The sequence below is a fragment of the Zhongshania marina genome (genome assembly GCF_002915595.1).
Lineage (GTDB): Bacteria > Pseudomonadota > Gammaproteobacteria > Pseudomonadales > Spongiibacteraceae > Spongiibacter > Spongiibacter marinus_B.
The window spans coordinates 113,147-170,817 of the sequence record NZ_PQGG01000031.1 but is presented as its reverse complement, the minus strand read 5'-3'; the positions used below and the strand labels follow the sequence as shown (position 1 = coordinate 170,817).

General features: G+C 46.5%; 51 protein-coding genes (2 of these 51 running past the window's edge). 15 read left to right on the top strand and 36 right to left on the bottom strand.

Going from position 1 to position 57,671, the window contains the following annotated elements; translation table 11 throughout:
• Window positions 1–952, top strand: the 3' portion of a protein-coding gene (locus C0068_RS13865) for a TonB-dependent receptor (RefSeq protein ID WP_103685073.1). 1,493 nt of this gene lie to the left of the window's left edge; the window shows 952 of its 2,445 coding nt (coding positions 1,494–2,445); its start codon lies off the left edge, out of view; it ends in the stop codon at window positions 950–952.
• A gap of 139 nt (window positions 953–1,091) precedes the next feature.
• Entirely contained in the window at window positions 1,092–1,571 is a 480-nt protein-coding gene (locus tag C0068_RS13860; RefSeq protein WP_103685072.1) for a hypothetical protein, read from the top strand.
• A 39-nt stretch (window positions 1,572–1,610) separates the two neighbouring features.
• On the opposite strand, the gene C0068_RS13855 is transcribed toward C0068_RS13860, so the two are convergent.
• The 3 genes from C0068_RS13855 to C0068_RS13845 form a co-directional block, all read right to left on the bottom strand.
• The gene (locus tag C0068_RS13855) at window positions 1,611–3,503 is read right to left on the bottom strand and encodes a hypothetical protein (protein WP_103685071.1); all 1,893 of its coding nucleotides are present in this window, start codon (window positions 3,501–3,503) and stop codon (window positions 1,611–1,613) included.
• A 353-nt stretch (window positions 3,504–3,856) separates the two neighbouring features.
• The gene (locus C0068_RS13850) at window positions 3,857–4,246 is read right to left on the bottom strand and encodes an MAPEG family protein (protein WP_103685070.1); all 390 of its coding nucleotides are present in this window, start codon (window positions 4,244–4,246) and stop codon (window positions 3,857–3,859) included.
• 51 nt (window positions 4,247–4,297) lie between these two features.
• Window positions 4,298–5,743, bottom strand: a complete 1,446-nt coding sequence (locus C0068_RS13845; protein ID WP_103685069.1) for an SLC13 family permease — start codon at window positions 5,741–5,743, stop codon at window positions 4,298–4,300.
• A 261-nt stretch (window positions 5,744–6,004) separates the two neighbouring features.
• On the opposite strand from C0068_RS13845, the gene mtgA reads away from it, so the two are divergent.
• The 7 genes from mtgA (at window position 6,005) to C0068_RS13810 (ending at window position 11,316) form a co-directional block, all read left to right on the top strand.
• Entirely contained in the window at window positions 6,005–6,700 is a 696-nt protein-coding gene (gene mtgA, locus C0068_RS13840; RefSeq protein ID WP_103685068.1) for a monofunctional biosynthetic peptidoglycan transglycosylase, read from the top strand.
• A 2-nt stretch (window positions 6,701–6,702) separates the two neighbouring features.
• Window positions 6,703–7,551: a DMT family transporter gene (locus C0068_RS13835; protein WP_103685067.1), complete on the top strand. Its 849-nt coding sequence runs from the start codon at window positions 6,703–6,705 to the stop codon at window positions 7,549–7,551.
• An 84-nt stretch (window positions 7,552–7,635) separates the two neighbouring features.
• Window positions 7,636–8,277 (top strand): DUF2959 domain-containing protein, encoded by a 642-nt coding sequence (locus C0068_RS13830; RefSeq protein ID WP_103685066.1) that lies wholly within the window; start codon window positions 7,636–7,638, stop codon window positions 8,275–8,277.
• Between the two features lie 96 nt (window positions 8,278–8,373).
• Window positions 8,374–9,204 (top strand): ATP-grasp domain-containing protein, encoded by an 831-nt coding sequence (locus C0068_RS13825; protein ID WP_103685065.1) that lies wholly within the window; start codon window positions 8,374–8,376, stop codon window positions 9,202–9,204.
• 93 nt (window positions 9,205–9,297) lie between these two features.
• Window positions 9,298–9,912 (top strand): LemA family protein, encoded by a 615-nt coding sequence (locus tag C0068_RS13820; RefSeq protein WP_199176178.1) that lies wholly within the window; start codon window positions 9,298–9,300, stop codon window positions 9,910–9,912.
• Entirely contained in the window at window positions 9,912–10,646 is a 735-nt protein-coding gene (locus C0068_RS13815) for a TPM domain-containing protein (protein ID WP_103685064.1), read from the top strand. The genes C0068_RS13820 and C0068_RS13815 overlap by 1 nt, the downstream gene beginning before the upstream one ends.
• A gap of 52 nt (window positions 10,647–10,698) precedes the next feature.
• Window positions 10,699–11,316, top strand: coding sequence for a TPM domain-containing protein (locus tag C0068_RS13810; RefSeq protein ID WP_103685063.1), 618 nt, complete (start codon window positions 10,699–10,701; stop codon window positions 11,314–11,316).
• On the opposite strand, the gene C0068_RS13805 is transcribed toward C0068_RS13810, so the two are convergent.
• From C0068_RS13805 to rpmH, 26 genes are all read right to left on the bottom strand, one after another.
• Window positions 11,313–11,600, bottom strand: coding sequence for a YkgJ family cysteine cluster protein (locus tag C0068_RS13805; RefSeq protein ID WP_103685062.1), 288 nt, complete (start codon window positions 11,598–11,600; stop codon window positions 11,313–11,315). The genes C0068_RS13810 and C0068_RS13805 overlap by 4 nt on opposite strands.
• Window positions 11,601–12,536: a DMT family transporter gene (locus C0068_RS13800; protein WP_233208823.1), complete on the bottom strand. Its 936-nt coding sequence runs from the start codon at window positions 12,534–12,536 to the stop codon at window positions 11,601–11,603. It abuts the gene before it with no gap.
• 36 nt (window positions 12,537–12,572) lie between these two features.
• Complete coding sequence (locus C0068_RS13795; protein ID WP_103685061.1) at window positions 12,573–14,237, bottom strand: MFS transporter; 1,665 nt, start codon at window positions 14,235–14,237, stop codon at window positions 12,573–12,575.
• 54 nt (window positions 14,238–14,291) lie between these two features.
• Window positions 14,292–16,121, bottom strand: a complete 1,830-nt coding sequence (glmS, locus tag C0068_RS13790; RefSeq protein ID WP_103685060.1) for a glutamine--fructose-6-phosphate transaminase (isomerizing) — start codon at window positions 16,119–16,121, stop codon at window positions 14,292–14,294.
• Window positions 16,122–16,153: 32 nt separating this feature from the next.
• Window positions 16,154–17,524, bottom strand: coding sequence for a bifunctional UDP-N-acetylglucosamine diphosphorylase/glucosamine-1-phosphate N-acetyltransferase GlmU (gene glmU, locus C0068_RS13785; protein WP_199176177.1), 1,371 nt, complete (start codon window positions 17,522–17,524; stop codon window positions 16,154–16,156).
• Between the two features lie 116 nt (window positions 17,525–17,640).
• Window positions 17,641–18,066 (bottom strand): F0F1 ATP synthase subunit epsilon, encoded by a 426-nt coding sequence (locus C0068_RS13780; RefSeq protein WP_103685058.1) that lies wholly within the window; start codon window positions 18,064–18,066, stop codon window positions 17,641–17,643.
• Between the two features lie 38 nt (window positions 18,067–18,104).
• Window positions 18,105–19,502 carry a F0F1 ATP synthase subunit beta gene (gene atpD, locus C0068_RS13775; protein WP_103685057.1) on the bottom strand — a complete coding sequence of 466 codons (1,398 nt, stop codon included), beginning with the start codon at window positions 19,500–19,502 and terminating at the stop codon, window positions 18,105–18,107.
• A gap of 57 nt (window positions 19,503–19,559) precedes the next feature.
• Window positions 19,560–20,426, bottom strand: coding sequence for a F0F1 ATP synthase subunit gamma (gene atpG / locus C0068_RS13770; RefSeq protein WP_103685056.1), 867 nt, complete (start codon window positions 20,424–20,426; stop codon window positions 19,560–19,562).
• A gap of 51 nt (window positions 20,427–20,477) precedes the next feature.
• Window positions 20,478–22,022 carry a F0F1 ATP synthase subunit alpha gene (gene atpA / locus C0068_RS13765; RefSeq protein ID WP_103685055.1) on the bottom strand — a complete coding sequence of 515 codons (1,545 nt, stop codon included), beginning with the start codon at window positions 22,020–22,022 and terminating at the stop codon, window positions 20,478–20,480.
• A 31-nt stretch (window positions 22,023–22,053) separates the two neighbouring features.
• Window positions 22,054–22,590, bottom strand: coding sequence for a F0F1 ATP synthase subunit delta (locus C0068_RS13760; RefSeq protein WP_103685054.1), 537 nt, complete (start codon window positions 22,588–22,590; stop codon window positions 22,054–22,056).
• Between the two features lie 12 nt (window positions 22,591–22,602).
• Complete coding sequence (locus C0068_RS13755; RefSeq protein WP_103685053.1) at window positions 22,603–23,073, bottom strand: F0F1 ATP synthase subunit B; 471 nt, start codon at window positions 23,071–23,073, stop codon at window positions 22,603–22,605.
• Between the two features lie 53 nt (window positions 23,074–23,126).
• Window positions 23,127–23,366, bottom strand: coding sequence for a F0F1 ATP synthase subunit C (atpE, locus tag C0068_RS13750; RefSeq protein ID WP_008253083.1), 240 nt, complete (start codon window positions 23,364–23,366; stop codon window positions 23,127–23,129).
• A 43-nt stretch (window positions 23,367–23,409) separates the two neighbouring features.
• A complete protein-coding gene (atpB, locus tag C0068_RS13745) occupies window positions 23,410–24,348 on the bottom strand; it encodes a F0F1 ATP synthase subunit A (protein ID WP_103685052.1) in 939 nt (312 codons plus the stop codon).
• 38 nt (window positions 24,349–24,386) lie between these two features.
• Window positions 24,387–24,806 carry an ATP synthase subunit I gene (locus C0068_RS13740; protein ID WP_103685051.1) on the bottom strand — a complete coding sequence of 140 codons (420 nt, stop codon included), beginning with the start codon at window positions 24,804–24,806 and terminating at the stop codon, window positions 24,387–24,389.
• A 243-nt stretch (window positions 24,807–25,049) separates the two neighbouring features.
• Window positions 25,050–25,982, bottom strand: a complete 933-nt coding sequence (locus C0068_RS13735; protein WP_103685050.1) for a ParB/RepB/Spo0J family partition protein — start codon at window positions 25,980–25,982, stop codon at window positions 25,050–25,052.
• Complete coding sequence (locus C0068_RS13730; RefSeq protein WP_103685049.1) at window positions 25,975–26,781, bottom strand: ParA family protein; 807 nt, start codon at window positions 26,779–26,781, stop codon at window positions 25,975–25,977. The genes C0068_RS13735 and C0068_RS13730 overlap by 8 nt, the downstream gene beginning before the upstream one ends.
• Window positions 26,782–26,994: 213 nt before the next feature.
• Window positions 26,995–27,621, bottom strand: a complete 627-nt coding sequence (gene rsmG, locus C0068_RS13725) for a 16S rRNA (guanine(527)-N(7))-methyltransferase RsmG (RefSeq protein WP_103685048.1) — start codon at window positions 27,619–27,621, stop codon at window positions 26,995–26,997.
• Window positions 27,622–29,514, bottom strand: a complete 1,893-nt coding sequence (mnmG, locus tag C0068_RS13720) for a tRNA uridine-5-carboxymethylaminomethyl(34) synthesis enzyme MnmG (protein WP_103685047.1) — start codon at window positions 29,512–29,514, stop codon at window positions 27,622–27,624.
• 352 nt (window positions 29,515–29,866) lie between these two features.
• Window positions 29,867–31,774 carry a response regulator gene (locus C0068_RS13715; protein ID WP_103685046.1) on the bottom strand — a complete coding sequence of 636 codons (1,908 nt, stop codon included), beginning with the start codon at window positions 31,772–31,774 and terminating at the stop codon, window positions 29,867–29,869.
• Between the two features lie 2 nt (window positions 31,775–31,776).
• Window positions 31,777–32,658 carry a hypothetical protein gene (locus C0068_RS13710; RefSeq protein WP_146047902.1) on the bottom strand — a complete coding sequence of 294 codons (882 nt, stop codon included), beginning with the start codon at window positions 32,656–32,658 and terminating at the stop codon, window positions 31,777–31,779.
• 27 nt (window positions 32,659–32,685) lie between these two features.
• Window positions 32,686–34,671, bottom strand: a complete 1,986-nt coding sequence (locus tag C0068_RS13705) for a TonB-dependent receptor plug domain-containing protein (protein ID WP_103685044.1) — start codon at window positions 34,669–34,671, stop codon at window positions 32,686–32,688.
• Between the two features lie 76 nt (window positions 34,672–34,747).
• Entirely contained in the window at window positions 34,748–36,112 is a 1,365-nt protein-coding gene (gene mnmE / locus C0068_RS13700) for a tRNA uridine-5-carboxymethylaminomethyl(34) synthesis GTPase MnmE (protein ID WP_103685043.1), read from the bottom strand.
• A 6-nt stretch (window positions 36,113–36,118) separates the two neighbouring features.
• Window positions 36,119–37,792 (bottom strand): membrane protein insertase YidC, encoded by a 1,674-nt coding sequence (gene yidC / locus C0068_RS13695; protein ID WP_103685042.1) that lies wholly within the window; start codon window positions 37,790–37,792, stop codon window positions 36,119–36,121.
• Window positions 37,785–38,048: a membrane protein insertion efficiency factor YidD gene (yidD, locus tag C0068_RS13690; protein ID WP_103685041.1), complete on the bottom strand. Its 264-nt coding sequence runs from the start codon at window positions 38,046–38,048 to the stop codon at window positions 37,785–37,787. Before yidD ends, yidC begins: the two co-directional genes overlap by 8 nt.
• Window positions 38,049–38,053: 5 nt before the next feature.
• On the bottom strand, window positions 38,054–38,431 hold the full coding sequence (rnpA, locus tag C0068_RS13685) for a ribonuclease P protein component (RefSeq protein ID WP_103685040.1): 378 nt from the start codon (window positions 38,429–38,431) through the stop codon (window positions 38,054–38,056).
• Window positions 38,432–38,465: 34 nt separating this feature from the next.
• Window positions 38,466–38,603: a 50S ribosomal protein L34 gene (gene rpmH, locus C0068_RS13680; protein WP_103685039.1), complete on the bottom strand. Its 138-nt coding sequence runs from the start codon at window positions 38,601–38,603 to the stop codon at window positions 38,466–38,468.
• A 453-nt stretch (window positions 38,604–39,056) separates the two neighbouring features.
• Here rpmH and dnaA point away from each other — a divergent pair, with 453 nt between their 5' ends.
• From dnaA to gyrB, 4 genes are all read left to right on the top strand, one after another.
• Window positions 39,057–40,562 carry a chromosomal replication initiator protein DnaA gene (dnaA, locus tag C0068_RS13675; RefSeq protein WP_103685203.1) on the top strand — a complete coding sequence of 502 codons (1,506 nt, stop codon included), beginning with the start codon at window positions 39,057–39,059 and terminating at the stop codon, window positions 40,560–40,562.
• Between the two features lie 85 nt (window positions 40,563–40,647).
• Window positions 40,648–41,760: a DNA polymerase III subunit beta gene (dnaN, locus tag C0068_RS13670; RefSeq protein WP_103685038.1), complete on the top strand. Its 1,113-nt coding sequence runs from the start codon at window positions 40,648–40,650 to the stop codon at window positions 41,758–41,760.
• A gap of 152 nt (window positions 41,761–41,912) precedes the next feature.
• Complete coding sequence (gene recF, locus C0068_RS13665; protein ID WP_158249998.1) at window positions 41,913–43,049, top strand: DNA replication/repair protein RecF; 1,137 nt, start codon at window positions 41,913–41,915, stop codon at window positions 43,047–43,049.
• A 95-nt stretch (window positions 43,050–43,144) separates the two neighbouring features.
• Window positions 43,145–45,562 carry a DNA topoisomerase (ATP-hydrolyzing) subunit B gene (gene gyrB / locus C0068_RS13660; protein WP_103685036.1) on the top strand — a complete coding sequence of 806 codons (2,418 nt, stop codon included), beginning with the start codon at window positions 43,145–43,147 and terminating at the stop codon, window positions 45,560–45,562.
• Between the two features lie 110 nt (window positions 45,563–45,672).
• On the opposite strand, the gene C0068_RS13655 is transcribed toward gyrB, so the two are convergent.
• The 3 genes from C0068_RS13655 to glyQ form a co-directional block, all read right to left on the bottom strand.
• Window positions 45,673–46,398, bottom strand: a complete 726-nt coding sequence (locus tag C0068_RS13655) for a lysophospholipid acyltransferase family protein (RefSeq protein ID WP_103685035.1) — start codon at window positions 46,396–46,398, stop codon at window positions 45,673–45,675.
• Window positions 46,399–46,487: 89 nt separating this feature from the next.
• On the bottom strand, window positions 46,488–48,575 hold the full coding sequence (gene glyS / locus C0068_RS13650; protein WP_103685034.1) for a glycine--tRNA ligase subunit beta: 2,088 nt from the start codon (window positions 48,573–48,575) through the stop codon (window positions 46,488–46,490).
• Entirely contained in the window at window positions 48,575–49,513 is a 939-nt protein-coding gene (glyQ, locus tag C0068_RS13645) for a glycine--tRNA ligase subunit alpha (protein WP_103685033.1), read from the bottom strand. The genes glyS and glyQ overlap by 1 nt, the downstream gene beginning before the upstream one ends.
• Before the next feature lie 137 nt (window positions 49,514–49,650).
• Between glyQ and djlA the strand changes: the two genes are divergently transcribed.
• Window positions 49,651–50,436, top strand: a complete 786-nt coding sequence (gene djlA / locus C0068_RS13640) for a co-chaperone DjlA (RefSeq protein ID WP_103685032.1) — start codon at window positions 49,651–49,653, stop codon at window positions 50,434–50,436.
• A 33-nt stretch (window positions 50,437–50,469) separates the two neighbouring features.
• Here the strand turns inward: djlA and C0068_RS13635 are convergent, their stop codons facing one another.
• Entirely contained in the window at window positions 50,470–50,757 is a 288-nt protein-coding gene (locus tag C0068_RS13635; protein ID WP_103685031.1) for a YebG family protein, read from the bottom strand.
• A gap of 246 nt (window positions 50,758–51,003) precedes the next feature.
• Between C0068_RS13635 and C0068_RS13630 the strand changes: the two genes are divergently transcribed.
• Entirely contained in the window at window positions 51,004–53,706 is a 2,703-nt protein-coding gene (locus C0068_RS13630) for a PKD domain-containing protein (protein WP_146047901.1), read from the top strand.
• Window positions 53,707–53,708: 2 nt separating this feature from the next.
• Here the strand turns inward: C0068_RS13630 and C0068_RS13625 are convergent, their stop codons facing one another.
• From C0068_RS13625 to C0068_RS13615, 3 genes are all read right to left on the bottom strand, one after another.
• On the bottom strand, window positions 53,709–55,586 hold the full coding sequence (locus tag C0068_RS13625; protein WP_103685029.1) for a putative bifunctional diguanylate cyclase/phosphodiesterase: 1,878 nt from the start codon (window positions 55,584–55,586) through the stop codon (window positions 53,709–53,711).
• 129 nt (window positions 55,587–55,715) lie between these two features.
• Complete coding sequence (locus C0068_RS13620; protein WP_103685028.1) at window positions 55,716–56,297, bottom strand: class I SAM-dependent methyltransferase; 582 nt, start codon at window positions 56,295–56,297, stop codon at window positions 55,716–55,718.
• Window positions 56,298–56,300: 3 nt separating this feature from the next.
• Window positions 56,301–57,671 carry the 3' portion of a TrkH family potassium uptake protein gene (locus C0068_RS13615; protein ID WP_103685027.1) on the bottom strand. The gene runs 78 nt beyond the window's last position, so only the last 1,371 of its 1,449 coding nucleotides appear in the window; its start codon lies beyond the right edge, outside the window; the stop codon is at window positions 56,301–56,303.

The window sequence follows — 57,671 nt, the reverse complement described above, 5'->3', positions numbered from 1 at the left end:
CTTACCGCTAACGGTATTCGATCTACAGAATTTGCTCAGCAACCCAACGGCGCTGCTTAATTACGTCAACACAGGCTACACCCACGGCGCCTATACTCTCGATTCCGCACCAGCGCTCAGCGCGCCGGAACAAGAATTCACTGGAAAAATCGGCCTCGATTACCGCTTCAATGACGACTTTATGGTCTACGGCAGCGTTAGCCGCGGCTACCGCGCGGGCAGCTATAACGGTGGTGTCTATTACCAACCAAGGCCGCTAGAGACCGCCTACGCCTCGCCTGAATTTATCGACGCTTATGAAGTGGGTTTTAAAGCTGATATGGCCGACGGCAGCGTGCGTCTAAACGCCGCCGCTTTCCTGTACGACTACACCAATCAGCAGTTCATAAACGTAGTGGGTATTTCAAACTTTCTAGAAAACGCCGGCGGATCGCAAATTATAGGCGCAGAGGCAGAATTGTGGGCGCGCATCACTGAGCGTCTAACCCTACAAGCGGCTGTCGGTGTGCTCGAAACTGAATATACCGAGCTGACTCTGGCCAATACCGAAACCATTGCCAATCAAGACGACCGCGTAGACTTGTCTGGCAATGAATTAATCTCCGCCCCCAAACTCAATGTGAGCTTCTCAGCAGACTACGACTTGCTGATTACCGACTACGGCTATTTAAGCGTCAACGCCAATGCCAACTTCCAAGACGATCAGTGGTTTAGCGCCTACAACGACCAATACGGCTACGAAAATATTCGCCAAGACGCCTACTGGCTCTACAACGGTCGGCTAAGCTGGTACGCCAATGACGGCAGCTACAGCATTTCGGTTTGGGGTAAAAACCTCTTAGACGAAGAGTACGATAGCTACGCCATAAACCTACAAGCGGGCTTTGGCTTCGACCAATACTTGGCCGGCCAACCTCGCACCTACGGGGCAGAAATTCAGTTTAAATTTTAAGTTATAGCCCGCTTATAAATTTTCTAGCCAAACGCTAAGCGGGCGCTTTTCAACAGATACTAAACAATTTCTCATCAAGCTGGCGTGATTCTGCGTAATAGCTCTATCTGGAACCATTTTTCCAATATAGAGGTTATACGTGTTACTCACGCTATCTAAGTTCGGCCTGCCAATTTGGTTTTTAACTAGCTTCTCATTGTGGATCTGGCTGCCAACAGAGGCCTTACTCGCACTTACGCCTATGGTTTGCGCGCTATTGCTTAGTGCCGTCGGCGCAGTACTGATTTATACCCTGCATCAACTGTATTTAAACCAATACCATTACCACAAAGGATTTTATAGCGTACTGTGCTCGGCCCTATTGGCACCGCCGGTAGCCGTGATTTTTGCTTACAAATTAGAGGCCTTATTGGCGATATACCCGCTTAGGGAGTGCGCGGCATTGGCGTGGTTTTTGAGTTCGATGGGGGCGGTACTCACCATTATTGTCTGCCGGCTATTATGCGAAGTGGCGGCGCACAAACCCCAGACTGCGCTCGGCAATCATCATGACGAGCGCGGCATAGCTAAAACTCACGTAGAAACCGAATTTACTACTGCGGCGAAGGTAAAAACATAAGCTCCAAACGCCGCGTTAAAATACACCAGTATCTACTGGCTACTTATTTTGGTCTGGCTCCGCATCTCGTTCCGCTTGCTGACGAAGATAACCACCTGCATCATCTTCCATTTTCGACAAGGCTTCAGGAGACTGATGAGTAGCAATCGCCCGCGACTGCTTATTAATCTCATGAATCTGCGAAGCATTGCGTAAATCTCGCTGACTGGTAATAGCGGCAATCGATTCTCTATCCTTCAAGAAGTTAATCACGTCGCCGCGAATACTATTTAGCTCATCGTCATTTTTATGCATTTCTAAAATAAAACGCGGGTGTTCTAAGTTTTGAATCCCAGTGGCAGCAAAGGTGCTAGACACTGTGCGGCAAACAATAATCCATGGTGTTATGCTCGACCGAACAAGGGTGTTTTCCGAACGGGTAGAGTCATGAATACTGGCGCCGGTAGATATTTTAGACTCAGTAAAAGTGCCCTCTACCTTTAAATAAATTAAATTACTTTCAAACAACATTTCTGCAAAAAATAAATGTGCAGAATTCTCAAGTATTTTTGCAAACGCGCGAATCAGCACACCGACTAGAAACAAATGAATAATCGCGCTGATATGACTAGAGACCTCAGCCCCCTGAGCTGCATTTAATTGGGCAAAATCACCCAAGGTTTTTGTATAGATATAAGCATCAGCAACACTAAAGGCCAGCGCCAAGGTAAGAATTGAAGCAATCACAAACAAGACATTGGCCGACACCAAGCTAATCAGCCGCGCGCGTTCAAATATAAAACCTAAATCCATTGCCTTAAATTTTGGTTGAATTTCCTGAATCATTTCACCAAAGAAATTACCTTTACCCTCTACCTGCTCGTTTAAATTAGGCTCTAATTCTTGATAAACCCGATTTGGCACTTCCTTGTAACGCCGATTAGCCATCACCAAATTATCTAAATTAATAAAAATTTCATTTGGATGTACCGACTCCTGCCAGTTCTCGCGCAATTCAGACACCTCTACTTTTGGGTCTGCATAGTTAAGGCGCTTGTTCAGCATTATGGCTACCACAAACGTCGATGCCGCGGCACCAAGCAATACACCTAACAGGTATAAAATTGTGTATGGCCGCGGAAGATAAGCCAGATACGTATCTATTTCTGCTAGCGTCAAATCACTAACACTTAGTACAAATTTCACGCCCAAACCGATAACAACTGGCATAAGAATCGCGACGGCAACCACCTTCACCAAGGTCATACTGCCCATCGTCGGAATCGTCGTATCGGCCATGCGGCCAATCGCACGTCCCGCTGACCGCCACACCAGCAGGAGATATACGGTAAATGCCACCGAATACGCGGGAAAAATAAACTCGCCCACCTCACCAGCAAACCCCGCCAGTGAAACAAAGGCGACAAATGCATAGGCAATCAACGCAATCAAGGTCTGCGCCCACGCGCCACATAAGCGCTGTGCCATATTTCGCACCGGATACGGCATATAGGTTAAACGTCTAAAAACACTGTGTACAAAACGCGCGAGAAAACCCTGTGGCTCAATAAATGTGGAGTTTTTGCGTCCCACCAGCATTTCCGTCAGACGCTGCTTGGTATAGGCAACGTAAGACGCCTCCTCCTGAGCGGTGCTGGTTTCGGAGCGGCTATAATTATGCGCCAAGGAGGTTGGGTGATTACGCCCAACAAAAAAGCGCATCATGGCGACAATGCCCTTAGAAGCATTAGTAATACCGCTAGCTAAAAGACCTAGGCCAAACACCACGAGAATCCAACCCGCTACCGGCTGATCCTTTACCGTCGCAGCGGCATCAATTAAAAGGTAAATACCCAGCAGGCTAACAATCACACCGCGAACAGCGGTAACTGCGCCCTCCATTTTGAATGGGTTTCTAAGTCCTAAGTCAATGGAGCCATAATCAAATGCCATTGTTAGCTTCCTTCTATGTATCAGATGGCGTAAGTCGCTTTGCCCTATCCACACAGGCAAACTATGCACATTACTTTAATCAATCTATTGTCAGTAAAGGACGGGGAAAACCAGATGGCATTTCAAAATAGCTACACATAAAAATAGCGTATTAGAAACGTCTTTTATCACCACATCCCTATGTAGTCGAAAACTCCGCACACTCTAAGATGCAGAGGTAAAAATCAGTATTCGCGCTGTACAAAGCCCGCTTTAAAACTATCGTGGCAGTTCAATATTTCCTGCGTCGAATACCCGAGCATAATGGCTAAGCCCTCAAAAATACACTGATTTTAGCCTTGTCGCTAATTGAGCTAGACCAGCTTTAACACCGCAATACAGAGTGCCAAGCCAAATATATAAGTGCCGCCCGCGCCAATTTGACGCAGTGGATTGGGCCGCGCCATTGTTCGCGGAAAGATCAAACCCGCCACCAGAACAAAGCGACTCAGCGTCACCAGAATAATTGACCACAGCACCCAACTCGCCATTTGCGACTGGCTGAGAATATACATGAGCACCATCAACACGGGCGCAAACTCAATCGTATTCGCATGGGCACGAATGTATTTATGGAGGGTATCCTTGGGGTCGCTGGGGCAGCCCGAGCCCTGCTTTTGCTTCATTCTATTCAGACTGACCGCAATCCCCAAAACAATACATAAGGCACCCAACAAACCGATACATAGCAGTGCAATATTCATATTATTCTCCACAGTAATTTACTTAGCCAAAGCCGCCACTTACAGAATTTATCAAGCCGCTACAAACAGGGCCAATACCAAGTAATAGCCCACACCACTTATCAACACAATACCAAACACATTTAACAACAATCCGGCCTGCATCATGTCCTTAATCCGCAACTCACCACTGCCAAACACCACTGCATTCGGCGGCGTTGCCACCGGCATCATAAAAGCACACGAAGCGGCAATAGCGGCGGGAATCACAAACAGCATGGGCAACACTGACTGAGCTACCGCTAGGGCGCCAAGCAAGGGCAAAAAGGTCGCGGTTGTTGCGGTATTGCTGGTGATCTCAGTTAAGAAAATAATCACCGCTACAATCACCAACACCATAGCAAATATTGGCCACGCACTTAGCAGCGAAAAATTCTGCGCCAACCATTCCGCCAAACCTGAGCTTTTGATCATGGTCGCCAAGGCCAAGCCACCACCGAACAATAACAACACGCCCCAGGGCAATTTTTCTGCGGTTTGCCAATCTAGTAAAACTTTGGAATCTGGCCCACCGGAGCGTACCGTAAACAACAATAAGCCAGCCGTCATCGCAATCACCGTATCAGTAACGCCCGGTAAATAATTGTTTATTAACGGCCTAAGAATCCACGCCGCCGCGGTAGCAATAAAGATCAACAACACCCGCGCCTCACCGGCGCTGATCGGCCCCAATTTTTGTAATTCAGCGCGAAGTAAATCTCGGCTGCCAGATGTTTCTAAGCCCGCAAAACCCTTGCGGCACAGCCACCACCACGTAAACAACAACATGCCCAACGCCACCGGCAGACCAATCATCATCCATTGAGCAAAGCCAATACTAATGTCGTGACTCTCCTTTAAATAGGCTGCCAACATCGCATTGGGCGGTGTGCCAATCAAGGTCGCAATACCACCAATACTCGCGCTATAGGCTACGGCCAATAACAAGGCCACCGCAAAACGACGGCCTTCGTCGCCCTTAGCCTCGGGCAAAAAGCTTATCACCGACACAGCAATCGGCAGCATCATGATGCTAGTCGCGGTATTGCTCACCCACATACTTAAAAACGACGTGGCAATCATAAAGCCCGCAATCTGCCGATTAGGCCGCTGCCCCACCGCCAGCAAAATATTCAAGGCAATACGGCGGTGCAAAGCCCAGCGCTGCATGGCCAAACCTAATAAAAAGCCGCCCAAAAACAAAAAAATAATACCGTTGGCGTAAGCACCCGCCAAATCCCCCACCTCGGCAATACCCAAGACCGGCACCAGAATTAAAGGCAATAATGCCGTCGCCGGAATAGGCACCGCCTCCGTCGCCCACCAAATTGCCATCCACAGCGCGGCGCCTAGCGCCAACCATGCTTCAGGGTTCATGTCGGCGGGCGCGGGGAACAATAAAACCAGCACCAACATGGCAGGGCCGGTAATTAAGGCAAACGGTGAGGGCTTAATAACGTGTTCTGGCGCAGTATTCATGTCAGCTCACAAATATTTGGGGTCAGTGTAAAAATTAAGAATTATAGATCTCTCAAGATAGTAAGCCATGCAGTATGGCATGTGTTTTCTCTGACATTATGACTAAGAGTTTTTACACTGACCCCAAATTGAGTCTAAAGAAAGGTTTCGCGTTAATTTTGACTATAATTCGCTGCAACGAATACGCAAAAATTCCGTCAGAACAGGCTGTTGAATACCCCTTTTAACAAGGGGCGATCAGAATTCACGGAGAGACTGAAAGTGGCTAGAAGAAGAGGAATTGCAGGCTTTATTTGGCGCACAGTACTGATATTGCTGCTGCTCAGCGTCGCGCTGGTTTTGCCATTCCGCTGGATAAACCCACCTAGCACTATGGTTATGCTTGAGCGGAATTGGCAGCAGCGCGGTACGGACTACCGCATAAAGAAGCAATGGTTAAGCTGGCAGCAAATACCCCGTCATGCAGCTCTGGCCGCCGTGGTGTCTGAGGATCAAAACTTTCCCCATCATTACGGTATCGATATCAAGGCAATTCAAAAGGCGCTTGCCGAGCGAGAGCGGCGCGGTGGCTTGCGCGGCGCCAGCACCATCAGCCAACAGGTCGCTCGCAATATGTATTTGTGGACAGGGCGCAGCTGGTTGCGAAAAGGTTTAGAGGTGTGGTTTACCGGGCTTGTTGAGCTGTGCTGGCCCAAGCAAAGAATCTTGGAAATTTATTTAAATATCGCCGAATGGGGCGACGGCGTATTTGGCTTGGGTGCCGCCAGTCGTTATCATTTTGGGATACCCGCGTCACAATTATCCGGCTGGCAGTCTGCGCTGTTAGCATCCAGCTTGCCCAGCCCGCTTAAATACAATCCAGCTTCTCCCGCACCACATTTAATTGCGCGTGCAAAGTGGAACCTCGGTCAGCAGCGTATGCTGGGCGGCACTAATTGGCTCGCACCGCTGGAATAAATATGTCCCACCTACGACTAGCACTGCTCACCACAACAGCAATACTGGCATTTGCCGCAAATTCCTTGCTTTGCCGCGAGGCTTTAGCAGGCGGCCACATTGACGCAGCCACGTTTACGCTTGTACGGCTTATTGCTGGTGCTGTAATGCTGGCCCTGCTACTTCTCGGCAAATTTCGCCGTTTTACAATGGGTGGTAGTTGGATAGCAGCAAGCTCCCTATTTGGCTATGCCGCCGCTTTTTCATTTGCCTATATCAGTTTAAGCGCAGGAACAGGCGCGCTTATCTTATTTGGCGCAGTGCAATCGACAATGATTAGCTACGGCTTATGGACGGGAGAACGCTTAAGTTCGCAAAAAGTTTTTGGGGCCAGCCTCGCATTTGCCGGACTTGTATGGCTGATGCTGCCAGGAATTGAAGCTCCACCCTTGTTTGCCGCCCTTACGATGTTCGCAGCCGGAGTTTTCTGGGGGCTGTATTCTTTACTTGGAAAGCAAGCCATCGAACCAACAATAGCCACCGCCGGTAATTTTATTCGCGCTATTCCTTTCGCCATTATTCTTTTCTGGCTTATGGCCGACGCTGAACACACGAGCCTTCTCGGCCTAGTTTATGCGGTGGCGTCAGGTGCGTTGGCCTCCGGTTTGGGATACGCTCTTTGGTATGCCGTGCTACCGGCATTGCCCGCTACTAACGCCGCCACTATTCAATTAAGCGTACCAGTACTCGCCGCACTTGGCGGCGTATTATTTTTGGATGAACAACTAACATTACGATTTATCTTAGCGTCGATTTTGGTGCTAGGCGGCATTACCCTTTTTATAAAGAGCAGGCACCAAAGCACAAAATAGATTAGCGTAATCCCTTAGCATTTGCCGCACCACGCCATGCACGCTACCATTAAGCACAATACTAATAATGCCTAAGGACATCCCATGCGCTTTTTGATACTGCTACTTGCTAGCGCCGCAATGTTTTCAATTGCCGGCTGTGAATCGACGTATTACAACGCGATGGAAAAAGTAGGTGTGCATAAGCGAGATATTTTGGTCGATCGCGTGAGCGAAGCCAAAGATGCTCAGGAAGACGCTCAAGAACAATTTAAAGATGCCCTTACAGAATTTCGCTCAGTGGTGAGCTTTAACGGCGGTAATTTAGAGTCTCATTACAATCGATTAAACAGCGAGTTTGAAGACAGCGAAGCCGCCGCAAAGGAAGTTACGGACAGAATTAACAAGGTTGAGTCCGTCGCAGAGGCATTGTTTGACGAATGGCAAGACGAACTCAAACTGTATAGCAATGATCGCCTGCGTGCCGACAGTGCCAATAAGCTGCAAGCTACAAAACGCCAATATACAACGCTGATTAAATCTATGCGCCGCGCGGAGAAAAGTATTGATCCGGTATTAAATGCACTGAGAGATAACGTCCTTTATCTAAAGCACAATCTAAACGCGTCTGCGATTGGCGCACTGAAGGGCGAGCTTGCCGGCATAGATCGCGACGTACAGCAGTTGATTGGCGCCATGGAAAAAGCCATTAACGAATCTGACGCTTTTATTAAGCAGCTAAAATAGTACCGAGACACAAAGCCAATAAATGCCAATCGCCGGCTATTGACGAAATGCAATTTTGGCCTTAAAAAGGCGCACCTCAATTTTGTGTAAGCAATCATGGCGTGGATATCTTTCGACGTTTTTCGCACCCTCGGTTTTAAGGACACTCTGCAACTAAAGCCTGAGCAAATCTTTAAGTACAAGGACGACATCAGCAGCGCCGACTGGGTGTTGTATCCCGAGTACTGGCAGCTCAACGCCTTGATTTATGGTCTAAAAGCCAAGGTTTTTCCAAGCCAAGCCAGCTATCTATTGGGCCACAACAAAATTGAAATGACCCGCGCCTTCGAAATGGTCGCGCCGGCTAATATTCCCCACACTGAAATCCGCGCCAATACCCCCAGCAACGCCGACGAATTGTGGGAGTTAATGCTCCACCCCTTCGTCGCCAAGCTTCCCAAAGCCTCTCAGGGTAGCGGTGTTTGGTTAATTAAGAGCCGTGCTGATTGGCGAGCATATTTAGAGCGCACAGACATTTTGTATGTGCAGGAATATCTGCCCATCAACAAAGATATTCGAGTTGTGGTTATTGGCGATCAAGCCGTGTGCGCGTACTGGCGATTGCAGGCAGATCAGGGTTTTTACAATAATGTCGCCAAGGGCGGTGTTATTGACCAAAGCCCAATCCCAGCACAGGCCATAAATCTTGCGCTGCATTTAGCCCAAAGTCTGGAGATTGATCACGCCGGCTTCGATATTGCGATGGTTGGCGATCATCCCTATGTCTTTGAGTTTAATCGCTTATTTGGCAATCAAGGAATTGAAGGCGGCGATCAAAAAATTCGCGACACTATTATTGATTACCTGCATCGCAAACAGGAGCCCACCGGCCCAAACTTCCCAAAAGCCCCAGCCAGTGGTCGCAAGCGGGCACGCCGCGCCGCGTAAATTATTCCCTGCACAGCAGACAATTAGGTCTTCTCTGCAGGGTGTCTGCTAGGGTGTTACCATAAAGGTCTGTTTGTTCATGAGACCTAAATTATGACCGCTGCCATACCGTCCCTTGCTCACCGCAGTTACACCCTCTTTATTTTGCTATTTGCCAGCCTAATACTCCCGGGCTGCGGCATTAATAATATTCCCCGTTTAGACGAAGAAGCCAAAGCCGCTTGGGCACAGGTAGAAAACCAATATCAGCGCCGTGCCGATCTTATTCCCAATCTGGTTTCTACCGTGAAGGGCTTTGCCGCCCAAGAGAAAGAAACCCTGACCGCTGTCGTAGAAGCCCGCGCCAAGGCGACTTCGATGCAGGTGGATTCTAGTATTCTGGACAACCCCGAAAAGCTGCAGCAATTTGAAGCTGCGCAATCTCAATTGAGTGGCGCCTTAAGCCGCCTGATGGTGGTGTCTGAGCGTTACCCAGAGCTGAAATCCAACCAAAACTTTTTGGCTTTACAGTCCCAGCTAGAGGGCACCGAGAATCGGATCAGCGTTGCCCGCCGCGACTTCATCCTTGCTGTTGGTCGTTACAACACGGAAATTCGCACCTTCCCCGGCAAGATTTGGCATAGCGTGATGTATAGCGAATTAAAAGAAAGGGAAACCTTTAAGGCCACTGCGGAGAAGGCTGATCAAGCGCCTCAGGTTAATTTCTGATGCGCTTTAAACGCACATCCTTATTGCTCTGCGCCCTACTCTGCTGCCTTAACGTATTTGCCGCCGACCCCACCTTTCCCAAACTCAGCGGGCGGGTAGTCGATAACGCCAAATTACTTTCGGCCGGCACGGAGCAAACACTGAACCGCCAGCTTGCCGCTCAGGAGCAGCGCACCGGGAATCAACTTGTCGTGGTAACCCTGCCAGATTTGCAGGGTTTCGATATCGCCGATTACGGCTATCAGCTTGGCCGTCATTGGGGCATAGGCCAAAAAGATAAAAACAACGGCGCCTTGCTGATCATCGCCAAGCAAGAGAAAAAGATGCGGATTGAAGTTGGTTACGGTTTAGAAGGCCAGTTGACCGATGCCCGCAGCGCGCAAATTATTCAGCAAATTCTGACTCCCGCATTTAAAGCCGGGGATTTTGATGGCGGCGTTAGTCGCGCAGTCGACGCCATGATTTTAATCATTGATGGCAAGGCAGCAGCGATACCAAAACAGCAAACCTCAAACAAAAAATCGCCACCGGCGCTGGGCGGCCTGCTGTTTATATTAATTATGTTTATGATGATGGGCGGTGGTCGCGGACGCGGCGGCTTACTTGGAGGCATGTTACTAGGCTCAGCCTTAGGCCGCAGTAGCGGTGGCTTCGGAGGAGGAGGCTTTGGAGGCGGCGGTTTTGGTGGAGGTGGTGGCGGCTTCGGCGGCGGCGGTGCCTCCGGCGGTTGGTAATGCCTTGCAGCACTGTATAGCACCTTTCCACTTTATACATTCAGAGTAATTTATGGCTTTATTAAATCAACAGGAACAGTCGCAGGTCGCAGAGACCATTACAAATATTGAACGCCAGACCGATGCCGAGCTGGTCACCGTTTTGGCCCGCCAAGCCGACGATTACACCTATATCCCTCTGCTATGGGCCAGCGTATTAGCGTTGTTACTGCCCAGTGCCGTGAACTACTTTCCCCAGTGGCTTAATGTGCATCAATTAATTTTATGTCAGTGGGGCGTCTTTATTTTATTGGCCATTTTATTTCGACTACCAAAAATTCAGACCCGCTTAATTCCCCGCGCTGTGCGCCATTGGCGCGCAAGTAATTTAGCAAGACGGCAATTTTTAGAACAAAATTTGCATCACACCCACGGCGAAACCGGCATGCTAATTTTTGTTTCTGAAGCCGAGCGCTATGTCGAAATTTTGGTTGATCGCGGTATCTCGGCCAAAATTCCAGATAGCCACTGGCAGGCCATTGTAAGTCTATTTACGGCAAGAGTAGCCAAGGGGGAAACTGCCCAGGGCTTTATTGAATGCATAGAAGCCTGCGGAAAGGAATTGCAGCGCGAACTACCAGCGAGCCGAGAAAAAAACGAATTGCCAAACCATTTAATAATTTTGGATTAGCGGGGTTCGTGCTCATCCAAACATTCGAAGGAACCGGTAGCGAAATCTCCGCAAATAAACGGTCTATTCTCATAGATTGTGCACAACATGGTGTCGCGGTCTAAGGCTGCGCACCAACCATCCTCCAAGCGTGCCATGACTTCGCCGCCCCACTTGTCCCGTTTGATAAATTGTTCTGGAACACCCGTTTCGCTGATCAACATAACTTCTAATCGACAACATGCTGCTTTGCAGCTGTTACATTTAATTTCGGTGCTTTCAATATTGGCGGCGGCAATTCTCATCTAAACTGCCTCTGAGCGCGTGGTCGCACTACGCTCAGCTAGCAGAATACCTCCAACAACTAATACCAAGGCGACAATATGGTAGATATGCAATACCTCTCCTAATATGAATACTGCCAATATGGAACCGAATACCGGCACCAAATTAATAAATAAATTTGCGCGATTTCCCCCTACCATCTCTACCCCGCGAATATATAGCGACTGCGCAAGCAAGGATGGGAAAATGGCAATATATAAAATCACGCCCAGTCCCTGTAAGTCGGGTAGTAACATCTTTCCAGACTGATATTCGTAATACGCCAAGGGCAGTGAAGATAAGAGCGCGGATACCGCTAGAACAAAAATCATCGCCTGCCAATGTAATGCGGGCTTATATCTTAAAGCTACGGTGTAACCGCCATACAGTAACGCTGCTAATAACATTAGCGCGTCACCGCGATTTAAATCCAGCAGTAATAAACTCGTCAAATCACCGTGCGATACCGTGATCGCCACGCCAAGCAAGGTCAACGAAAATCCAATTAGCTGCAATGCACTTGGCTTTAGTTTAAATAATAAAAAATTGCCGAAAAATACAATCAAGGGCATTATCGATTGTTCTATGGTCACGTTAATCGCAGTAGTGTAATTTAAAGCGTAATAAAACAATGCATTAAATCCAGCGAAACCAAATGCGCCAAATAAAAATAACATCACAAGATTTTTACGAATAATTGGCCACTGTTCACGCACTCTTGCAATAGCAAAAGGGGAAATAAAAATTACCGCAAACAACCAGCGCAATGCCGTTAATATCATGGGCGAAACGTGGCCCACCGCTAATTTTCCGGCAATTGCATTACCACCCCAAAACAATGCAACACAGCTAAGCAAGACAATGGGGTGACGAAAAATGTGGCTAGTACTAAAAATAAATACTCCATACTTCGCCAACAAACGAAGTGCTTCTAAAAATGAGATTAGCTACAGCTAGGAGTGAATTTCTAGCTTGAATGCATCATCACCACGGTCTGGCGCCTCATCACTCCAACGCACCGAACCGGATGGGCGACCAAGCCAGCGCAACACCTTAATAGGCTCTATACCAATGTGCATTTTGGCCGCCTGACGCTGCAGATCACTGTCTTCTAAAGTGCGGCGATTTCTCAAACGCAAATAATCATTCCATGTTGGGCAGCTAAACCTTTCAGACCAACACTCTGGGTCTGCAATATTACGCGACAAAGACCAAGCATAGGCGCCATTACGGGAGCGTACTTTTTGTTGGTCGCGCATTAGCTTATAAAAGTCCCGCGCTTTGTCTTCAGGGATTCGATACTGGAGTTCAATACTTATTGGCCCACTGCGGCCGCTAATACCTAGTTTAACATCAGGGTCATCTAAAACCTGTTCATCTAACTCGGTAGATGTAGTGCGGTCGGCAACCGGCAATAAATACCCCAATAACAGCGACGCAATCAGCGCGATGGCAGAAATTTGAAACGCCATTGCAACGCCATGCTCTTTCGCTATCAGCCCCCACACCCAAGAGCCAATCGCCACCCCCAATGTAATAGAAGCACTTGAGGTTGCAATGGCACGCCCCATTACCCAGCGTGGCACAAACAGTTGAACTAGCACGCTTATGGATGTGGTAATCATCATCCACGCCATGCCAGCTACCATTAAAATAGCGATATCAAGAATCACACTTCGACTCGCCGCCAGCGCCACCAAGCATAGTGCGATAACAACCGTACACACCCGCAACGTGTTTTCGTTGCCGATTTTTTTCCGCATTGGGTGAAGTACAAAAATACCGCACACCGCACCTACGCCAAATGCCCCCAGCAACAAACCAAATGTACTGGCTGTGCCGCGTAGCAAGTCGTGGGCGATCAAGGGCATAAGCGACGGCAGCGAAGCACCGATAAAACACAAAACAAATGCCCGCCCAATGGCGCGGCGCACGGGTTGCATATTCATCACATAGCGCAGGCCTGAATTTATCGAGCGCAACAAACCTTCTGCCGGAAGCCGAGATACCTCTGTCTGTCGCCGCCATCTGCGCAAAGACTCCAACATCGGCACAAATGAAATCGCATTTATAGCAAACGCCGCCGTTGCGCCAAAACTAACAACAATCAAACCGCCAATCGCCGGCCCCACACTCCTCGCCAAATTGAAACTTATATTATTTAAGGCCACCGCCTGAGGCAGCAACTCCTTCGGCACTTGTTCGGCAATAGACGCACCCCGCGCCGGCGCTGCCAAAGCGCCGCCAGTACCAACCAAAAAACATAAACCCAGTAACACCCACGGCGTAATTAGCCCAAGAATCGACACCAAGGTCATAATGGCAGCGGCGATCAATGACAGCATAAAAAACGTTATCTGGACTTTGCGCCGGTCATAAATATCAGCAATGGCGCCAGCGGGTAGCGCAAATAGCGCCATGGGTAAAAACGTCGCCGTTTGCACCAGGGCAACATGATCGGCAGTAGAAATACTGGTCATAATCCAAGCAGCAGCAACACTCTGAATCAAGCCGCCGGCATTAGAAATGGTATTGCTGAACCACATATTCCTAAAGGAAGCGTGTTTTAGTGGCGAAAAAATAGCGTCGTTATTATTTTCATTGCTTAACGCTGCCATTGCTTTCCCCTCAATTGAGTATAACTTCTACATTTCAAAAAATGCTTTTGTCTATTACTCAACCGTCACAGATTTTGCTAAATTTCTGGGTTGATCTACATCTGTGCCTTTTAATATTGCAACATGATAAGACAGTAATTGCAGGGGAATGGTATAAATAATAGGCGCTATAACATCGTTAACATGAGGTAGTTCAATAATGTTAATGCCTTTGGCTTTTTTGAATCCCGCGGCTTTGTCGCAGAATACAAATAGTTGCCCGCCACGGGCTTGTACTTCTTCTAAATTTGATTTTAATTTTTCTAATAATTCATCGTTTGGTGCCACAGCGATGACTGGCATGTCTGCATCCACCAAGGCTAAGGGCCCATGTTTTAGTTCGCCAGCTGGATAGCTTTCGGCATGAATATAAGAAATTTCTTTTAATTTTAATGCGCCTTCCATTGCCACCGGCCATTGCGCGCCGCGCCCTAAAAATAGCGCGTGATGCTTTTCTGCAAAGGCATTAGACATTTCTTTAATTGCCAAATTTAATTCTAATGTTTCAGCCAATAGATCTGGCAAGGCATTTAGAGCTTTGACAATTTCTTCTTCTTGCTCTTCTCTCATATCATGGTGACGACCAAGTGCTACAGTTAAAAACAATAATGCTGCGAGCTGTGTTGTAAATGCTTTGGTAGAGGCCACACCAATTTCGGGGCCGGCTTCTGTCATTAAATATAAATCTGACTCCCTCACCAATGAACTTTGCGCAACATTGCACACTGCAAGTGAGGCCGAATAGCCCAAGGTTTTAGCAAGTCTAAGGGCAGCGAGTGTGTCCGCCGTTTCACCAGACTGTGAAATGGTGACAAATAAGGTATTGTCTTGGACTTTAAATTTTCTATAACGAAATTCGCTCGCCACTTCTACTCGGCAAGGGACGCCGGCTAAACCTTCTATCCAGTATTTCGCTACCATTCCGGCGTGATAGCTAGTTCCACAAGCTACGATTTGCACCGACGAAATATCTTTAATGATTTGTCCAGCACGGGAACCCATGGCTTCAATTAGTATTTTTTTACTGCCCAGGCGCCCTGCTAACGAACGGCGAATAACAGAGGGTTGCTCGTAAATTTCTTTGAGCATGAAATGGCGATAATGGCCTTTGTCTACCGATTCCGCCGCCGCGTCGATTTGGGTTATGTCTCTAGATACTGGTGCATATGCTGCGTCTAAAATGGTGTAGTTATCTGGTGTTATTTCAGCAATATCGCCTTCTTCTAAATACACAAATCGGTCAGTAACTTGACGCAATGCTAGTTGGTCAGAGGCAATAAAGTTTTCACCAATACCAATGCCAATAACGAGCGGGCTGCCTTTGCGTGCACAGATAATTTTTTCTGGCTCGGCGGAATGAATCACCGCTAGACCATAGGCGCCATCTAAATCTGCAATAGCCATTTTTAGCGCAGCGACGAGGTTTTGCTGATCTTGATAATAGTGATGAATTAAATGAACGATGGTTTCAGTATCGGTTTGTGATAAAAATTCATAACCTAATTTTTTTAGACGAACTCTTAACTCAGCATGATTTTCAATAATGCCATTGTGAACCAAGGCAATATCGCCAGAGATATGAGGATGGGCATTTTCTTCTGATGGTTGGCCATGTGTGGCCCAGCGAGTATGTGCAATTCCAACACGGCCGCGCAGCGGACTTGCAGACAATTCCTCTGCCAGTTTTTCAACTTTGCCCACACGCTTACGATTATGAATTTTTGTGTCGGCGTCGATAATTGCCATGCCAGCAGAGTCGTATCCGCGATATTCCAGACGACGTAAACCTTCTAGCAATATCCCAGATACTTCGCGTTGTGCTACTGCACCGACAATGCCACACATGTGCCTTTCCTTTATTAATTCAGTTTTTGTAGTTAGTCGCGGGGCTTCTTTTCTGGCCGCTTCCATCCACTGATATTACGCTGTTTGGCTCGGGCAACCGCTAATTCCCCATCGGCAATATTTCCGGTAATGATTGAACCGGCGCCAATTGTTGCGCCCTTACCAACTGTAACGGGTGCAACTAATGAGGTATTTGATCCTACAAAGGTGTTGTCTGCTAATGTTGTTTTAAATTTATTTACACCATCGTAATTGCAGGTAATGGTGCCTGCACCGACGTTCACATCGCGCCCGATTTCTGCATCGCCAATATAACTTAGGTGGCTCACTTTGCTTCCGTGACCAATATTCGCCTTTTTTGTTTCAACGAAATTGCCAATTTTTACTTCTTCTGCCAATACCGTTCCCGGTCTTAGGCGCGCAAAAGGGCCTATTGTGCAATTTTCTGCTAAGTGCGCACCTTCAATTACGGAGTTAGATTTAACTTCGCAATGCGACGCGATATGCGAATCGATAATATGACAGTTTGGGCCAATGCTTACACCATCACCTAGGCTAACGTCGCCCTCAAACACACAGTTAACGTCGATATAAACATCTTCACCTGTTTGTAGCGTACCGCGAATATCAAGCCGCGTTGCATCTGCTAATGTAGCGCCTTTGCTCATTAACTCTTCAGCCAGCTGGGCTTGATGAAAGCGCTCAAGCAACTGTAATTGGGAGCGGGTATTCGCGCCCTGCACCTCCATCGGGTAGGCCGCATGACATACTTTTATCGCTACGCTATCTGCGACTGCCATTGCCACAATATCGGTTAAATAGTATTCGCCCTGCGCATTATTTGATTTTAATCGCGGCAGCCATTGTTTAAGTTTTTTGGCGGTGACCGACATAATTCCGGTATTTACTTCATTTACTAATAATTGATCTGCCGTCGCATCTTTTTGTTCAACGATGGCAGTAACATTATTATTGTTGGCGCGAATAATACGCCCATAACCACTGGGGTCATCTAAGCAAACAGTCAAAAGTGCCAAGGTATCTGCGCAGGCAGTACCCAATAAAGATTCAAGGGTTTCTGATGAAATTAAGGGTACGTCGCCATAAAGTATTAAAACTCGGCTGTCGTCAGATATCGCCGTAAGTGCTTGGGCAACAGCATGGCCCGTGCCTTTTTGCTCGGCCTGCAGGGCCCATTTTATATTTTTTTCTGCGAGACTTTCTTTTACCAAATCCGCGCCGTGACCGATCACGATATGGGTGGTATCAGCGCCTATTTTTTCTGCGCGCTCCACCACGTGAAGAAGCATGCTTTTACCTGCTACTTCATGCAGTACTTTTGGGAGATTGGAGCGCATTCGGCTTCCCTGACCCGCGGCCAGAATCACTACGTCTAGTGTCATTATTAAACCTTTAGCTGTTAGGCGTATTTTACCGATCAGAGAATATAACGAGGGATAGTAACGGAAACAAAAAAGGGCGGCCAGAGCCGCCCTTTTCCTAATACGGTAAAACCGTATTATTTACTCAGTGACTTACGAATTTGCTGTAAAGTCCGAAGCTGAGCTGATGCTGCTGCTAGCTGTGCTGCTGCACGTGAGTAGTCAACATCTGCGCTTTGGTTCAACATCGCTTGTTGAGCGTGTTTCTGCGCCTCTAGTGCGGCTGCCTCGTCGAGGTCGCCAGCACGCATAGCCGTATCTGCAAGAATACTCACCACATTGGGCTGTACTTCCAGAAAACCGCCAGACACATAAAAAATAATCTCTTCGCCGTTGTCTTGTACAATACGTACTGGACCCGGTTCCAAGGATGTTAGCAACGGCGCGTGACCATAGGTCACACCCAGGTCACCCTGAGTACCGTTTGCAACAATCAGCTTGGCACGGCCAGAGAACAACTCTGCTTCTGCACTCACGATGTCACAATGAATAGTCATAGCCATATTTTAGCCTCTCAGGCATGAAGCTCGCTTACGCGAGCTTACAGTTTAGCCGCTTTTTCGATTGCTTCGTCGATGGTACCAACCATGTAGAAGGCCTGCTCTGGTAGGTGATCGTAATCACCGCCGAGAATGCCTTTAAAGCCAGCAATAGTATCTTTCAGAGATACATACTTTCCTGGGCTGCCGGTGAAGATTTCAGCAACGTGGAAAGGCTGTGACAAGAAACGCTCAATTTTACGCGCGCGTTCTACGGTTGTTTTGTCTTCTTCAGACAATTCGTCCATACCAAGGATCGCGATGATGTCTTTCAGCTCTTTATAACGCTGAAGTACGTTCTGTACGCCACGAGCAACTTCATAGTGCTCAGTACCGATGATCAGCGGATCCAACTGACGTGACGTAGAGTCCAGTGGATCTACCGCTGGGTAAATACCCTTAGCAGCGATATCACGGCTCAGTACGACTGTTGAGTCTAAGTGAGCGAAGGTGGTTGCTGGCGATGGGTCAGTCAAGTCATCCGCTGGTACGTATACCGCTTGGATAGAGGTGATAGAACCCGTTTTAGTGGAGGTGATACGTTCCTGAAGAACACCCATCTCTTCTGCCAGTGTTGGCTGGTAACCTACCGCTGAAGGCATACGACCTAACAGTGCTGATACTTCGGTACCGGCCAAGGTGTAACGGTAGATGTTGTCAACAAACAACAGTACGTCACGACCTTCGTCACGGAATTTTTCAGCCATGGTCAAACCAGTTAGTGCAACGCGTAAACGGTTGCCTGGTGGCTCGTTCATCTGACCGTAAACCATGGCCACTTTAGATTTGCTGAAGTCTTGAACGTTTACAACGCCCGCTTCCTGCATCTCGTGATAGAAGTCGTTACCTTCACGAGTACGCTCACCAACACCGGCAAATACTGACAAACCGCTGTGCTCGGTTGCGATGTTGTTGATCAATTCCATCATGTTTACGGTTTTACCAACACCCGCACCACCGAATAGACCAACTTTACCGCCCTTAGCAAATGGGCAAACCAAGTCGATTACTTTGATACCTGTTTCTAGCAAGTCAGAAGACGCTGCCAATTCTTCGTAAGCAGGTGCTTTACGGTGAATAGGCATACGCTCTTTTTCGCCGATTGGGCCACACTCGTCAATTGGATTGCCAAGTACGTCCATGATCCGACCTAGGGTTTCGATACCCACAGGTACTTTGATCTTGTCATTGGTGTTGTTAACGTCCAGTCCGCGACGCAATCCTTCAGAAGAACCGAGGGCGATGGTGCGAACTACGCCGTCTCCTAATTGCTGTTGCACTTCCAGGGTCAGCCCGCTGTCAGCAACCAACAGTGCATCATAGACCTGTGGTACCGCATCGCGTGGAAATTCCACGTCGATAACGGCGCCGATAACTTGTACGATACGTCCGCTACTCATATCCGGTTCCTCTTCAAAACCTTAAATAATCAAATTCTGTTTCAGTGATGAAAATACTTACGACGCTACCGCCGCTGCACCACTCACGATTTCCGACAGTTCTTGGGTAATCGCCGCCTGACGAGCTTTGTTATAAACCAGCTGCAGACCGTCGATAATATCGCCGGCATTATCAGTCGCGTTCTTCATCGCGATCATACGTGCAGCCTGCTCACAAGCACCGTTCTCAACCACTGTCTGGTAAACCTGTGACTCAACATAGCGAGTCAGTAAGCCTTCCAGTAATTCTTCAGGGCTGGGCTCGTAAATATAATCCCAGTGATGTTTTAAACTGTCGTCTTGCTCTGCTTCTAAAGGCAATAACTGGCTTACAAATGGGCTTTGAGTCATGGTGTTCACAAACTCATTACCTACCAGATACAAACGATCTATTTTGCCTTCGCCATAAGCGTCGAGCATAACTTTTACACTGCCAATCAAATCAGCAACGCTGGGTGCTTCGCCCATGTCTTTTGCCGCTGCAACTACGTTGCCGCCGTAGCTCTTGAAGAATGCACCGGCTTTGCTGCCGATTAAACACAAATCAATTTCTACATTCTGTTCTGACCATGCTTGCATTGATTTGATGGCTTTTTTGAATACATTGGTATTCAAACCACCGCACAAGCCGCGGTCAGTAGAAACAATGACATAACCGACGCGTTTAACTTCCCGCTCAGTCATATACTGATGACGGTACTCTGGATTTGCATTGGCGATATGACCCACCACAGCGCGCATGCGCCGAGCGTAGGGTTTACCCAATTCCATGCGATCTTGAGCTTTGCGCATTTTACTCGCCGCAACCATTTCCATGGCGCTAGTGATTTTTTGCGTGCTCTTGATGCTGGATATCTGGGTGCGTATCTCTTTTGCACCTGCCATGATTCAACAATCCTCAAGCAGAAAAGCTGCGCTTGCGCGCAGCTTAACGTCTTACCAAGTCTGAGTTGCCTTGAACTTTTCAACGAGTTCTTTGAACTTGCCTTCCAGTTCTGCGTTCCAGTTACCGCTGTCGTTGATCTCTTTCATTACCGCAGCGTATTCGCTGTTGGCGAAAGATAAAATTGCTGATTCAAAGTCGAGAATCTTGGCAACTTCAACGCCTTTCAGATGACCTTCGTTGGCGCAGTAAAGAGACAGACCCATTTCAGCAATGCTGAGAGGGCTGTACTGCTTCTGCTTCATCAGTTCGGTAACGCGCTCACCTTGTGACAACTGCGCTTTAGTCGCTTCGTCTAGATCAGAAGCAAACTGAGAGAACGCGGCCAATTCACGGTACTGAGCCAATGCGGTACGAATACCACCAGACAATTTCTTAATAATTTTTGTCTGTGCTGCACCACCAACCCGCGATACCGAAATACCCGCGTTCATCGCAGGACGAATACCTGAGTTGAACATGTCGGTTTCAACGAAGATCTGACCGTCGGTGATGGAGATTACGTTGGTCGGTACGAATGCAGATACGTCACCCGCTTGGGTTTCGATAACTGGCAGAGCCGTCAATGAACCTGTTTTACCTTTTATTTCACCGTTGGTGAACTTCTCTACGTAATCTTCAGAAACACGGGCTGCGCGCTCTAGTAGACGAGAGTGGAGGTAAAATACGTCGCCGGGGTATGCTTCACGACCCGGTGGACGACGTAATAACAGAGAGATTTGACGGTAGGCCCAAGCCTGCTTAGTCAAATCATCATAAATGATCAGTGCGTCTTCGCCGCGATCACGGTAGTACTCACCAATAGTACAGCCAGTGAACGGTGCGATGAACTGCATAGATGCTGGATCAGACGCCGTCGCCGCAACAACCACTGTGTGATCCATTGCGCCGTGCTCTTCTAATTTACGCACAACGGCGGCAATAGAAGATGCTTTTTGACCGATAGCGACGTATACACATTTAATACCAGAGGATTTCTGGTTAATGATAGCGTCGACAGCAATTGCTGTTTTACCGATTTGGCGGTCACCGATGATCAGCTCACGCTGGCCACGACCGATTGGTACCATGGCATCAACAGCCTTAAGACCGATCTGCACTGGCTGGTCTACCGACTTACGCCAAATTACGCCTGGTGCAACTTTTTCAATTGCGTCAGTTAATTTTGCGTTGATAGGGCCTTTACCGTCGATTGGATTACCCAGTGCGTCTACAACGCGACCTTGTAACTCAGGACCAACGGGGACTTCTAAGATACGACCTGTACACTTACAGGTTTGACCTTCGGCAATTCCTAAGTAGTCGCCTAATACTACGGCACCTACAGAATCGCGCTCAAGGTTAAGGGCCATACCAAAACGGCCACCTTCAAACTCGATCATTTCACCGTACATCACCTCGGTTAAACCGTGGATACGTACGATACCGTCAGATACGGATACTACCGTGCCCTCATTCTGGGCTTGAGCAGACACATCTAATTTGTCGATGCGCTGTTTGATAATATCGCTAATCTCGGATGGATTCAGTTGCTGCATGCTCTGTTCCTCAATCCTATTCTCTAAACGCTCAGGAATTTATTGCTTCAGCGAGTTTCGCTAAGCGACCGCGCACCGAGCCATCTATTACCAAGTCACCTGCTTTCACAATAACACCGCCCAATAACAAAGGATCGACGGTAGTGTGAACGTGAACTTCGCGTGCCAATTTTTTGCCTAAAACTTCAGCAAGACGTTTCTCAGACTCTGAATCCAGCGCGAACGCCGTTGTCAGTTCGACATCCACTGTACGTTCTTGGATGGCCTTTTGCGCGTCAAACAGTTCGCTAATCGTAGGAAGTAATCCTAAGCGCTTATTCTCTGCGAGAATCTTGATGAAATTTTCGCCGCCAGCATTAAATGTATCGGCACATACGTCGATAAACATTTGTGCTTGCTGTGCGGTTGTCATCGCCGGAGAGCTTAAAAACTTCTTTACTTCCGGTTGTTGGGATACGGCTGCTGCTGTTGCCAGCATTGCAGACCATTCGCCCAGCGTCGATGCAGCCAAAGCGTGCTCAAAAGCCGCTTTGGCATAGGGTCTAGCTGTTGTGCTTAATTCCGCCATGATCAACCTCGCTTAAAGGCTTGCGGCCAGCTTGTCGACCATGTCTTTATGAACAGACTCATCGATAGATGCTTCAAGCACTTTTTCAGCGCCAACCAAAGCAAGCTTGGCAACTTGTGAACGCAGCTGTTCTTTAGCGCGGTTCACATCTTGCTCAATCTGTGCCTCAGCAGCAGCTTTCAGGCGTTCGCCTTCAGTTCGTGCTACGTCTTTCGCTTCTTCAACGATCTGGCTAGCGCGCTTATTAGCAGCATCAATAATTGTTGCCGCTTCTGCTTTCGCTTCGCGTAATTGCTTGGTCGCTTTTTCTTGAGCTAACTCAAGGTCGCGACCAGCGCGATCCGCAGCATCCAGACCATCAGCGATTTGCTTTTCACGCTCATCCATCGCTGTGCGAATGTAACCCCATACAAACTTGTACGAGAACCACACAAAGAACAGAAAGCTGATCGATTGTCCAATCAGTGTGAGATTAATATTCACGCCGATACCTCTGCTGTATGAATTTGCTGTTGGTGTTTTTTAGCTGCGTGCAATTAAGCTGGCAGGCCTGGAACAACAACAAACAGTACGTACATTGCAATACCAACGCCGATCATTGGAACCGCATCAAGCAGACCAGCGATCAAGAACATTTTACCTTGCAGCATTGGTGCTAGTTCTGGTTGACGTGCTGAACCTTCCAGCAATTTGCCACCCAAAATTGCAAAGCCAATTGCCGTGCCCAGTGCGCCAAAACCAATCATTAACGCAACAGCGATCAGTGCTAAACCCATGGTAGTTCTCCTACTTTCAACTTTAAGTTAATAAAAATGTAAATCAGTGAAACTGGTCTTCTTCTTCAACTTGATGAGCCGTTGCCATATAAACAATGGTCAATACCATGAAGACGAAAGCTTGTAGTGTAATAACAAGGATATGGAATACTGCCCATGCCCACTGCAACACACCAGCAAATATACCCAGTACCAAACCGGCACCGAACATAGTCGCAATCAATATAAAGATCATTTCGCCGGCGTACATATTGCCGAACAACCGAAGACCTAATGAAATTGGCTTAGATATCCAAGAAATCGCTTCTAATGCGAAGTTAATGGGTACCAATAATACATTCACATACCATTTTGGGCTGTGGAATGGGTGCAAGGTTAATTCTTTAACAAAGCCCATAAAGCCTTTTTTGGCGATGGTGAAGTAGACCATTAATCCAAATACAGTGAAACCCATACCTAAGGTTACGTTTGGATCGGTTGTTGGTACTACTTTAAAGAAGAAGTGTGGATTTCCAGTAACCCAGGCCATAAAGGCCGGAATCCAGTCTACTGGGACCAAGTCCATGGTATTCATCAGAATAATCCACATGAAAATGGTAAGTGCCATTGGTGCGATCATGGCGTTTTTGTGGTGGAAGCCGTCTTTTACTGTTTGATCAATAAAGCCAATGATCATTTCTAGCAAATTCTGAGCGCCGCGCGGTACGCCGCTATGAGCGCGCTTAGCAATGCGAGCAAATATAACTAAGAACAAAAAACCAAGACCAATTGACCACAACATTGAGTCAACATGAATGGCCATAAAGCCCATCGCGGCTGCTTCAACACTGCTGTGAGCTAACGTCCACGTGTCTTGTGTCAGTACTTCATGTACGTGACCAGACTCGTCAAGACGCTCATAACCCGCAGGAAGTTTGCCATAGGTTAGGTTTGTAAGATGGTGCTGGATATAACCAACGGTGGATTGCGATTCACCTGCCATGTGTCACTCTCGTAAATGTTAACGCGTTGACCAAATTTTCAATTCTTGTTGCTCGCTAATCCATAGCGCGCAAGTAATACAGCGTTCAGCAGCATAACGGCTAGATATGCCAGAAATAAGACAAACACTTGCAATGGCTGAACTAATGCAAACGTAGCTGCAAATAACAGCACGGTTGTCACAAATTTTCCTGATTCACCTCGGTAAAAAGACCGAGCTACTTCGCGTGCGAATGCCGCGCCAGCGTAACGAAATACTTGGCGCGCGAAATAAGCATTCGGCACAACGGAAATCATTCCCCCGATGACTGTGGAATAGGCCGCGACCTTATCCAAGGGAAAGAGTATGACACTGGCAAGGAGTACAAGAGCGCATTGAAAACCGTATATTTTCAGTAGCGGTGGTCTAAATATTTTATGAACAGCTCGCGGGCTTTTCCGCTTTTCCTCTGCTGTCATAGTGCCACCGCTGCGCCAAATATGGCCAATGTAGAACTCTTACTGCTTGTCCAAAAAACGGGGCGAATTATAGGGGCAAAGTGGCTAATGTTCAACCGATTTAAGTGCTTATGACATTTATGTCATATATTCACCAAATCTATTTATCGCCCTACAATCAGTAATTTAAGGATCTTGCTTGCCTTAATTACTCCAGAAAACACCACATAATGTAGAGCTCTGTTTAGCTGTACACAAAATAAGCTATTTTATGTGATTCAAAATGCCGTCAAGTTCATCTAGGTTGGTGTACTTGATGGTGAGAGTACCCCGCCCCTTGGCGCTATGTTGTATTGAAACAGGAGAGCCTAGGCGCTCTGACAGACTTTCTTGTAATTGTTTTATATCGGGATCCAGTGCTGCCGGCTTTTTGCTTTTATCTTGCAATTTTTCTTCCGCTAGCCGCCTTACCAGTGCTTCGGTCTGTCGTACCGACAGTCCCTTACTAACGACCATTGATGCCGCTGCAGATTGTTGCTCCTGAGCAACGCCGAGCAAGGCCCGAGCATGACCCATTTCTATATCGCCGTTTTCCAATAGCTTTTGAACTTCTTCACGAAGCCCGGTCAGTCTGAGTAAATTGGTGATGGTGGTTCGAGATTTACCGACTAATTGGGCAATTTCCGCGTGGGTTAACTCAAATTCCTTTTGCAGACGCACCATGGCAAGGGCTTCTTCCATGGGGTTTAGGTCTTCACGCTGCAAGTTCTCGATTAACGCCATTGCCGCTGCGGCTTCATCTGCAACATCGCGTATCAGTGCCGGCACGGAATCTAAACCTGCCAGCTGGGAGGCCCGCCAGCGGCGTTCGCCGGCAATAATCTCGTAGCGACCGCCTTCAATTGGACGAACCACGATGGGCTGCATAATACCCTGTGAGCGTATGGAGTTTGCTAACTCTTCCAGTGCTTCCGGTTGCATATCCCGACGTGGTTGATAGCGACCACGCTGCATAAACTCGACGGGTAAATTGCGCAATGTGCCGTCGCTAACTGTAGCTGACTCCGCTTCCACCGTATTATTGGGGTTTGGCGTGGCATCATCTGCCATTCCCACTTCTGGGTTTATCGCTACCGGTGTCGCAGAGGCACCGAGCAATGCGTCGAGCCCGCGGCCCAATCCTCGTTTTTTAACCATGAATCTGTTCAGCCTGTGTGTTCGCGCTAGTATCAGATGCCGCTCGACGGAGCACTTCGCCCGCTAATGCCAAGTAAGCCAAGGCACCCTTAGATTGCTTATCATAAAATAAAATAGGTAAACCGTGGCTAGGCGCTTCAGCAAGACGCACGTTTCTGGGGATAACCGTACTGTAAACCTTATTGCCGAAGTGACGACGCAATTCGTCGGTAACTTGGTTAGTCAAGCTATTGCGGCCGTCGTACATTGTTCGCAGTATCCCCTCGATTTCGAGCACAGGATTTATCAACTGCTTCACGCGATTTACGGTATTTATCAGGGCGCTTAAGCCTTCCAATGCGTAGTATTCACATTGCATAGGAATAATAACGCCTGTCGATGCGGCTAGAGCATTTACTGTTAGCATGTTGAGCGATGGCGGACAGTCGATCAAAATATAGTCATATTGATCGGCAACAGTGGCCAATGCCTCCCGCAGACGAAATTCCCGACCGATCTCATTGATTAATTCTACTTCTGCAGCGGTAAGGTCTTGGTTTGCGGGCAATACCGAAAAGCCGCTCTCCGGTGCCTCAACTATGCACTCGCCTATGGCTTTACTTGCCACCAAAACGTCATAAACTGAATATTCAAGGCTGCTTTTGTCTATGCCGCAACCCATAGTGGCATTGCCTTGCGGGTCTAAATCTACCAGTAAGATGCGCCGCTTTGTTGCAGCTAAAGACGCGGCCAAATTTACGCTAGTCGTCGTTTTGCCGACACCACCTTTCTGATTGGTAATTGCGTAGACCTTGGCCACTGGATTTTCCTTAAGTTTTACTTTGAGAGACCTATGTTTAACTGCTCTTTTACTTTTTGGCTAGCTTAAATCGCTAGCAAAACACCCACTCTGTTAGCGGCATGGGCCCTGCTGCTGGTCGTTTACCAATATAAACTCCCATACTTGCTCTATTATCGCTCTAGCAAAAAGGGGTAGTCCGCTAAGTGTAAATAGTGCTTTTAAGCCAATAATTTAACGGCGAGCTAGCACCAATAAATGCCTCTCTTCGTCCACATTTGGCACCGATAGCGAATAAGAATGCTCGACGATAAAGTGTTTTGGTAGTTGACTCAACTCTGAATCAGGAAAAACACCCTTCATCGCGTATAGCCTGCCATCTGGGGCAAGATGGTTTTCACAACCCAACACCATATCGTGTAAGGACGCAAAAGCACGGGATAGTATTCCGTCGTAAGGGGTCTGTGCTTCAAACTGCTCGACCCGCTCCGAATGAATACTGACATTGGAGAGTTTGAGATGCTGGCGCGCCTCAATTAAAAAACGCGTTTTTTTTCCATTGCTATCAAGTAGGGAAAATTGCTTTTCAGGATACATAATTGCCAGCGGAATACCTGGTAATCCCGCCCCCGTCCCTACATCTAGGTAGCTATTAGCAGTTATATAAGGCGCAACACTCAAACTATCGAGTAGATGCTTACTCACCATCACGTCTGGGTCGCGAATAGCGGTTAGGTTGTAGGCTTTATTCCATTTCTGCAGCAAATTTAGGTAAGTGATCAGTAATTCAATTTGTTGATCACTTAGCACTAAGCCTAATTCCGCTATCCCTTTTAGCAGCCTTTGTTTAATTCCTTCCACTCAGGCTGACTTCCTATCTAGCAATCCGCGTTTTTTCAAATAAATCAGTAACAAGGACACCGCCGCTGGCGTTACACCCGGAATACGCGAAGCCTGCGCCAAGGTTTGCGGGCGGGTATTGCCGAGCTTTTGTTTCACCTCGTTAGACAAGCCTTCAATAATGGAATAATCGAAATCCAGTGGTAATCTGGTGTTTTCGTAGCGACGCAAACGGTCGATTTCTTCCTGTTGTCTATCGATATAGCCCGCGTATTTCACACCGATTTCAATCTGTTCACTTACCTGCTCACAGACTGCATCTTCTGGCTCAGCTACCAAGGCAGCAATATCCGCGTATTTTAGTTCTGGCCGTTTAAGTAAATCTAACAAATTGTATTCGTGGCTTAGCGGCTTCTCGATTTTTGCACTCAGTGCTTGCGCAGCATCACTGCCTGGTTGTATCCAAAACGAAGCTAGGCGCGAGCGTTCACGCTCTATATTTTCACATTTTTCAGTGAAAGCGGCCCATCTAGTATCATCGACTAAGCCTAACTCCCTACCCTTCTCGGTTAACCGTAAGTCGGCATTATCTTCACGTAACAATAGGCGATATTCCGCTCGTGAGGTAAACATGCGATACGGTTCACGGGTGCCCATTGTAATGAGATCGTCTACCAATACCCCGATATAAGCTTCGTCCCTACGCGGACACCAGGCCTCTTTGCCTTGAGCCTGCAAAGCTGCGTTCGCCCCTGCTAATAAGCCCTGCGCAGCAGCTTCTTCGTAACCTGTGGTGCCGTTAATTTGGCCAGCAAAGAACAAACCCCGTATAAATTTGGTTTCTAATGAATATTTCAAATCTCGCGGTTCAAAGAAATCATATTCAATTGCATAGCCTGGACGGGTCATATGGGCATTTTCAAACCCTTTGATCGAGCGAACGAGGTTTAATTGAACATCAAACGGCAAGCTGGTTGATATGCCATTGGGGTACAACTCATGGGTGTTCAGGCCTTCTGGTTCTATAAATACCTGATGAGAGTTTTTATCCGCAAAGCGGTGAACCTTATCCTCTATCGATGGACAATACCGTGGTCCAATTCCCTCAATAACACCGGTATACATGGGGGAGCGATCTAGGCCACCGCGAATAATTTCGTGGGTTTTTTCATTGGTGTGGCTAATCCAGCAACAGACTTGCTGTGGATGTTGCTGCTGATTGCCCAAATAAGACATTACAGGTCTTGGGGTATCTCCCCATTGTGCTTCTAAGCCCTCAAAGTTGACAGTTTTTGCATCAATTCTCGGTGGCGTACCGGTCTTCAATCTATCAACACGGAATGGTAGTTCTCGCAATCTTTGTGCTAAAGCGAGTGATGGAGGATCTCCCGCGCGACCGCCGCTGTGGTTATCTAATCCAATATGGATTTTGCCACCCAAAAATGTTCCCGCGGTTAATACTACGGTTTTACTAAAAAAGCGCAGACCTATATTAGTGACAACGCCTCTAACTTCTTCATTTTCAAAAATTAAATCGTCAACAGCTTGCTGAAAAATAGCTAAATTAGGCTGGTTCTCAAGTATGGAGCGTATCGCTGCTTTATAGAGAATTCGGTCTGCTTGTGCTCGTGTTGCTCGTACTGCTGGGCCCTTGCGAGCATTTAAGACTCGAAATTGAATACCGCCTAGATCGGTGGCTTTAGCCATTGCGCCACCAAGAGCATCTATTTCTTTAACAAGATGGCTTTTACCGATACCGCCAATAGCTGGGTTGCAGGACATTTGTCCCAAGGTCTCGATATTGTGGGTAAGAAGTAGAGTCGCACAACCCATTCGGGCTGCAGCGAGAGCGGCCTCGGTACCAGCGTGACCACCACCAATAACAATTACGTCGTAGCTTTGCGGATAATCCACGAAACACCTGAGAATGAGTATGAATGAAGACGCGAAATTATACGTGGATCTATGAGTCCTGCAATGAATTGGTGAAATTTTAATCAAGTCTGTTTAATTTATTATGTATATACATATGTATTCTTAATATCTTATTTCTTTATTCTAAATATAGTTATTAAGGAAGCCCATTTTGTTAATAACATACTTAAGACATTGATAAATATGAATTTATAGGAATGATAACTAGGGGTTTTATCCACAGATATGATGTCAGAATCATGCTGATCGTCTGTGGGTGAAATGTGGATAAGTTTGGGTTTTATTTTTGCTTGTGGGTAAGCAAGGATATGTTAGCTACTTATCCACCTCTTTAATGGCTGTTGTCCCGCCTTGTTGCGCTTATCCAATAGCGTACTTTTTCATTTAAGGTGTGGATCGATACAGGTTTACTTAGGAAATCGTTCATGCCGACAGCAAAGCAGCGATCTTTGTCTTCTTGGACGCTGTTGGCGGTTAAGGCAATAATGGGAAGGGAGGCTAATTCTGCTTGTTGGCGTATTTGCTTACATGTTTCGTAGCCGTCCATTACCGGCATTTGGAGGTCCATTAAGATCAGGTCTACCTTTTGCTGTTGCAAAGCGTGTAGGCATTCTTCGCCATTATTGCTGGTTATAACCTGCATATCCCACCGTTTTACAATATTGGCAACAAGCATTTGGTTGACGGGATTGTCTTCTACGATCAAAACTTTTTTTCCGGCAAGAATGCTAGTTGGCACTGCTACGTCATGGGCAGCTTCATCTACTTGTTCTTTGTACTCACAATGCCAGCTAATGGTAAATTGGCTGCCCTTACTTACTGTACTCGTCATTTGAATGCTTGCATTCATTAACTCACACAGTCGTTTTACTATGGCAAGTCCTAGTCCCGATCCGCCATAGCGACGTTGGTTTGAGCCGTCGGCCTGATAAAAACTGTCGAAAACGCTATTGTGAATAGCCTCCTCTATCCCTATTCCAGTATCGGTGACAGTAAGTGTCACTTTAAGTTGGTGTTGATTTATAGGTTTTCCCTGCAAGGCGATGGCGATACTCCCATCATGGGTAAATTTCACCGCATTAGAGGCAAGATTAAGAATTATTTGCTTTATGCGGGTATCGTCGCCATAAATCTCAATATTCTGAAGTTCTGGGCTAATGACGTAATTAAATTCTAAACCCTTTTCTTTTGCTTCGTAGGCAAGTGGCGTAAGCAATGTATCAAATAGGCTAGTAGGCGAAAAAAGTCGTTTATCAAGTTTTAAATCGCCCTTTTCTATTTTTGAAAAATCTAAAATATTATTAACGATATTGAGAAGGTGCTCGCTAGAGCTTTTAGCAATTTCTATATAGTGATTTTGTTCTTGATTTAGTTCGGTTGTTGACAGTAATTGAAGCATTCCAAGAGCACCGTTCATTGGCGTTCTTAATTCGTGGGTCATGGTTGCTAAAAATAAACTTTTCGCATTGTTCGCGGCATCTGCTTCCGCTTTTGCAACTTCCAATTGCGCTAGCTTATTCGTAAGTTCTAATTGATGTGATTCTAAACTTTTAGCCATTTCATTGATGTGGTTTTGCAGTTCAGCCAATTCTCCTTCGCCTTGAACAGTAAGTCTGTGACCTAGGTTTCCTGCAGAAATATTCTTTGTAAAATAGTTAATTTCTGCTAGTGGCTTGGAAAGTCTACGACTTATAAGCCAAGCCATAAGAATGCATAAAGATATAGATAGCACACCGATGACGCTGGAAACGACAATTATTTTTTGTTGAAGTTTAGAGAGTTGATCAGTGGATCTCTCTATACGTACTTCACCGATAATAGTTGGCGCATCTGAACTATTGTCGGTATCGCCAGTTATAGCATCATTTATTTCTATACTGCTTTGATATATAGGTACAGATAGTGATTCGGTGGCTTGCTGGTTTTTATTATTTGATTTTAAGTATGATTGGTTTCCTGTGAGGGAGTTTACAATTGATATTGCAATAATATCTTTTGATAATGCTGAACGCATAATATCTAAGAGTTGTGATTCATTGTCACTTATAATCGCTAGTTCACTTGAGGCTGCAATATTTTCTGCAATTCTTGTGGCTATCTCTAGTTGGCTTTGTGATGCGTCATTTAAACGGGTGACAAGTGAGTAAGTAAATAATGAAAAAAATAGTAATAGCGCTGGGGATACTCCAGCTATAAGTATTTGTTGAAATAGAGTGTTTTTTCTAAATCTAGTTAACATACTTATTCTATCCAATCTATTAGGATACTATTTTTTAAATCTTCCTCTTTAGGGATGCTAAGACCTAAAGATTCTGAAACGCTATAATTTATTTTCACATTAAAATTATCTGGATATTGAGAATCAGGTAATTCTCCCGTTTCTATATAGCTATTAACCATTGCTATTATTTTTTTTGCATATTGATCTGGTGTGCTGAATACTGTTCCCAATGCGCCTGCAGCGACAAAGCCCTCATTTGGCCCGATGACGATAGTTTGGTGTCGATAACTGCTAAGTAGTATTGATCTTATTGTTTTGGAGTTATAAATATCGTTTTCGGAGTTGCTTAATAGAACATCGTTTTTCTGAATTATTCTATTTATATCTCTTACAAAATTGTTACCAATTATTTTTTTAGAATTTATGGATATGTTGGGAAATTTAGATGAATAATCTTCGAATTCCTTTTCGTAATAAGGATCTTTGTATGCAATCCCAAGCTGGGTTTGTTTGTTTTTAAATATTGCGTTTATAAGTAATATTTGTCTGAGTAATGGTTGGTCAGAATACAATGCAGAAACATTGCTTATGCCAGATTGTCGAAATTCATTTGAATTAACGTACAGTGCAAATTTTGCCTTATAGTTTTCATTATCAAGTAATGAAAATAGCTTTTCTGAGACAACGATTAATACATCACCCTTGCTGTCACTGCTAGGTAAAATATTAATATGGGTATTTACTGAGAAATGGGGATTGTCGGTAATTTTTTTTGCTAGTGAATCGAGCGAACTGTTTTTTGCGGGTAAAACAAGATCGACGATTATTTTTTCATCGCTGCTCGCCAACGTCGAAGCTAAACATAACGTTGTTATGACTATTCCGTAAAACAGTTTAATCAAGAGGCTATTCCCTGACTCTTGTGAACGCTAGTACTTAAAATTAATACCAATAAACTGACGAAGTTTGTCTCGGTAGATATTGTCGCTTAACAGCTCACTATCGTCGTCGTGTCGGTATTGACCAATATATGAAAGCTCAATTTCGCTACTTTGGCATTTTATAGTCTTCGATACCTTAATATCACTTCGCGAAAACTTATTCTGTGATGTACCTATTGATCTGGCATAGTACTGAGCAAGTGAAAATTGAATATTTCCATTTGTACGGTAGCTTATTAAAGCGCTGGCAGAATTTTTAGGTGTAAAGCTTTCTTCAGTGCTTTTTGTAAATGGTAGAGAGCTATTACTGTATGCCTTATTTTTGATGTAGGCATAGCTGGCATGTATTAACCATTTATGATTTGGTCGGTAATCGATTTCGGTTTCTATTCCAGATAATTTTAAATTGCCGTTGTTAATTGGATTAAATCTTTCAAGAGATATTGCATTAGATATGAGTCTGTCGAGTTGGTCGTAAAATATTTTTACATCCCATTGCAGATGGTATTGCGTAAAATTTCCGTAGTAGCCTATTTCTCGTGATTCTATTCTTTCGGGCTTAACGTCAGGATTACCAAGCGCACTCTGAATAAGTTTACCAGTGGTTTGGCCATCTGGTGCGGGCCGCACATTACGGCCGGTATAGGTCCAGTTTGCTGAGCTTTCTAATAAGTCTGGTGTTCTTATTGCTTCAGAGTAGATTGCCCTGAGGCTATGGTTTTTATTGATGTGATAATGGCTAGAAATTCTAGGCGAAAAAGTTTTCCCTATGCGTTGTTCATATTCATAGGAGCCGCCAGTATTGATAGAAAATTTATCCGCGAATTTTTTTTCAATATTAAAATATATTTGGTAGTTATTACTGCTTAGCGTTGTGCCGTAATAAGTTTCTGATGATACTCGGGATTTCTTAAGGTGAATCCCGGCTACTGACCTTAAATTTTCATTCCATATATAGGTGTCTTGTATATCTATGTCTTGACGAGTAGCGCGTAAGTCTTCATTAGCGTCTACTAATACAAGTGGCGAAGGGTTGTTGATTAACCCTGCGAATGACGGAGGAATTGCTACAGTCCACCGATGAATTTGTTTTTGCGCTGAAAAATTATATTTCAGTGCTAGTTGATGTGTTTCTGATATTTCTTTTTCAATTTTTGACGAAAAATAATAATCATCTGTTTCTGTATTCGGGGGTGAGACGTCGATATCAGAATAGTCGTCAGTGATCTCACCGGATTTATATCCTAGGCCAATGCTAATAGCGTAATTGCTAATATGTGTTTCGTATCTACTATTAAAAAGCTGACTAGATTTGCTGTCCAAGCGCTCATCGCCGCTTCTGTTAATATCGAAACCATCATCGTGAATACTAGCAAGGGTGATGCGGTAGCTTCCATTTAGAAAATCGTCCGCGTAACTTACTCTATAGTTTTCGGTATTTTCAGTTCCACTTAAAATATTGCCTTCAAATTTATTTATATCGCTTGGATGGCGAGTAATGATATTAATAACACCTAAAAAAGCATTGGCGCCGTAACTTGCACTTGAAGGCCCGCGTACTATTTCAATACGTTCAATATCTTGTATGGTGATGGGTATGTCATTCCAATCAACGGTGGCTAAACCAGACTGATATACTGATCGTCCATCTATAAGCACTTGCATTCGGCGAGAGTCGCGATAGTTTGTGCCGTGATAACTGACGACGTAATTCCAACCGTCTCGAGCACCAACAGAGGTTCCTGGAATTAGTCTAAACAACTCGGGGATTTCTTTAAGGCCAGAAGCGTTAATCATTTCGCGATCTATAACACTTACGCTGGCCGGCACTTCACTGCGGTTTTGTTTTAATTTGGCGGGAGTTAATACCACAGGAAGTTCGTCGGTATTCCATATACTTGCTTGTACGGGTATCGCAAGTGATATGGCTATTGCACAGGCAATAAATACGCGAACTAGGGAATGTTGGTTCATCAGCAATCCTTTGAAACGATAGAACGGTTTTAAGTGTAGCCTTTATTTCGCATTTTTCGCTATTGAAGCGGGGTATTTATTTTCCGATGCAGAAGCTGGAAAAGATGCGACCGAGTAAGTCGTCTGAGCTGAATTCACCAGTTATTTCGGCGAGCGCATTTTGTGCTAGTCGCAGTTCCTCTGCTAATAACTCTCCGGCGTTAAAGCTTAGGAGTTGTTGCTCGCCGTTTAGAATATGTTCACGACCACGTGTCAAAGCGTCTATGTGGCGACGTCGCGCGATAAAGGGCGTGTCGCCGTCGTTATAGCCAACGCAGGCTTTTAGGTGTTCTCTAAGTGTATCTATGCCTTGGTTTTGCTTAGCAGAGACGTATACGCGACTTATTTCGTCATCTTGTAAGCCTGTCGCGTGACCCGTTAAATCGCATTTATTGTAGATTAGAGATAACTTTTTTTGCTGAATAAATATGTCAAATTCAGGCGGTATTATTGCTTCATCGCTATTAATATTTTTGCTGTCAATTACAAGCAAGACCCTGTCGGCTTGGCTTATTTCTGACCAAGCCCGTTTAATACCTTCTAGTTCTACGAGGTCGTCGCTATCTCTTAATCCAGCGGTGTCGACAATATGCAGAGGCATTCCATCTATGAGAATGTTTTCTCTAAGGACGTCTCTAGTGGTTCCAGCTATATCAGTAACAATCGCCGATTCTCGGCCTGCTAGGGCATTAAGTAAGCTAGATTTTCCAGCATTGGGTTTGCCTGCAATAACAACAGTCATTCCTTCTCGCAGTATGCTGCCCTGCTTTGCAGAGCTAAATACCGTTTCAAGGTGTAGTTTTATATTTTGTAAATCGGTGGCTACTCTGCCGTCGCTTATAAAATCGATTTCTTCTTCAGGGAAATCGATCGCCGCCTCGACGTATATTCTAAGCATGGTGATGGCTTCTACGAGGGCGTTGATTTCTTTACTGAAGGCTCCTTCTAAAGAGCGGAGCGCTTGCCGAGCTGCTTGTTCAGAGGCGCTATCGATGAGGTCTGCTATTGCCTCGGCTTGAGCTAAGTCGATTTTATTATTTAAAAATGCCCGCTCAGAGAATTCACCCGGTCTTGCCATTCTGGCGCCGTGGCTAATAACGGCGCGCAATAGACAGTCTAGAATTACGGGGCCACCGTGACCTTGAAGTTCTAGAACATCTTCGCCGGTAAACGAATTTGGCCCTGGGAAAAACAGCGCAATACCTTGATCTATGGTTGCGCTACCATTAGCTGTTGTTTCTAGGAAATTACCGTAGTGAGCGTAACGCGGTGTTAGGTTTTCTATGGCTAACATGGCGCGCGCTATTTCTTGGCACTTTGGTCCAGATATTCGCACAATGCCAACACCACCTTTTCCAGGTGGTGTGGCAATCGCGGCAATCGTATCCGTAGAGTATGCCATTGTGGATTAGCGGGTAGGGAGACCGCTTTTTTCGATTCGCTTAGTAATAATGTATTGCTGAATAATAGATAAGGTATTGTTTACTACCCAGTACAGCACCAAACCAGCGGGGAAAAACAGGAAGAAGAAGGTGAATACAATTGGCATCCACTGCATAATTTTTGCTTGCATTGGGTCTGGTGGCGGCGGGTTTAAACGCTGCTGAATAAACATCGACAAACCCATGATCAATGGCAGTACAAAGTAAGGGTCCATTGCAGATAAGTCGTGGATCCATAGCATGAACGGCGCGTGGCGCAGTTCAATACTTTCCATTAATACCCAGTAAAGAGAAATAAACACCGGCATTTGAACGACCATTGGCAGGCATCCACCTAGCGGGTTTATTTTTTCCTTTTTGTACAACTCCATCATTGCTTGAGACTGCTTTTGGCGGTCATCGGCATAGCGCTCTTTTATTTCAGCAAGTTTAGGCTGAAATTTGCGCATATTCGCCATTGAGGTGAAGGCTTTTTGGTTGAGCTGGAAGAATGCGGCTTTTACTAAAATAGTGACGCCGATAATGGCAAAACCCCAGTTGCCTAACACCGAATGTATTTTAGTGAGTAGCCAGAATAAGGGTTGGGCAATCCACCAGAGCCAGCCGTAGTCGACGGTTAGTTCTAGGCCTGGTGATATTTCTTGCAGGCTGTATTGATCTTTTGGTCCTGTGTAAAAGTCAGCGCTTATTTTTCCCTGACTTTTTGGGGCGATAGTTACAGCTGCACTAGTTACGCGAGCAATATTCATATCTTGCTTTGTAACGATAGTACTTAGTTCGTTTACGCTATCTACTGGTGGAACCCAAGCGCTTACGAAGTAATGTTGGACGACGCCAATCCAGCCGCCGTTAACGCTGGCTTTGATGGGTTTGTCCTGCATTTTGCTGAAAGTTGTTTTCTTGTATAGGTCTTCGTTGGTTGCGTATGCCACGCCGATAAAGGGCTTCATGGCGAACATGCCACCTTTATCGTTCACGCTTGGATCTGCGCTATTGCCGCGTTTTAATTGGCCAAAAAAGCTTGCTTGGAAGGGCGCGTCACTTTGGTTGTCGATCAAGTATTCGACGTTTATTAAGTATTCGCCGCGGCTTAATTTGAAGCGTTTAACAATGGTGATGGTGTCGCTGTATTGATAATGCAAATCGACGTTTAGACTGTCTGAGGACTCATCTAAGTTGTACTCCGCACTGGCTGCAGAAAAATACGGGCGACCTTTTGAGGTGTCTGTTGCATTCGCCCCGATTAAGCCGCTTTGGGCTATATAGTGGCGCACATCATTGTTTTCGAGAATAACGAAGGGATCGTCTGATTCTAAGCTACTCGTGTAAGCGGGTAAGCCAGCGTAAACGATATCGCCACCTTGCAAGTCGATTTTTAAATCTAATACGTCAGTTTGCACGCTGATGTATTTGGCGTTGCTAGTATTAGCGGCATCAACGGTACCGATATCATCATTGCGTACTATAGCTGGAAACTCTCCGCTATCGCTGCTGGTTGTGGGCGCAGCATCGGCATTTGAGTTGTTGCTGACAACCGGCGCGCTAGTATTTGGTGTTTCAAATTTTTGCCACTCCACTAACAACATAAGGGATAGTGCAGCGACGGCGGCGATAAGAAGATAGCGCTGAAAATCAATCATTGCTTGAATGCCTTGATAGGGTGAGTTCGGTTGAGTGACAGTGGCAGGATGGTACAGGATCATAGCCCCCGTCGTTAAGGGGGTGACATTTGCAAATGCGCTTTACGCTAAGCCAGCTACCGCGCAGTGCGCCGTGTTTTTGCAGGGCTTCAATTGCATAGCTTGAACAGCTGGGATAAAAACGGCAATGCGGAGCCATCAGCGGACTGATAAACAGGCGGTAAAAGCGGATGCAGGCAATAAGCAAGCGCTGCATATTAACTAGCCCTCTTGCTGACGTAAGCGTTTTTCAGCTCGCTTCTCTAATTGGTGCCAAAGCTGATTGCAGGTTTCATGGAGTTGCTTATTATCGATATCGCCTAAGCCACGTCGTGCTAATACGATGATATCAATACCTTGCAGCTTATGTTTATTTAGCCTAAATGTTTCTCTTATAACGCGTTTTACACGGTTGCGTTGTACAGAGAGTCGCACGTTTTTTTTTGCAATAACCAAACCTAGTCTAGCGCGGCCTAGTTTATTAATACGTGCTAAAAAAAGTAATTCAGCAGTAGAGACTTTCAGACGTGATTCGTCGAATACCGCTTGGTATTCGCTGGCATTTAAAAGGCGTAGAGATTTATCAAAGTGAAAATCCACCGTTATGCCAGCATACCTTATCGCTTAATGCTAATTAAGCAGATAGTACTGCACGACCTTTAGCGCGACGACGGTTAATCAGTTTACGGCCATTTTTAGTTGCCATACGCGCGCGGAAGCCGTGGCTACGTGCTTTTTTAAGGTTGCTTGGTTGGAAAGTTCTTTTGCTCATGATCTCGTCCGTAATAATAAAATTAGCCAGTGGCTTGTAAACCCACCGGCACTGCCGACATATTTGCCAAGACAGTGAAAAATCGGATCGCGAATTTTAGTGGACATTAGCCCTAATAGCAATGATTTGTAGGTTTTAGTTGGTAGTTTTCATTTGCATAGTTAATACACCCCTATACCACAGTTTATGCATAAGTTATCCACAGGTTGTCGTGGGTGTTATCAAGGTGTGTGTTACTTGAGTGTAAGTTTTTGGATTTAATTATTATGTTTTTATAGTATTGAATATAAAGGATTTTTTTGGTTTCGGCAGGTGGAAATTGTTTTTAAATTTTGTGGATAAGTGTTCTGTTGACGAGTAGAATAAGTCGCCTACTACAGAATACTGACGGCTCAGCTTTGTGCGCGGTGCCGCCTGTTATTTCTTAATATTTATCAAGTATGGAGAATTGTGTTGTCGGACGCCACGTGGCAGAAATGTATTGCGCATTTGCAGGACGAATTGCCTACTCAACAGTTTAATACTTGGATCAGACCCCTTCGAGTTGAGCTCGTAGATAATTTGATTCGCCTGTGTGCGCCCAATCGTTTTGTGCGAGATTGGGTGAGCGATCGTTTCTATTCACGTATCGTTGAGTTAGTAACCGAATTATCTCCTCCTGGTGTTAAAGTTCATGTTGAGCTGGGCATTTCTGAGCGCCAGCCTGCAGGTGTTGTTGCTGACAAGGGACCTGCGTCGCAAGTTCCGCCACGTATGGCTAATACTCATACTTCAACGATCTTGCCAGCTTCCGCTGGCATAAGAGCTACGCCGAGTAATGCTGGGCAGCCCCAGAGTCCGCGTGCAGTTGATGAATCTCCACTGGCGTCTTCGTCTTCTATTGGTTCGCAGTTTGTTTCTGGTCAGCGGCAAGTTGAGGTAGAGGGTGGAATTCGGCATCAAAGCTCCTTAATGGAGTCATATACCTTTGATACTTTTGTAGAGGGTAAGTCTAACCAGTTGGCGCGGGCGGCGGCGAGCCAAGTCGCCAGCAATCCCGGCCGAGGATACAATCCTTTGTTTCTTTATGGTGGTGTTGGCCTCGGTAAAACCCACTTAATGCATGCAGTGGGAAATGCGCTGATGCAGCAAAATCCAAATGCAAAAGTGGTTTATTTGCATTCCGAACGCTTTGTCGCTGATATGGTTAAGGCATTACAGTTAAATGCGATAAATGAGTTTAAGCGCTACTACCGTTCAGTTGATGCACTCTTAATTGACGATATTCAGTTTTTCTCCGGTAAAGATCGTTCCCAAGAAGAGTTTTTCCATACGTTTAACGCCCTTCTTGAGGGCGGCCAACAGATGATCCTTACCTGTGATAGATACCCTAAGGAAATCAAAGGCTTAGAAGAAAGGTTGAAGTCGAGATTCGGCTGGGGTTTAACAGTAGCGGTAGAGCCACCAGAGCTTGAAACCCGCGTAGCCATTTTGCTTAAAAAAGCGGAGCAAGAAAAGGCTGCCCTTCCCTCGGATGCAGCATTTTTTATCGCACAACGGGTGCGATCAAATGTTCGGGAATTAGAGGGGGTGTTAAAGCGAGTTATTGCAAGTTCGCGCTTTATGGCTAAACCGATTGATATTCCCTTGATAAAAGAATCTCTCAAGGATTTGCTAGCCTTACAAGATAAGCAGGTAAGTTTAGATAATATTCAGCGTACCGTGGCGGAATACTACAAAATTAAAATTGCTGATCTAATGTCTAAGCGTCGTAGTCGCTCAGTTGCGCGGCCGCGCCAAGTTGCAATGGCCTTGTCGAAGGAGTTAACCAATCATAGTTTGCCTGAAATTGGTGAAGGCTTTGGCGGCCGAGATCATACAACTGTGCTTCACGCCTGCCGAAAAATCAAAGAATTGCGGGAAAGTGACGGTGATATACGAGAAGATTATCAAAATTTGATTAGACTGCTGACTAGCTGATGTTTTAGTAGTGCTTTATATAATAAAGTAAGCCCTATACCTCTGCCCTATTGAATTGATACTTAAAAGAACAGGAACCGGAAGCATGAAATTTTCGATTTCGCGGGAAGCGTTAATTAAGCCCTTGAACCTTGTTGCGGGTGTTGTCGAAAGAAGACAAACCCTACCAATACTGGCAAACGTTCAGCTTGTTTTAAACGAGCGGGAATTGGCGCTAACAGGAACGGATTTAGAGGTTGAGCTGATAGGTCGAGTTCATTTGGATGATGAGCCTGGTGTGTCGGGGGAAATTACCATCCCGGCGCGCAAGTTGGTTGATATTTGCAAGGCTCTTCCAGAAGGGTCTGATATTAGTTTTCAGCTAGATGATCAAAAGCTAATTCTTAAATCAGGTCGCAGTCGCTTTCAATTATCTACTCTGCCCGCGAATGATTTTCCAAGCGTAGAGCAGGCAAAAGGTGGGCAGTCATTTACCTTAAAGCAAGGTGATTTAAAGCGCTTGATCGAACGAACCAGTTTTGCAATGGCGCAGCAAGACGTACGGTATTACCTAAATGGTATGCTTTTTGAAGTTACTAATGGCCAGTTGCGAGTAGTGGCTACCGATGGCCACAGGCTCGCTATGGCTACTTTTCAAGGCGATATACAGGTTGATCAAGTAGCACAGGTTATCGTGCCTAGAAAAGGTGTCGTGGAGCTTGCCCGTCTTTTAATTAATGAGGATCAAGACGCTGAAGTTATCGTTGGTGGTAATCATATTCGCGTAGTCACTGCAGATTTTACCTTCACCTCAAAATTAATTGATGGCAAATTCCCTGATTACGAGCGTGTATTGCCGCGTAATAGTACCAAGGTAGTGTTGGGCTCGCGGGCAGATCTTAAGCAAGCATTTGCACGGACGGCGATTTTATCTAACGAAAAATACCGCGGTATTCGCATGCTGTTGACTAGTGGCGAGTTGCGGATTGTCGCCAATAACCCAGAGCAAGAAGAGGCTGAGGAAACTGTAGCAGTAGAGTATCAGGGTGATAGCCTAGAAATTGGCTTTAACGTGAGCTATTTACTTGATGTGCTCTCTGCTATTAATGGGGACTCGGCTAAGTTTTCCCTTTCTGATTCGAATAGCTCTGCCTTAATTGAGGAGGCAGAAGCGGACGGCGGTAACTGCCAGTATGTTGTTATGCCGATGCGTCTGTAGTTTTTTGAGCGCGTGGCCGGTACAGCTTCGCCGCGCGCGACCCCTTCCCTTCTGCAAGTCATAACCCTCGGTATGTGCATGCCCTCCCTTCAGCTTAACTACCAAGATTTTCCACGCGCTTGTTTGTCGTGCTTGGTGTTTTGGGGGTCGCGTTGCAATTAGAAAAGCTGAGTATTCACAATTTTAGAAATTTACGGCAAGTATCGCTGGGTGATTTAAGGGAATTTAATTTCATTCACGGAATTAACGGCAGCGGGAAAACCAGTATTCTCGAGGCAATTCACACCTTGGCGCTTACTCGCTCCTTCCGTTCCCGCAAGATTGATGGTGTTATCTCCTACGGTTGTGAAGATTTAATAGTTCGAGGTGAGCTTTCTCCGTCCCCGGCTACTACTAATACACCCAATACTATTATTGGTGTTCGTCGCCCTAAAAAAGGCGCTGTGCTTGTTAAGGTGAACGGGGAGAAATTGCTAACTGCGGGCCAGTTAGCTGGGGTAATGCCGGTTCAGGTAATTAATCCTGCTAGTTTCGAGTTGCTGGAGGGCTCCCCGAGTGTCAGGCGGCAGTATCTAGACTGGGGTGTGTTCCACGTGAAACATTCTGGTTTTTTTGAATATTGGCCCCGCTACAGGAAGGCGTTACAGCAGCGTAATTCCTTGCTCAGACGTGGTAATATAGACGCTTCGCTACTTGCACCCTGGGACAGGGAGTTGGAGGCAATGGGCGTGTTGATACACGAGGCGCGATTAAAGCATTTCGCGCTCTTGTCCTCAGCCTTCGATTTGATCTATGGCCGCCTATTGTCTGCTCTCGATGTGGGGCAAGATCAAAAAGACGCCCCGCCATTAACGATAGCGATGACAGCGGGATGGAAGGATGAAGAGCTCAGTTTAGCTGAGTCACTACAGAAGAATTTGGCTAGCGATCTTCGCTCAGGGTTTACTAAAAGTGGGCCGCATCGTGCGGATATCGATTTGCGAGTTGGTCGAAACGCAGCTGGCGATGTGCTTTCTAGGGGGCAGATTAAAACAGTTGTGTGCGCACTTAAGTTAGCGCAGTCAAAAGTACTATTAGATCAGGGTATCTCAACAGTATTTTTGATTGACGATTTGGCGGCGGAGCTAGATGAGCGTCGTTGCGAAATGGTTTTTAAGGAGTTGGTTGCGCTTAATGTGCAGGTTTTTGCTAGCTCGGTTCGTCGTACAGACTTAAACGACAGCTGGAGTTTGGGTAAGACCCTTAAAAGGTTTCACGTGGAACATGGGCAAGTTAGCGAATGCTGCTAATCTGCTCATATAATCAATTTACTAGTTTAAAGCAGTAATTTCGCTGCAAATATAATATAAGTCAGTTGCCCTACGGGCGTAGAGGTTAGGTAAAAATGACAGAAGATAGAGCTTACGATTCCTCAAGTATTAAGGTTTTGAAAGGCTTAGACGCCGTTAGAAAAAGACCCGGTATGTATATTGGTGATACCGATGATGGCTCGGGGCTGCACCACATGGTGTTTGAGGTCGTCGATAACTCTATAGACGAGGCTTTAGCTGGGCACTGTAGCAAAATACAGGTGATTATCCACGCTGATGAATCGGTATCTGTTACTGACGATGGTCGTGGTATACCAACAGAGATGCACGAAGAAGGTGTGACCGCTGCCGAAGTTATCATGACGGTACTTCACGCTGGTGGTAAGTTTGACGATAACACCTATAAGGTATCTGGCGGTCTTCACGGCGTGGGGGTTTCGGTTGTTAATGCCCTTTCAGAGGAGTTGCAACTGACCATACGTCGTGGCGGACATGTGCATGAACAGGTCTATAAGCACGGTATTCCACAGGCACCACTTAAAATTATTGGTGATACAGAGCGCTCAGGAACGGAGATACGCTTTAAACCCTCTGCAGAAACTTTCACTAATATTGAATTTCACTTTGACTACTTGGCTAAGCGCATACGCGAATTGGCCTTCCTTAATTCAGGTATAAATATTGAGTTAGTGGACGAGCGCGACGGTAAGAAAGAGAATTTTTGCTATGAAGGTGGATTAAGCGCCTTTGTTGAATACTTAAATACTAACAAGACGCCGGTTAACAAAGTCTTTCACTTCACCACTGAGAGTGAGGGTGTTGTGGTTGAAGTTGCTTTGCAGTGGAATGATGGCTTCCAAGAAAATCTATACTGCTTCACAAATAACATTCCGCAGCGAGACGGCGGTACGCATTTAGCGGGCTTTAGAGCGGGATTAACGCGGAACCTAAACACCTATATAGAGCGTGAAGGTTTGGCTAAAAAAGCCAAAATTGCTACTACCGGTGACGATGCTCGTGAAGGTCTGACAGCGGTTGTGTCAGTAAAAGTGCCGGATCCTAAGTTCTCGTCACAAACAAAAGACAAGCTCGTGTCCAGTGAAGTAAAAACCATAGTTGAACAGGCGATGACAGCAAAATTCGGTGACTTCCTGATGGAAAGCCCGAATGAAGCCAAGCAAATTGTTCAAAAAATGCTTGATGCAGCCCGCGCGCGGGAGGCTGCAAGAAAAGCCCGTGAAATGACTCGCCGTAAAGGCGCATTAGATATTGCTGGTTTGCCGGGTAAATTGGCGGATTGCCAAGAGAAGGACCCCGCCCTTTCAGAAATCTATCTGGTCGAGGGTGATTCGGCGGGTGGCTCGGCTAAGCAAGGCCGAGATCGTAGAACTCAGGCGATCTTGCCACTGAAAGGTAAGATTCTGAATGTCGAAAAAGCGCGTTTTGACAAAATGATATCTTCAGTTGAAGTCGGTACGATTGTAACGGCACTCGGCTGCGGTATCGGCAAAGACGAGTTCAATGTTGAAAAGCTGCGCTATCACAGCATTATTATTATGACGGATGCGGATGTCGACGGGTCGCACATCCGTACCTTATTACTGACGTTTTTCTTTAGACAAATGCCAGAACTTATAGAGAATGGGCATATATTTATTGCGCAACCTCCTCTGTATAAAATTGGTCGTGGTAAGCAGCATCAGTACTTAAAAGATGAGCCTGCCTTGGCAAATTACCTCACCCAATCCGCATTAGATGGCGCAGCGCTATACGTTAACCCAGATGCAGCCCCCATTGGTGGTGCAGGATTAGAGGAACTCATTGTTCAATATCGTCGAGTCGATAGCATTATCGCTCGCCTATCTCGCCTCTACCCTGCCGGCGTTTTGCGTGAACTAACGTATATGCCGGTGTTGAATGCCGATGAGCTTGCCGATAAGGCCGTAGTGGCTAAGTGGGCAGAAAGACTAGCCGAAGTGACGGTTGAGTTAGAGCAGCGCGATGCTCAGCACCGCTACGATGTGCGTATAGTTGAAGACCCAGAGCTACACGTATTCTTGCCGGTAATTGATATCATCTCTCACGGAGTGAGTGATCACTATCAGTTTGGGCGTGATTTCTTCAAGTCTGCGGACTACCAGGCCATCGTTTCATTAGGCCAGAGCTTGCAAGGTCTACTGGAAGAAGGTGCATATATTAAGCGTGGTGAGCGGGTTCAAGAAGTCAGCGATTTCTCTGAGGTCATTAGCTGGCTTATGCAGCAAGCTGAACGCGGATTTAACGTCCAGCGCTATAAGGGTCTAGGTGAAATGAACCCCGAGCAGCTATGGGAAACAACGATGGACCCAGATGCACGCCGTATGTTGAGGGTAACCATTGAAGATGCGGTAGCCGCGGATCAAATATTTACTACCCTGATGGGAGATCACGTTGAACCGCGCCGAGATTTCATAGAAACCAATGCATTGAAGGTTGCCAACCTAGACGTATAGGTCTGCCCTTCTTATTTGGAGCTACTGGCAAAAGCCGTAGCTCCAGCTTTCTTTAATAATCGAACAAAGCCGCCTTCTCTACAAAGTCGCAAAGTACATTGCAGCGATTATTATTGGATTAGTTCACACTGAGCTTCTATCCAGTTTTCTACTTCCAGCGTCAGCTCTTTGCTTTCCCGTCCTTGGCTTGATATCGGTTCGCCTATAACAAGGGTTACCGTACCGGGTTTAATAAGAAGCCCCTTCGCCGGCCATAATTTGCCAGCATTATGCGCTATTGGTAGTACAGCTACCCCCGCTGCAATGGCTATTCCTGAGCCACTGCGGGCATAGCGGCCGCGGGTGCCGACAGGTGTGCGAGTTCCCTCTGGGAATATAAGCACACTATAGTTATTTTTTAGCCGTGATAGCCCCTGCTCCATTGTTTGTCGCATGGCGGCCCGTGGATTGCTACGATCAATTCCAATAGCGTTCATCATTCTTAGAGCCCAGCCGAAAAAGGGAATGTTAAATAGCTCCCGTTTTACCACCGTTGCAACAGGGAATAAAAACCACTGAAGATAAAAAGTTTCCCACTGACTTTGGTGCTTCGCCATCGCCACATAGGGGAGATCCGTAGGTAATGAGCCGCGAATCTCGGTTTTTACACCACAGCAAATACGCAGTAAAAAAATAATTGCTGCATTGCCCAAGACAAAATAGCGGCCGCGGATGTGGAAAGGCAGAAAAGAGGTAAATAACAGCCCCGTGGTACTGATAAACACGGTGATTAAGGCGTAGCCAGTGAAAAAAAGCATTGAGCGTAATGCTAAAATACTATTTGCTATCAGTTCCATTCCGAGTCTCAATTAGGTCTGCGCTAGCAATGAACTAGCGCAGATCAACTTATGTATCATGCCTTTACCCTATCGAATGACGGGATAGTTTACTTACCTACAACTAACTGCGAAATATCGGCAACCTCTAAAAACAGTCCCTGTAATTGTTTGAGCAGAGATTGGCGATTACGTCGCAGCGCTTCATCGTCGGCATTTACCATTACCTGGTCAAAAAAGGCATCAACACTTGATTGCAAGCTGGCGAGTGATTTTAAGCCGCCCTCATAGTCAGCCTTGGCAAAAAGTGGCGCAACCTTTTCTTGCAGCTCTAATAACTGTGCAGCTAGTGCGACTTCGGCTGGCTCCTGCAGTAGATCTGTATTAACCGTGTCGGCGATGCTTCCTTCTACCTTAGCTAGAATGTTTGATACGCGTTTATTTGCTGCAGCAAGTGCCGCCGCTTCGGGTAACTGGTTAAAGGCCTGCACGGCTTTAATGCGGTTATCTATATCCAGTGGCGCGCTAAGTTGTTTTGCGCTTACCGATAGGAATACCTCTGCAGATATACCTTGATCTTCGTAACCAGCTCGCAGTCGATCAATAATATAATTAAGGACGGTGTCTTTGAGTTTGTTGTCGCTAGCGAATTGTTGGTGTTTGCTGATCGCTAGTGCCACTAATTCGCCAAGGTCTAGAGTTAATTGCTTTTCAACAATTATTCGCAAGACACCAAGAGAAGCGCGGCGCAAGGCGAAGGGGTCCTTTGATCCGGTAGGGATCTGACCTATGCCGAAAATACCGGTGATGGTATCTAAACGATCTGCCAGTGCGACGATGGTGCCGGTAAGCGATGTGGGTAAGGAATCACCTGCAAAGCGCGGCATATATTGCTCGTTCATAGCGAGGGCGACATCGCCCGCTTCACCATCATTTTGTGCGTAGTAATACCCTGCTATACCCTGCATATCGTCGAACTCTAATACCATCTCGGTAACGAGGTCGCTTTTAGAAAGCTCTGCAGCGCGTCTTGCCTCGGCGGTATTCGCATTAAGCAGCTTTGCAATGTCTTCACTTAGCTCGGCTACGCGGCAGGTTTTGTCGTAGATGGTACCGAGCTTATCCTGAAAGACAATGCTGCGTAATTTCTCGCGACGTTGTTCAAGGCTAATTTTACAATCGGTTTCAAAAAAGAATGCGGCGTCGCTAAGGCGAGGTCGAATAACCCGCTCGTTACCGTCAACCACTTTTTGTGGATCGCGACTTTCAATATTAGATACCGTAATAAAATACGGCATAAGTTTGTTGTTAGAATCTACAACATGAAAATACTTTTGATGTTCTTTCATTGAGGAGATCAAGGCTTCAGCCGGCACTTTAAGAAAGCGCTCTTCAAAGCTGCCGGCAAGAGCGACCGGCCACTCTACTAATGAACTAACTTCATCTAGTAGGTCGTCGCTAATAACCGTTTGCCCGCCTAAAGTACGGCCGACATCAGTAATTTGTTCACGAATAATGTCTTGCCGAATTTTATAATCGGCAATAATTTTTCCCTGATCTTTTAGGACAGATTCGTAACTGCTGGCAGAGCTAATTTGTAATTCATTATTGCAATGAAAGCGATGGCCACGGCTAACATTTGATGACGTTAAGCCAAAAATATTTTCTTGAATAGTTTCTTCGCCAAAAATAATGGTGAGCCACTGTATAGGTCTAACAAACTCGGTGCGGGATGCACCCCAGCGCATTCTTTTTGCAATTGGCAAAGAGTTCAACGCTGTTTCAATGACGCTGGCAATAACTTCCTTGGTTTCTGCGCCCTTGGCATTGCTACGGTAACAGAGCTTTTCTTGCTTGCCGTCGTGGGCGATATGCTGGCTTAAATCGTCGGCGCTAATATTGTTCTTTTTTGCAAAAGCTAAAGCGGCGTTTGTTGCCTTGCCACTATCATCAAAGGCAACTTTAACTGGTGGGCCCCAATTTTCTAGTTCTTTGTCGGGTGCTGATTCTGCCAAGCCGGAAACTAAAATAGCGAGTCGACGCGGCGTTGCAAAGCTTTTGCTTGTGCTGAATTTCAACGCTAGATCATTAAGTTGTGAGCTAATGCTCGCGCTAAAGGCTTCCGACAAGGTTTTTAACGATTTTGGCGGTAGCTCTTCGGTGCCGATTTCGATGAGTAAATCGCGAGTGGTCGTCATTATTTGCTCTCCTTTGCGGCAGCGAATTCTTTACGTAAATTTTCTGGTGCCATAGGAAAGCCCAACGCTTCGCGAGCGTCGAAATAGGCTTGCGCAACTGCGCGGGCCAAGCTTCTAACGCGCAAAATAAAACGCTGACGTTCAGTAACCGAAATTGCGTGACGTGCATCGAGTAAATTAAAGGCGTGTGATGCCTTCATAACCATTTCGTAGGCTGGTAGCGGCAGGCCTTTGTCTATTAGGCGCTCGCTCTCTTTTTCGCAGTGATCGAATTGCGCAAACAATTGTGTAACGTCGGCTTCTTCAAAGTTGAAGTGCGACATTTCCACTTCGTTTTGATGAAACACATCACCATAGGTAACCGCGCCCTCTGGGCCATTGGTCCAAACCAGGTCATAAATACTGTCTACGCCCTGTAGATACATGGCGATGCGCTCTAAACCGTAGGTGATTTCGCCGCTGACCGGATAGCACTCAAGACCACCAACCTGTTGGAAGTAGGTGAACTGGGTGACTTCCATACCATTTAGCCAGACTTCCCAGCCCAGTCCCCAAGCGCCTAAGGTTGGGGATTCCCAGTTGTCTTCAACAAAGCGTATATCGTGTACTTCAGGGTCGATTCCAAGCATTTTCAAAGAATCTAAATACAGATCCTGAATATTGCTGGGCGATGGCTTCATGATGACTTGAAATTGATAGTAGTGCTGAAGGCGGTTGGGGTTGGTGCCGTAGCGACCGTCAGTGGGGCGACGGCAGGGTTGAACGTAGGCAGCATTCCAAGTTTCTGGGCCGATGGCACGTAAAAACGTGGCTGGGTGGAAGGTGCCGGCACCGACCTCCATGTCCAAGGGTTGCAGTAGCACGCACCCCTGCTCTGCCCAATATTGTTGTAATGCCAAAATTAGCCCCTGAAAGGTGCTGACGTCTGCCTTACTCACGGCCTTCCCCACGAAATAAATAAAGAGGTGAATTATACAGGTATGACAGCCGGTGCGTTAAGACTAAGCTGCTTTCTGGTCGTAGTAGTGGTGGACTTGTTATCATCGGCGTCCAGATATTAAGGAGACAGGCCACAATGGCAAAAATAATTGGTGCGATATTGGGGTTTTTAGTGGGCGGCCCACTATTGGCACTGCTGGGTTTTGTCGTCGGTAGCTTCTTCGATCGCGGCTTGGGTCAGGCGATGCGCTTTAATTACGGCGCCGAGCGTGAGCGTATTCAAGGCATCTTTTTTGACACTGTATTCCGCGTTATGGGACATATTGCCAAAGCCGACGGCCGGGTATGTGAGTCTGAAGTCGCCCAAGCAGAGGCGATAATCACACAATTAGGTCTCAGCGGTGCTCGTCGTCAGGATGCAATTGCAAAATTTAAACAAGGTAGTGATAGCAGTTTTGCGCTAGAGCCACAAATGTCCGATTTCATGAGTGTGGCCAAAGCCCAGCCTCTGCTGAGACAAATGCTACTAGAAGCGCTATTGGCAATGGCACTGGCCGACGGTGATATGGCCGACGCTGAGCGGGATATCGTGACGCGGGTGGCAGGCTATTTAGGAGTGTCGGGCCAAGAATTCCAGCGTTTATTAGATATGATGATGGCGCAGCGCCAGTTCCACGGCGGCAGCGCGGGTGGGCAGACAAGCAGTGCTTCTGATTTAAAGAAGGCCTATCAAGCGTTGGGGGTTGATGAGTCGATAAGCGATGCGGATTTAAAGCGCGCCTATCGCAAATTAATGAGTCAGCACCACCCAGATAAGCTGATTGCCAAAGGTGTGCCGGAAGATATGATGAAACTTGCGACGGAGAAAGCGCAGGAAATTCAGGTGGCCTACGATCTTATTAAGAAAAATCGCGGCACCTGAGTAGGGAATAAACTCTTTTGGTCCGGCCAGGCATTAACTGGCTTGGGCCGAAAGGGGGCGCACATTATCAGTAGTTTGAGCGTCGATTTCCTCAAGGGCCTCTACCCTGCCTTTACAGGCCTGCATAATCGCCTCTTTGTTTTTGGATAAGAAAATACCAAATTCTTCAGCCTTGGTTTCATCAACATCGGGAATATGTTGCTGGAGCAACGCAGTGAAACCTTCTGCTAACTCCAACATTTTGTCGTAGGCATCGGCATCTTTTTTGTTGTCAAACATACTATTGTCCCTGTCACACATCCACTTGGCTACTACCGCCATGTTTCACCCCGTTTGATTTGTTGAACGATATAAATATTAGAAGAACTGTATATAAATACAGTTTTTGGTGCAAGGCTTAATTGTTGCGCTAGCAAGGAATTGTGGTTTTCATCGTTCTGTCACGAGCTTCAAGTAGCCTCGCTACAAATTGTAAGAAGCCGTTGTAACATGTGTATGAACTCATTTTTAAAACTTGGTGGCATTTTTCTATTGAGTGGCCTGCTTGGCGCCTGTGGTGGGGATAGTGTGAGCTCTACTCAAGCAGTAACGCAATCGCCTGATACTGAAACGCCTCCAGCCCCAGCGCTGGAAATAGCGGGCAATAACGAAGTTGCCTCTGGCTCTGCACATACCTTGCGCGCTCTAACAGAAGATAATGGTCTAGCGAGTTCATGGAGCTGGCAATTTGACCGCGGCGTATTGAGCGACGAGAACGTAGAGGTCGACGGCGATCGCCTTAGCTATACCGCACCAGATGTAAATAATCCTACGACGATTAACTTTGCTGTACAGCGTAACGCGAGTGGCCAAAGTCCACAAAATGCGAGCCTTGCCGTAGTGGTATTCGCCCTAGATGACGCCACTAAGCGGCCCACCCTTGAGCTGAGTGATGACCTATCTGCCGACGAAGGCACAGATGTGTTGTTGTCGGTAAGTGCGGCTGCGCGGCAGGGTCGCAGTATTCGGTCTATTGCATGGCAGCAACTATCAGGGCCAGCGGCTCAGCTTCTTGGTGCACATGACCAAGATACGTTTTTTATTCGTCTACCCCAAGTCGACACGGAGCAAACCTTAAGGTTTGCAGTTCAGGCGCAGGACAGCGGTGGATTTAGCGCGAGCGCTGAGGTGGTGGTGCGAGTATTGAATGTTTTCGAGAATACATTGCCGGTAGTCAGTGCGGGAGCAGATCAGGAGTCTGCTGCGAATAGCACAGTTAATTTACATGGCAGTGCGACAGATGCCGATGGAGAAATTGTGTCGGTGCTTTGGGAGGCGCTAGGCCAAGATAGCAGCATCATTATTAATCAAGCCGATAGCCTCAATGCCAGTTTTATGGCGCCAAACGTATCGGAAGATCGCGATGTAGTAATACGCTTAACCGCAACTGACAACGACGGTGCTAGCGGCAGTGACAACACCGTAGTTCGAATTATCGCCACGCCAAATGAAGCCCCTGAAATTAGCAGTGCCTATGTCGATCCTGGGGTTGCCTATAGTGGTGAGACAGTGCAGTTGATCGCGACGGGGCAAGATCCAGATGGCAATGCACTAAGTTTTAACTGGCAGCAAATTCCGGCTCAAGACCAAGCATTGCTTACTATTGAGCAAGATGAGAGCGGAAATATTAGTGCGAGCTTGCCGACACTGAGTAAAAACGAAAACTTTGTTTTAGTTTTGTCGGTGAGTGACGGTATAAGCACGGTCAGTCGAGAAGTGGGTTTTCAGGGAGTTGCTAACTTTGCGCCAGCGCCGGATCCGTTGAGCTGTCTGTCGCAACCGTTGCATCCTGGCTGTCCTCTCGCCCCGCTTGCACCGGTATTAGATCCCAATTCCTTTAGTGCCTGCGCGACTGACCCCAGAAGCAGTGAATGTATCTTTATTCAGCTTGCGGGCCCTGCCGTGCTCGCCTGCATTGATAATCCTGGGCCACAAACCTGCGCCACGGCATTAACGAGCATTACAGATCCGAGCTATGTTTTAGAACAGTTGGGAGAGGAAGATACTGCAGGAGTATGTAATCCTGCATATGATGAAAATAGTTATGAACATTATGTGGGCGCGCTGCACGAGCATACTGCATATTCTGACGGTACCTTTTTAACTCGCCCTGCCGATGTTTTCCAGCGCGTAAAGTCAGCCGGTCTAGATTTTGTTGGTAGCGCAGATCATTCAGACAATATGGCGCTCCCGCTTTCGGTTGGTCGCGGCGATTGTCCGCCTGAGCAATTATTAGATTGCTATTTCTTTGTCGATCCCGACAATCGCAGTGATGCATTTGTGAAGTGGAAGGCCACACAGGAACAGGCGCTTGCTGCCAGTGACGACAATTTCACCGCCTTTCGCGGATTTGAATGGACCTCAGATAGATTTGGTCACGCCAATATATTCTTCTCAAGAAATATAATAAATGCGAAAACTGGGCCGGGTTATGCAGTGAGTATGGTTCTGTTTTGGGAGTGGTTTTCTTATCCAGCCCAATTTGGTGGCGGCTCGGATGGTTTACTAAGTTTTAATCATCCCGGCAGAGAAGATGCTATAGAAAATCTTGTCGAAGGCCTCGGTGGTGACCCTGGCTTTACCTTTAATGATTTCCGCTATGTTGCTGCTGCCGATTACCGCACGGTAGGTATAGAAGTATTTGGCAAGAGTAGTGAATACGACAGTGATGGTCCGAACGGTAGTTGGCTAAGTTATGCTTTAGATAAAGGCTGGTATTTGGCGCCGATTGGATCAGAAGATCATCATGATACCCGTTGGGGAGATGCTGATTTACCCAAAACGGTATTCATTGCGCGATCTCGCAGTCGCGATGATTTACGTGAGGCGATGCTAGCTCGTCGATTTTACGCTGTAGCGCAAAATTACAATGGCGTTAGGCTAGACTACCAAATTAATGATAATCCTATGGGCTCTCGGCTGCGTAAACAGATTGGCGATAAATTAAATGTAAGCATAAATTTGAGCACAAATAATGTTGTTGTGGGTGCGCCACGTTTTGAATTAGTGGGTCCAAATAACACAATAATAGAATCATCTAACGGTACAAATGTGCAGAAAAGTATTATTTATAATAATGACTTAAAATATATTTTTGTTCGCGTATTTGATGGTGAAAGGCCGATAGCATTCTCGGCGCCGATTTGGCTTTCTGAAGGTGTTGAGCCTCTGCCGAGTTGCTTAGTTCCACAGATTTGGGAAGACGAGCGGGCACTGCTGCCAGCGATTTGATATTAGACGTGCCGGCTGGTTTGCATGTCGGCATAGCGCTTTGCCCACGCAACAAATTGTTCAGCGGGGATGGGGGGAGAATACAGAAAGCCCTGTACCATATCGCAGTGGTGCTCTCTTAAAATGCGCCGCTGATTTAGGTTCTCTACCCCTTCAGCAATAACCTTCATATTAAAGCTATGCCCCATTGCGATAATAGCATTGGTTAGTGTCACACTGTCGCTGCAATTGTCTATATCATTTACAAAACTGCGGTCGATTTTTAAGCTGTCAAAAGGGTAGCGTTTTAAATAACTAAGTGATGCGTAGCCGGTGCCGAAATCGTCGAGAGATAAATGTATGCCCAAGGCTTTGAGTTGTTTAAATGTGTCGCGAATTTCTGGCGTGTCGTTAATCAACAAACCTTCGGTAATTTCTAGTTCTAGCTGCGCTGCGGGTAAACCGCTTTGCTGTAGGGCGTAGCGAACATTTTCAACAATATCGCCATCGGTAAATTGTTTGGCAGAAATGTTCACCGCTACACTTAATGCTGGCAAGCCTGATCGCGTCCAAGCTACTACTTGTTGGCAGGCATGTTCTAGCACCCATTTGCCAATACCCACAATCAAGCCGCTTTGCTCGGCAACAGCAATAAAGTGATCAGGTGTTGGATTGTTTAAGGCACTATTTTGCCAGCGCAATAGAACTTCTACACCGCGCAATCTATTATTTTCAAGATTAATAACAGGTTGGTAGTAGAGTTTAAATTCGTCGCGTTCGATGGCGTGACGCAAATATTTTTCCATCTCTAGTCTGCGTTCAGTTTCGCTACTCATACCTTCTTCATAAAAGCTGAAACGATCGCCGCCTTTTTCTTTGGCACTGAACATTGCGGCCTCGGCGCGACGCATTAACACCGTGCTGTCGTCACCGTCTTCTGGGTATTTACACAAACCAAGGCTGGCAGAAATGGTGACTTCATGATGATTGACGTAAAACGGTTGGCGGCATTTGTCGAGTATGGTTTCGGCGAGAATGCCCGCTTCGTTTATACAATTTTCGGTACTTAAAACAATTAGAAATTCATCCGCTCCTAAGTGCGCAAGTATTTGATCGTCGCTAACACTGCGTCGTAATCTCTCGGTGGTTTCAACAAAGATTTTGTCTACAACGTGATGACCTAGCGAATCGTTGATATAGCGAATACGATCAAGATCAATGTGGATAAGAATAAATCCGCTACTCGAGCTATCGTCATTAATGGTCGATTGAATCGCTCGTAAAGCAAATTGTCGATTTGGTAAACCCGTTAGTACATTGTAGTGTTCACGGATAAATAGCCGGTCTGCTATGGCTTTGTGTTCAGATATATCTTCTGCACACACAATCACCCTAGTGAGTTCACCAATATCATCGAGAATTGGCGTAACTGTCGCGGCGAGGTAGCGGTATTTTTTCTTGTCGCCAACGCGTAATTCACCGCGCCATTCTCGTTTTTCATCTACAGCCTTGCGCACCAACAGACGGGTTTCTTCCTCGACATTGGCAGTCCAAATATCCAGTAAGGAATCGTTGTTTGAATTATTGGCTTGAATAATATTTAGGGAAGAGTGGTGGGTGTTGATAAATTCTATATTTAGATATTTATCCAGCAGCATTAAGGCAGATGATTTATGGGCTAATAGTAGGTTTTGTTGCTCATTCTGTTGTTCTAGCTGCTGGCGGGTTTTGCGTTGGCGCTCCAATACACCGCTAAGGATAAGCGCCGTTAAGCTTATACAGCCCACCAATGTGGCTAACATGAGTAATGCTGGGTCGTAAGGCGTTATTAAAACGAAGTAAGCCGCCGCCGACAATACGGCAGACAGGGCAAGTGCTATGGCTAAAAAAAGGTATGCCATTGATAACTCGTAAAAATATAACGTAGAGCTATGTAATCATATTTGCGCGATTTAGTCAGTGTTATCTATCGCTATTTTATTTAGAACTGTCGAGCTTCTATTGTTTTGCCTTGCTGGAGTGACATTTCATTAGTGTGAGCCAGCTCTAGCTACCAACATCGCAAGCGGTGCTGTGTCATTGACTGGATCAAAGGTCGTTTCGTGATAGTAGTGGATTTCTAAGTCTTGGAAGGCGAGGCACAGCTCATTATGTTTTAAACAGAAGCGTGTATTTATTGGTTTAGCTTGTGGGGCCTCAGTTTGAGCTTGCACAAAGGTTTGATAGAACAATAGCCCGCCGGGCTTAAGCGCGCGCTGAATAGCTGCAAATAGCGGCCTATGCAGAAAGTAGCTCACGACAATAAGGTCGTATTGTTTGCTAGTTAATCCGTCTTGCTCTATGTCTGCGCGGAGGGTGTTTATCTTTAAATTTTCTTCATCGGCATAGTGTTTTAAACGAGCCAGCGCCACATCAGAAACATCAATAGCGTCACACTCCAAGCCCTGTTGCGCTAAAAATATCGCGTTTCTGCCTAAGCCGCAGGCCAAATCTAATGCGCTGCCCTGCTTGGGTAGCATGGCGGCGTGTTGCTGTAAGACCTCACAGGCGGGGGTAGCAAGCGCGCGCTCGGCATGGCGTTGATTCCACTTGTTGCGGCTATCGCTGGGCATGAATCAGCGCCGCCAAAACGAGGGCATCAGCAGCACTAGCAAGGTAAAAATTTCTAAACGTCCAAGCAGCATGGCATAGCAGAGTATCCATTTTCCGGTATCACTTACGCTGCGGTAGCTAGCCGTTACCTCACCCAGTCCGGGGCCCATATTATTAATGGAGGCGGCGGTTGCAGAGAAGGCGCTGAGTGAGTCGAGCCCGCAGGCCATCATTGCCAGGGTGATGAGAATAAAGGAGATCATGTAAACGCCAACAAAACTCCACACCGCGCTCACGATTTTTGCTTCTACACGGTGGCTGCCAATTTTGAGGGGGATGACGGCGTTGGGGTGAATGAGTTGTTTCATTTCCCTAATCCCCTGCTTTGCGACGAGCATGACACGAACCGCCTTCATGCCGCCGCCGGTAGACCCTGCGCAGCCGCCGATGAAGGACAGCATGATTACTGCGACGGGTAGAAAGCTTGGCCAAATTGAGAAGTCTTCGGCACCAAATCCAGAGGTGGTGGCAACGGATATGGTGTGGAAAATGCCGTGAATAAAGCTGTCTTCTAAAGAATATGTGCCGCTGAAATACAGGTATACCGAGATAGTCAGAGTAGAAATGGCAATCACAGATAGATAAAAGCCGGTTTCAGCGTCTCTTAGGTAATGGCGTATGGACCGAGACCGCCAAGCGTGAAAATGGATAGTAAAACTCAGCGCCGCAAACAGCATAAAGCCGCTGCATATCATTAGTATCAGCGGGCTTTGGAAGTAGCCCATACTGGCGTCATGGGTAGAGAAGCCGCCGATGGCGACGGTGGAAAATGAGTGGCAAAGGGCATCGAAAAAGCTCATTCCAGCAAGCCAATAGGCCAAGGTGCAAACCAAGGTCAGTGACACATACATAAGGAATAAGACTTTCGCGGTGCCGGTAATCCGCGGGGTGAGCTTATTGTCTTTTACGGGGCCAGGTGTTTCGGCACGGTAGAGCTGCATGCCGCCAATACCCAGTATCGGCAGAATGGCGACGGCGATAACGATGATACCGATCCCGCCTAACCACTGCAGAAACTGACGGTAAAACAATATAGAAATCGGTAGCTCATCCAAGCCGGTAATAACGGTGGCGCCGGTGGTGGTAAGACCGGATATTGATTCAAATACCGCGTCGCTCACTGACAGGCCGGGGTTGTCGGCTAAATAAAACGGCAGCGCACCGAATAGGCCGAGTACGGTCCAGAATAGCGAAACCACCAGAAAGCCGTCGCGTATGCTGAGCTCGTGTTGTTGTTTTAGATTACTTAGCCACAGTGCAAGACCACTGCCAAAGGTTAGGACGAAGGCGGTAGAAAAGGCATTGAGTGCGCCATCGTTTTGCCACATAGACAG

Coding starts and splice junctions, on each gene's coding strand:
- C0068_RS13795 (WP_103685061.1), bottom strand. CDS start 14,237: ATGGCAGCGTTAAGCAATGAAAATAATAACGACGCTATTTTTTCGCCA.
- C0068_RS13715 (WP_103685046.1), bottom strand. CDS start 31,774: ATGTTAACTAGATTTAGAAAAAACACTCTATTTCAACAAATACTTATA.
- yidC (WP_103685042.1), bottom strand. CDS start 37,792: ATGATTGATTTTCAGCGCTATCTTCTTATCGCCGCCGTCGCTGCACTA.
- C0068_RS13805 (WP_103685062.1), bottom strand. CDS start 11,600: ATGAGAATTGCCGCCGCCAATATTGAAAGCACCGAAATTAAATGTAAC.
- mnmE (WP_103685043.1), bottom strand. CDS start 36,112: ATGGCATACTCTACGGATACGATTGCCGCGATTGCCACACCACCTGGA.
- dnaN (WP_103685038.1), top strand. CDS start 40,648: ATGAAATTTTCGATTTCGCGGGAAGCGTTAATTAAGCCCTTGAACCTT.
- C0068_RS13815 (WP_103685064.1), top strand. CDS start 9,912: ATGCGCTTTAAACGCACATCCTTATTGCTCTGCGCCCTACTCTGCTGC.
- gyrB (WP_103685036.1), top strand. CDS start 43,145: ATGACAGAAGATAGAGCTTACGATTCCTCAAGTATTAAGGTTTTGAAA.
- C0068_RS13735 (WP_103685050.1), bottom strand. CDS start 25,982: ATGGTTAAAAAACGAGGATTGGGCCGCGGGCTCGACGCATTGCTCGGT.
- glmU (WP_199176177.1), bottom strand. CDS start 17,524: ATGACACTAGACGTAGTGATTCTGGCCGCGGGTCAGGGAAGCCGAATG.
- C0068_RS13740 (WP_103685051.1), bottom strand. CDS start 24,806: ATGACAGCAGAGGAAAAGCGGAAAAGCCCGCGAGCTGTTCATAAAATA.
- C0068_RS13635 (WP_103685031.1), bottom strand. CDS start 50,757: ATGGCGGTAGTAGCCAAGTGGATGTGTGACAGGGACAATAGTATGTTT.
- atpG (WP_103685056.1), bottom strand. CDS start 20,426: ATGGCAGGTGCAAAAGAGATACGCACCCAGATATCCAGCATCAAGAGC.
- glmS (WP_103685060.1), bottom strand. CDS start 16,121: ATGTGTGGCATTGTCGGTGCAGTAGCACAACGCGAAGTATCTGGGATA.
- C0068_RS13850 (WP_103685070.1), bottom strand. CDS start 4,246: ATGAATATTGCACTGCTATGTATCGGTTTGTTGGGTGCCTTATGTATT.
- C0068_RS13780 (WP_103685058.1), bottom strand. CDS start 18,066: ATGGCTATGACTATTCATTGTGACATCGTGAGTGCAGAAGCAGAGTTG.
- C0068_RS13810 (WP_103685063.1), top strand. CDS start 10,699: ATGGCTTTATTAAATCAACAGGAACAGTCGCAGGTCGCAGAGACCATT.
- C0068_RS13625 (WP_103685029.1), bottom strand. CDS start 55,586: ATGGCATACCTTTTTTTAGCCATAGCACTTGCCCTGTCTGCCGTATTG.
- yidD (WP_103685041.1), bottom strand. CDS start 38,048: ATGCAGCGCTTGCTTATTGCCTGCATCCGCTTTTACCGCCTGTTTATC.
- C0068_RS13820 (WP_199176178.1), top strand. CDS start 9,298: ATGACCGCTGCCATACCGTCCCTTGCTCACCGCAGTTACACCCTCTTT.
- atpA (WP_103685055.1), bottom strand. CDS start 22,022: ATGCAGCAACTGAATCCATCCGAGATTAGCGATATTATCAAACAGCGC.
- atpB (WP_103685052.1), bottom strand. CDS start 24,348: ATGGCAGGTGAATCGCAATCCACCGTTGGTTATATCCAGCACCATCTT.
- C0068_RS13830 (WP_103685066.1), top strand. CDS start 7,636: ATGCGCTTTTTGATACTGCTACTTGCTAGCGCCGCAATGTTTTCAATT.
- C0068_RS13620 (WP_103685028.1), bottom strand. CDS start 56,297: ATGCCCAGCGATAGCCGCAACAAGTGGAATCAACGCCATGCCGAGCGC.
- C0068_RS13855 (WP_103685071.1), bottom strand. CDS start 3,503: ATGGCATTTGATTATGGCTCCATTGACTTAGGACTTAGAAACCCATTC.
- C0068_RS13760 (WP_103685054.1), bottom strand. CDS start 22,590: ATGGCGGAATTAAGCACAACAGCTAGACCCTATGCCAAAGCGGCTTTT.
- rpmH (WP_103685039.1), bottom strand. CDS start 38,603: ATGAGCAAAAGAACTTTCCAACCAAGCAACCTTAAAAAAGCACGTAGC.
- atpD (WP_103685057.1), bottom strand. CDS start 19,502: ATGAGTAGCGGACGTATCGTACAAGTTATCGGCGCCGTTATCGACGTG.
- djlA (WP_103685032.1), top strand. CDS start 49,651: ATGGCAAAAATAATTGGTGCGATATTGGGGTTTTTAGTGGGCGGCCCA.
- glyS (WP_103685034.1), bottom strand. CDS start 48,575: ATGACGACCACTCGCGATTTACTCATCGAAATCGGCACCGAAGAGCTA.
- C0068_RS13705 (WP_103685044.1), bottom strand. CDS start 34,671: ATGAACCAACATTCCCTAGTTCGCGTATTTATTGCCTGTGCAATAGCC.
- C0068_RS13825 (WP_103685065.1), top strand. CDS start 8,374: ATGGCGTGGATATCTTTCGACGTTTTTCGCACCCTCGGTTTTAAGGAC.
- C0068_RS13845 (WP_103685069.1), bottom strand. CDS start 5,743: ATGAATACTGCGCCAGAACACGTTATTAAGCCCTCACCGTTTGCCTTA.
- atpE (WP_008253083.1), bottom strand. CDS start 23,366: ATGGGTTTAGCACTGATCGCTGTTGCGTTAATGATTGGTTTTGGCGCA.
- C0068_RS13655 (WP_103685035.1), bottom strand. CDS start 46,398: ATGGAACTGATAGCAAATAGTATTTTAGCATTACGCTCAATGCTTTTT.
- C0068_RS13835 (WP_103685067.1), top strand. CDS start 6,703: ATGTCCCACCTACGACTAGCACTGCTCACCACAACAGCAATACTGGCA.